Origin of the sequence: Nakamurella sp., assembly GCF_044224575.1 — a bacterium.
In the GTDB taxonomy this organism is placed as follows: Bacteria; Actinomycetota; Actinomycetes; order Mycobacteriales; family Nakamurellaceae; genus Nakamurella.
In genome coordinates this window covers 1-57,671 of record NZ_JBGAKE010000006.1, presented here as the reverse complement: position 1 = coordinate 57,671, position 57,671 = coordinate 1, and the positions used below count along the sequence as shown (strand labels likewise).

Genomic DNA, 57,671 nt, shown 5'->3' with positions numbered 1-57,671 from the left:
GGTCGCCGACCAGCGTCCGGATGCCGTTGTGCAGCGGGTACTCCTTGAGCTGCCACGGCAGCTGGATCGCCTGGTTCCACTCCCAGGGGTTGCCCAGCTCCTGCCCCATGAACAGCAGCTGCTTGCCCGGGTGCGCCCACATGTGGGCCAGGAAGGTGCGCAGCGTCGCCGCCTTCTGCCACTCGTCGCCGGGGATCTTCGACCACAACGACCCCTTGCCGTGCACCACCTCGTCGTGCGAGATGGGCAGCACGAACTGCTCGGAGAAGGCGTACATCAGCGAGAACGTCATCTCGTTGTGGTGCCACGAGCGGTAGATCGGGTCCCGGGAGATGTAGCCCAGGCTGTCGTGCATCCACCCCATGTTCCACTTGAGGTGGAAGCCCAGGCCGCCCAGATGCGTCGGCCGGGTGACGCCCGGCCAGGCGGTGGACTCCTCGGCGATCATCAACGCGCCGGGGACCCGCTTGCCGACGGTCGCGTTCGTCTCCTGCAGGAAGGCCACCGCGTCCAGGTTCTCGTTGCCGCCGTAGATGTTCGGCAGCCACTGGCCGTCCTCGCGGGAGTAGTCCAGGTACAGCATCGAGGCGACCGCGTCCACCCGGAGGCCGTCCACGTGGTACTGCTCGAACCAGTACAGCGCGTTCGCGACCAGGAAGTTGCGCACCTCACGGCGGCCGAAGTCGAAGACGAACGTGCCCCAGTCGGGCTGCTCGCCCCGGCGCGGGTCGGCGTGCTCGTACAGCGACGTGCCGTCGAACCGGCCCAGGGCCCACTCGTCCTTCGGGAAGTGGGCGGGGACCCAGTCCATGATCACGCCGATGCCCGCCTGGTGCAGCCGGTCGATCAGATACCGCAGGTCGTCGGCCGAGCCGAACCGGGAATCCGGCGCGTAGTACGACGTCACCTGGTAACCCCAGGACGGCGCGAACGGGTGGCCGGCCAGCGGCAGGAACTCCACGTGGGTGAACCCGGTGTCGGACAGCTCGGCGATCAGCGCGTCGGCCATCTCCCGGTAGTTGAGGCCCTCCCGCCAGGACCCGGCGTGGATCTCGTAGATCGACAGCGGGCCGGCCAGCTGGTCGGTCTCCGCCCGGCGGGCGATCCAGTCCGCGTCCCCCCACTCGTGCCGGGCGACGTTCACGATCGACGCCGTGGCCGGCGGCACCTCGCTGGAGAAGGCGAACGGGTCGGCCTTCTCCCGCCACACCCCGTCCTGCCCGAGGATCTGGAACTTGTACCGGGCGCCCTCGCCGACCCCGGGTACGAACAGTTCCCACACGCCGGACGAGCCGAGCGAGCGCATCGGGGTGCCCGCGCCGGACCAGTAGTCGAAGTCGCCGCTCACCCGCACGCCGCGGGCGTTCGGCGCCCACACCGCGAACGAGGTGCCGGTGACGGTCCCGCCGGGGGTGTCGTAGCTGCGGACGTGCGCGCCGAGTACCTCCCAGAGGTTCTCGTGCCGCCCCTCACCGATCAGGTGCAGGTCGATCTCGCCCAGCGTCGGCAGCCAGCGGTACGGGTCGTCGACCTCGTAGACCGCGCCGTTGCCGTAGTCCACCCGGACCCGGTAGTCGGTGACCGGGCCGTCCATCACCGCGGCGAACACACCGCCGTGCACGTGCTCGAACGGGATTTCCGACCCCTCGTGCAGCAGGGTGACCGATGTGGCGTTGTGCCGCAGCGTGCGGACCACCGTGTGCCCGTCGCCCCGCGGGTGGGCGCCCAGGATGCCGTGCGGGTCGTGGGTATCGCCGCCGATCAGCTTCTCGTACTGGTCGTCGGTGACGTCGGGGGCCGCGGCCGGAGCGGGGTCCGGCGTCGCGGCCACCGGCTCGGCCGGGGTCGGGGCGTCGGGGGCCAGCGGGGTGTCCACCGCGCCGCCGGCGACGGGGGTGTCCGCGGCGGCCGGCTTCTTGCGGGGTGCGCGCTTGGCCGGGGCCTTCGCGGCGCCGCCGTCAGCCGCGTCCGCCGTCGTGGCCGCGGCGGCCTTGCGGGGTGCCCGCTTGGCCGGTGCCTTCGCCGGCGCGTCGCCGTCGGCCTTGGCCGCCTTCGGCGCGGCCGCGCGACGGGCGCGGGTGGGCTTCGCCGGAGGAACGGCTGCCTCGCCCTCGTCCGGGACGGTGCCCGGGTCGGGGGTGTTGTTGGTGGTCACGCGGTACCTCCGGGGTTGGTGAGGGCAACGACGGCCTGCAGTGGGATGTCCTCCCACAGCGGCCGATGTCCATGTTCGTAGACAACTTCATAAATCGCCTTGTCGAGCTCGAACGCCCGCAGCATGCTGTCGGCGTGTCGCGGGTCGCTGCCGGCCGCCAGCGCATAGCCGTCGCAGAACGACCGTCGGTTGCGGGCGGCCCACTCGGTGGCCCGGTAGCGGTGCTGCGCATCGGTGCGCGGGTTGATCGTCTGGCCCCGCGCGGCGTAGTCGAACGAGCGGAGCATCCCGGCGATGTCCTTGAGCGGGCTGTGCAGACCGCGGCGGAACGCCAGCGGTTTGGACGGCTCGCCCTCGAAGTCGATGATCTTCCAGCCGTCCAGGGTGCGTAGCACCTGCCCGAGGTGCAGGTCGCCGTGGATGCGCTGCAGGTTGAGACTCGCCGCGTGATCCCCGGCCCGGTCGAAGGCGGCGCGGATCGGCTGCCGCAGGGCGGCCAGCGACGGCACCAGGTCCGCGGCCTGTTCGGCCTCGGCCCGCATGCCGTCGAGGATTGCCGTCAGCTCCGCGCCGGCGGCCACCGCCGTGCCGAACGCCCGCACCAGCTCGGCGTGCACGGCGGCGACCGCCTCGCCCAGCCGGTACGCCTCCGCGGCGAAGTCGCCGCCGACCTCGTCGGCCCGCAGGTCGCCCTCGCTCATCAGGTCGCGCACGCTGGCGGTCGCCATCGCCCACCCGTCGGCGCTGTTCGCGAAGAACTCCGTCAGCAGCGCGAAGGTCGTCTCGGTGTCCCCCGACCCGTCCCGGACCGGCCCGACGATCTCGCCGTACAGCTGCGCGACGTGCCGCGAACCGACGGCGTACAACGCCCGGTGCACTTCGGCGTCCGGGTTGGGACCCGGATCCAGCCGCCGGAACACCTTCAGGATCGACGAATGCCCGTACACGATCGACGTGTTCGACTGTTCGGCGCCGATCACCAACCCGAACGCATCGGTGTCGACGGCGACGTCGGCCTCGCTGATCGCTCGAACCCCGGGCCCGAAGTCGTGGCCGTGCACCACCGAAGTCAGCAGCAGCCCGGTGACGTTGATGTCGGCGAGCGCGTCGTACGCGGTCCGCCCGTCGGCGGCGCCGATCACCGCATGAGCCACCCGGTCCGGCACGTGCCAGGTCCAGCCGACCCATAGCTGGTACAGGTGCCGGCCGGTGGCGGTGGCCACCTCGAGCAGGACCTGCTCGACGTCGGCGTCGTGGAAATCCCGGGCGATGATCGTCCGGTTCAGGATCCGGAACGCGTCCGGGCCCAGGCTCTGCCCCTTCGCGGAGAACCACCGCTGACCGGGCAGGTACTCGACCAGCATCGCGATGAAGTCGCCGTCGGGCGCACCGACGCGTTCTGTCATACCGCCGCCCTTCCGGGGCACTTGGCACGCTCAGTTGCGGCGGGAAGGGGCGCCGACCTGAGATGTCGATTGTTCGCCCGCTGGCGCTCGCTCATGCCGCCGCCCTTCCGGGGCACTTGGCACGCTCAGTTGCCGCGGGAAGGGGCGCCGACCTGAGATGTCGATTGTTCGCCCGCTGGCGCTCGCTCATGCCGGCTCCTCACCGGTGATGTCGAACCAGTAGAAGCCGTGCCCGGGCAGTGTCAGCAAGTAAGGCAATTGTCCGATCCTGGGAAATCTCGTGCCACCCGTCAGCTCGATCGGCTCGGCGCCGAAGTGCTCGCGCAGATCCAACTCGACCGGCTGCGGGAAGCGGGACAGGTTGTTGACGCACAGGACGGTGTGGGCCGGCGCGGAGACGCCGCCGGTGTTGCCGTCGAAGTGCAGCGTGTACGACAGTACCGATGGGTTCGATCCACCCAGATCGGTGAACGCCCCGACGGCGAACGCGGCGTACCGCTTCCGGATCTCGATCATGCGTCTGGTCCAATGCAGCAGCGACGACGTCGAGTTCATCTGCGCCTCGACGTTCACCGTCTGGTACCCGTAGACCGGATCCATAATCGCCGGCAGGTACAGCCGGGCCGGGTCGCTGCGCGAGAACCCGGCGTTGCGGTCCGGCGACCACTGCATCGGGGTGCGCACCCCGTCCCGGTCACCGAGCCAGATGTTGTCGCCCATGCCGATCTCGTCGCCGTAGTACAGGACCGGCGAGCCGGGCAGCGACAGCAGCATCGCGGTGAACAGCTCCTGCTGGTTGGTGTCGTTGTCCAACAGGGTCGCCAGCCGCCGGCGGATGCCGATGTTGGCCTTCATCCGCGGGTCCTTGGCGTACTCGGCCCACATGTAGTCGCGGTCCTCGTCGCTGACCATCTCCAGGGTCAGCTCGTCGTGGTTGCGCAGGAAGATGCCCCACTGGCCGGTCTCCGGGATCGCCGGCGTCTGCGCCAGGATCTCCGAGATGGGGAACCGCGACTCCCGCCGCGCGGCCATGAAAATGCGCGGCATCAAAGGGAAGTGGAAGCACATGTGGCATTCGTCGCCGCCCACGGCGGGATCGCCGAAGTAGTCGACGACGTCGGCCGGCCACTGGTTCGCCTCGGCCAGCAGGACCCGGTTGGGGTACTCGTCGTCGACCACCTTGCGGCAGCGCCGGAGGAACTCGTGGGTCTGCGGCAGGTTCTCCCCGTTGGTGCCCTCCCGCACGTACAGGTAGGGGACCGCATCCAGCCGGAATCCGTCGATGCCCAGGTCGAGCCAGAACCGCAGGATGTCGATCATCTCGTCGCGCACGGCCGGGTTCTCGTAGTTCAGGTCCGGCTGGTGGGCGAAGAAGCGGTGCCAGAAGTACTGCTTGCGCACCGGGTCGAACGTCCAGTTGCTCGGCTCGGTGTCCACGAAGATGATCCGCGCCTCCGGGTAACCGGAGTCGTCGTCGGCCCACACGTAGTAGTCGCCGTACGGCCCCTCGGGGTCGCGCCGGGACTCGATGAACCAGTGGTGCTGGTCCGAGGTGTGGTTCATGACCAGGTCGGTGATCACTCGGATGCCCCGGTCGTGGGCGGCGTCCAGCAGAGCGACGAAGTCGTCGACGGTGCCGAACTCGGGCAACACCCGGCGGTAATCGGCGATGTCGTACCCACCGTCACGCAACGGCGAGGCGTAGAACGGCGGCAGCCATAGGCAGTCCACGCCCAGCCAGGCCAGGTAGTCGAGCTTGTCGATGAGGCCGCGCAGGTCGCCGGTGCCGTCGCCGTTCGAATCGGCGAACGCACGCACCAGCACCTCGTAGAAGACGGCCCGTTTGTACCACTCCCTATCGTGCTCGCTGCCGGTGATCGGCCGTGCCGAGCCGAAGCGTGCCGCGTCGATGTCGTCGATTCGGTCCGCCACGCGGTCAACCTACCGGTCCGCTCGACGGGCCGCAGGGCAGGTGCTGGGGTTGAATCAGCGGTTGTGAAGGCACTGTTGCTGATCGGCGCGTCATGAAGGCGCTGCGTCGATTCACCGTCCGGCCCCAGCTCCCCCCGCCGCTGCAGCCGCTGGGCCCGCTGATCCGCAATCTGCGCTGGTCCTGGCACCCGGCGAGCCAGGACCTGTTCGCGGACATCGACCCCGCCGTCTGGTCCCGATGCGCGGGGGACCCGCTCAAGCTGCTGGGCGCGGTGTCCGTCACCCGGCTCGAAGAGCTGGCCGGTGACGAGCGGTTCCTGACCCGGATGCACGGTCTGGCCGCCGATCTCGACCACTACCTGACCGATCCCCGTTGGTATCAGCATCAAGTCGCGGCGGGCGCGGCGTATCCGGCTGCCATCGCCTACTTTTCGATGGAGTTTGGGGTCACCGAGGCGCTACCGAACTACTCCGGTGGCCTGGGCATCCTGGCCGGCGACCACCTCAAGTCGGCCTCCGACCTGGGCGTGCCGATCATCGGGGTCGGCCTGCTCTACCGCTACGGCTACTTCTGGCAGTCGCTGTCGCCCGACGGGTGGCAGCAGGAGCACTACCCGGCGCACGACCCGCAGGGCCTGCCGATCGAGCGGGTGCTCGGCCCGGACGGCGACCAACTGGCGGTGACGGTGCCGATGCCGGGCGACCGGCTGCTGACCGCCCGCATCTGGGTCGCCCAGGTCGGCCGGGTGCCGCTGCTGCTGCTCGACGCCGACAACGAGGACAACGAGGACGGGCTCCGCGCGGTCACCGACCGGCTTTACGGCGGCGACCAGGACCACCGGATCAAGCAGGAGATGCTGCTGGGCATCGGCGGGGTGCGGGCGGTCAACGCCTATGCCGCCGCCACCGGCCACCCGCCGCCCGAGGTGTTCCACATGAACGAGGGGCACGCCGGCTTCCTCGGCCTGGAACGGATCCGCGCGTTGATCGCCGACCACGGCCTGACCTTCGCCGAGGCGCTGGCCGCGATCCGGGTGGGCACCGTGTTCACCACCCACACGCCGGTGCCGGCCGGTATCGACCGGTTTCCGGTCGACCTGGTCCGGCACTACCTCGACGGGGACGGCCCGGGGGACGGCACGCGGCTGCTGCCCGGGCTGGGCGTCGCGCAGGTGCTGGCGTTGGGTGCCGAGGACGATCCGGGCCGGTTCAACATGGCGCACATGGGCCTGCGGCTGGCCCAGCGGGCCAACGGGGTGGCCAAGCTGCACGGCGTGGTGTCCCGGGCGATGTTCGCCGGCCTGTACCCCGGGTTCGAGCCGGAGGAGGTGCCGATCGGGTCGGTCACCAACGGGGTGCACCTGCCGACGTGGGCGGCCCGGGAGATGTACGACGTGGCCGGTGACATGGCCGACTGGCAGGATCTGGCGTCCGCGGAGGTGTGGCCGTCGGCGGCGAAGGTGTCTCGAGAACGCTTGTGGGAGCTGCGGAACACCCTGCGCGGGCGGCTGGTGACGATGGCCCGGGCGGTGGCCCGGCGATCGGCGTTGCAGCGGGGCGCGACGATGTCCGAGTTGGAGTGGACGGAGTCCATCCTCGACCCGGACGTCCTGACCATCGGCTTCGCCCGGCGGGTGTCCACCTACAAGCGGCTGACCCTGATGCTGCGGGACTCCGACCGGCTGCGCTCGATCCTGCTCGACCCGCAGCGGCCGGTGCAGATCGTGGTGGCCGGCAAGGCGCATCCGGCCGACGACGGCGGGAAGCGGTACATGCAGGAGATGGTCCGATTCACCGACGACCGGTCCATCCGGCACCGCATCGTGTTCCTGCCCGACTACGACATGGGCATGGCCGCGATCCTGTGCGCGGGCGCCGACGTCTGGCTGAACAACCCGATCCGGCCGCAGGAGGCGTCAGGCACGTCCGGCATGAAGGCCGCGCTGAACGGGGTGCTCAACCTGTCCATCTCGGACGGCTGGTGGGACGAGTTGTACGACGGGCACGACGGGTGGGCCATCCCGACGGCCGACGGGGTCGGCGACGAGCGGCGGCGGGACGACCTGGAGGCAGCGGCCCTGTACGACCTGGTCGAGAAGCGGGTGGCGCCGCTGTTCTACCGCCGCAACGAGGCCGGTCTGCCGGAGGGCTGGGTCGACACCGTCCGGCACACCCTGGCGTACCTGGGACCCCGGGTACAGGCCACGCGGATGGTCCGCGACTACGTCACCGGCTACTACGCGCCGGCGGCCGCGGCCTCCCGGGTGGTGAACACCGATCTCTCCGTGGCAAAAGCGCTGGCGGCCTGGAAGGACCGGGTGCGGGCGGCCTGGCCGGCGGTGCGCGTGCTCAACGTCGACACCTCCGGCATCGGCACCGAGCCGTCCCTGGGGAACGTGATGACCGTGCGGGCGCACTGCGTCCTCGGCGGGCTGACCCCGGCCGACGTCACCGTTCAGGCGGTCATCGGCCGGGTCGACGGCATCGAGCAACTGCACGAGATCGACGTGGTCGATATGGACTTCGCCGATGCGATGCCGGCCGACGGGGCGACTTCCGACGGGTCGGCGCTCGATCGGGACGCGGAGCCGGTGCTGCGCTACGAGGCGGCCCTGACGCTGACCCGATCCGGCCCGGTGGGGTACACCGTCCGGATACTGCCCCGTCACGAACTGCTGGCGTCCCCGGCCGAACTCGGGTTGGTGACCATCGCATGACGACGTGCGCGGAGCAGCCAGACGGTCCGGCCGGGCAGGACAACCGTTGACCCGCTGAGGATCCCGTCGGTGGACAGCGGCTCACCGGTGGGCCGGTCGGTGTCCACGGTCGGCACGTAGGAGGTGGCGTAGGGCACCCCGGGCAGGGTCAGCTCGATCGGATCGGCGCCCGCGTGCAGCAGGAGCAACCACGACCGGTCGGTGAGCGGCTGCCCGGCGACGGTGTGCCCGCGCACGTCGTGACCGTTGATCCACATCCCGATGGTCTGCCGGCCCTCGTCGAACCAGTCGTGGTCGTTCATCACCCGGCCGGATGCGGTGAACCACACCAGGTCCGGCAACCCGTCGGCGCTGCCCGGGGCGCGTCCCTCGAAGAACTCGCCCTGCCGCAGCGCGGGGGCGGCGCGGCGGATCCCGAGCGTACGCCGGAAGAAGGCGAGCAGGTCGCGACGCTCGGGTTCGTCCAGATCCCAGTCCAGCCAGCTGATCTCGTTGTCCTGGCAGTAGGCGTTGTTGTTGCCGCCCTGGGTGCGCCAGATCTCGTCGCCCATGGTGATCATCGGGGTGCCGGTGGCCAGTAGCATCGTCGCGGCGACGTTCCGGGCCGTCCGGGTGCGCAACGCGATCACGGCCGGGTCGGTGGTCTCGCCCTCGACCCCGTGATTCCAGGACCGGTTGTGGTTGTGCCCGTCCCGGTTGTTCTCCCCGTTCGCCTCGTTGTGCTTGTCGTTGTAGGAGACCAGGTCGCGCAGGGTGAACCCGTCATGGGCGGTGACGAAATTGATCGAGGCCCAGGGCCGCCGCTGCGGTGCGTACAGGTCGCTGGAACCGGACAACCGATACCCCAGATCCCGCACGCCGGGCACGCCGCGCCAGAAGTCGCGGGTGGTGTCCCGGAACCGGTCGTTCCACTCGGTCCAGTTCGGCCCGAACCGGCCGACGGCGTAACCCTCACCGGTGGCATCCCACGGTTCGGCGATCAACTTGCGGGTGGCCAGCACCGGATCGGCCGCGATCGCGCTCAGCAGCGCGGACCCGGCGTCGAACGGGCCGCCGTCCGGCCGGGCGTGCACCGACGCCAGATCGAATCGGAACCCGTCAACGCCAAGGGTTTCCGCCCAGTACCGGAGCGAGTCGGTGACCAGCCGGATGACCGGCAGGGTCCGCGCATTCACGGTGTTGCCGGTGCCGGTCAGGTCCCGGCCGTCCGGCAGGTAGTAGGAATCGGGGGCCAGCCCGCGAGTGGACAGGTCGACCGACAGGCCCGGCCCGCCCTCGCAGGTGTGGTTGTAGACGACGTCGAGCACGACCTCGATGCCCGCCTCGTGCAGCGCGTCGACCATGGTGACGAATTCGGCGACCTCGTGGCCGGGGACCGAGGCGTAGCCGGGGTGCGCGGCGAAGTAGCCGAGGGTGGAGTAGCCCCAGTAGTTGCGCCGGTTGGTGGCCTTGAGTCCGGGCTCGGCCACGGACGCGTAGACCGGGAGCAACTCCAGGGTCGTCACGTTCAGCTGGCGCAGGTGGTCGATGACGGCGGGGTGGGCCACGCCCAGGAACGTTCCCCGCAGGTGCGCGGGCACGGCCGGGTGCAGCCTGGTCAGGCCCTTGACGTGGGCCTCGTAGACGACCGTCTGCTCCCAGGGCACCCACGGCCGGACCGAGGTGGACCGCAGCCCGGGCGCCGTGCTGTCCACCACCACCCCGGCCGGCACCAGTCCCGCGGTCTGCACGCCGTAGGACGCCGCCGCGACCAGGTCGTAGTCGGTGCCGGTGACCCGCCGGGCGTAGGGATCGAGCAGCAGCTTCGCCGGGTCGCGGGCCGGCACCCGGAACCCGTACACCTGGCCGGGACCGACATCGGGCACGAACGTGTGCCACACGCCGCACGTCCGCTCGTCCATGGTGACGGTGCGCAGGGTGACGCCGGGGTCCGACGGGTCCAGCAGGCACAACTGCACGGCGGAAACGCCGGGTACGCCGTCGGCCACCACCGCGAAGTTGGTGCCGCCGGTGTACGGGGTCGCGCCCAGCGGGAACGGCATGCCCGGGTAGGGCGACGAACCCTTCTGTGGTGCGGCCTGGGGGTCGGGCTGGCCCGGGCGCGCGTGCCAGCGTCGCCTCACCTTGGGGGACTTGGGGTCACGACCGGGGCGCAGCATGGAGATCATTGTCACCGACCGTGTCGAGGTGGGCCGAATCGAACGGTGGGTGGGAGATCGGGATCACCTGTAGTCCACAATGACGCGCGTGAACGAGCGTGAGCGAGTGGACCATCAACACTGTCGCCGGATCCGCGGTGCGATGGCCGAGCGGGCGAGGTCGTCGCGCGAGGAGGCGGCGTGAACGAGCGCGAGCGAGTGAACCATCCGTACCGGCGCCGGGCGAGCGGGGAGGCGGCGTGAACGAGCGTGAGCGAGTGAACCATCTGCACGTCACGTCGGCGCCCCGGGCCGGGGCGACTGAGCCGGCGAAGTGCCTCGGAAGGGCGGCCGCGTGAACCAGCGCGAACCGGTCTCCATCCTGCCCGGGCCCGACTCCGTGCTGCACATGACCGAGGTCACCGTGCGGCGGACGCCGGCCATGTTGCTCGACGCCGTCAACTGGAACGTCGAGGTCGACCAGCGCTGGGTGATCCTCGGCCCGAACGGGGCCGGCAAGACGACCCTCCTGCAGGTCGCCGCGGGCCAGCTTTTCCCCACCAGCGGCCGGGTGCACATCCTCGGGGAGCGTCTCGGCGCGGTCGACATCGGCGAGCTGCGGCCGCGGATCGGGTTGTCGTCGGCGGCCCTGGCGGGCCGGGTGCCGCCGCAGGAGCGGGTGCTGGACGTGGTGGTCTCCGCGGGGTACGGCGTCGTCGGCCGGTGGCGGGAGAGCTACGACGACCAGGATTTCGACCGCGGACGGGGACTGCTGGACGCGATGGGTATCGCTGCCCTGGCCGATCGGACGTACGGCACCCTGTCGGAGGGCCGGCCGCCGGCCTGGATCTTGGCGGCCGGGAGGATCTGCTGGCCCGGTTGGGCCGGCTGGCCGTCGACCCGTACGCGCCGACGACCGTCCTGGTCACGCATCACGTCGAGGAGATCCCGCCCGCGTTCAGCCATGTGCTGCTGCTGCGGGGCGGGAAGGTGGTGGCCGCCGGGCCGCTGGCGGACACGTTGACCGCGGACGCGCTGTCCGAGACGTTCGACATGAAGCTGGTCCTGGAGACCCGCGGCGAGCGGTACTTCGCCTTCGCGGCCGGCTGACCCCACGGGCGCGGCTCGGGCGGACCGCCTGCGGACCATCGGCCGGGCCGAGGCCGGCCGAAGTTCCGCGGGCACCGGAAACAGGCACCGGGAAACCGGCCGGGCGAGAGGTGACCCCATGGCCTACCGGTTCGACGTCGACGACGTGCCCTTTCTCGGCGGCCTGGCCGGCGCCGAGGCGCTGGCCGCGGCGGACGGGCTCCCGCTGACCGACGCGTCGTTGCTGGCCGACCTGAGTCGGATGCGGAAGGTGGCGGGGGAGCGGGCGGCGGCCGTGGTGGAGACCGTTCGGCTGCGCCGCCGGGCGGTCGTCAAGTTCGGGGCCGTCGCGCAAGGGTGGCTGTTCACCGACGAGGCCCTGCAGCAGGCGACGCCGACCCCGGTGGCGCGGCACCGGGCGGCCCGGTTGGCCGGGATCGGCGTGCACGACCTCACCTGTTCGATCGGGTCCGACCTGACCGCCCTGGCCGCCGTGGACGGGCTCGCGGTGGGGTCCGATCTGGACCCGGTACGGGTGCGGATGGCCCGGCACAACCTGGCCGCGGCCGGGTTCGAGCCGCGAGTGGTGGTGGCCGACGCGCTCACCCGGACGACCCGCGGCCTGCTCGGGTACGCCGACCCGGCCCGGCGTGACGGCGGCGGACGCCGGATCACCTCGGCGTCCACGGTCCCGCCGATCGCCGATCTGGACGCCGTGTACGCCGACCGGGTGCCGGTGCTGCGGGTGCCGCCCGGCATCGATTACGACGCGCTGGCCCGGCCGGGCGAGGTCGAGTTGGTCTCGCTGGACGGCGTCGCCCGGGAGGCCGTGCTGTGGCCGCCGGAGCTGGCCGCCGTCGGGCGCCGGGCCACCGTCCTCGTCGGCGACGGATCCGGCTGGGAGGTGACCAGCGACGAGCCCGACGACGTGCCGGTCGGCGGGGCGGGCGAATATCTGATCGACCCCGACCCGGCCGTCGTCCGCGCCCACCTGGTCCGGCACTACGCGGCGCGGCACGGGCTGTGGATGCTCGACCCGCACCTGGCGTATCTGACCGGGCCGACCGTGCCCGCCGGCGTGCGCGGCTTCCGGATCCTGGACCGGGCGCCCTACCGGGAGCGGACCGTGGCCCAGTGGGCGCGCCGCGACCGCGTCGGCACCCTGGAGATCAAGCAGCGCGGCACCCCGGTCGTGCCCGACGAACTGCGCAAACGGCTCCGACCCGCACTGACCGGGCCGACCCGGGCGGCGGCGACCCTGGTGGTCGCCCGGATCGGCCGCCAGGCGCAGGCGTTCTGGTGCCGGGCGGTGGAGCGGTCGACCGGACCGCCCGGCCATGAGGTCGGCCGGCCACGAGGTCGGCCGGCCATGAGGTCGGCCGACCATGAGGCCGCCGGACCATGAGGCCGCCGGACCATGAGGTGCCCGGCCATGAGGTCGCCCGACCATGAGGCGCGCTGGCCGCGCCGGCCGCGCTGGCCGCGCCGGCCGCGCTGGCCGCGCCGGCCCGGGCCGCTGGTGCCGGGTTGCCCGACCCGTCGCCCTCCGGTGCCGGCTGGCGCCTCACCACTGCCCTGCCCACTATGGTTGGTCGCCGTGATCGTCCCTCAGCGCCCGAGCCAGCCCGGCCACTTCGAACTCCTGCCCGCCGTCGACGTCGCCGACGGCCAGGCCGTCCGCCTCGTCCAGGGGCGGGCCGGCAGCGAGACCCACTACGGCGCGCCGTTGGACGCGGCCCTGGCCTGGCAGGCCGACGGCGCCGAGTGGATCCATCTGGTCGACCTCGACGCGGCGTTCGGGCGTGGCTCGAACGCGGCTCTGCTGGCCGAGGTGGTCGGCAGACTCGACATCAAGGTGGAGTTGTCCGGCGGCATCCGCGACGACGAGTCCCTGGCGGCGGCGCTGGCCACCGGCTGCACGCGGGTCAACATCGGCACCGCCGCCCTGGAGCAGCCCGACTGGTGCGCGTCGGCCATCGCGCGGTACGGGGACAAGGTCGCGGTCGGCCTCGACGTGCGCGGCACCACCCTGGCCGCCCGCGGGTGGACCCAGGACGGCGGCGACCTGTGGGCGGCGCTGACCCGGCTCGACGCCCAGGGCTGCGCCCGGTACGTCGTCACCGACGTGACCAAGGACGGGACCCTGCGCGGGCCCAACCTGGATCTGCTCCGGGAGGTGTGCGCGGCGACCGCGGCGCCCGTGGTCGCCTCGGGCGGGGTCTCCTCGCTGGACGATCTGGTGGCGCTCGCCGGGCTGGCGCCGATCGGCGTCGAGGGGTCGATCGTCGGCAAGGCGCTGTACGCGGGGGCCTTCACCCTGCCCGAGGCGCTGGCCGCCGTCGCCGCCGGCTGACGTGTCCGGCATCGGTGTTCGGCGCGGTTCGGTCGGGCCGGGGCAGGACTGGTACGGCTACTCGGAGGTCGTCCGGGTCGGCCCGCTGGCGGTCACCGCCGGCTGCACGGCGGCCGTGGACGGGGTCGTCCAGGCTCCCGACGATGCCGCCGGGCAGGCCCGGATCGCCTTCCGGGCCGGGCTCGCGGCGCTGGCCGAGGTCGGGCTGGGGCCCGAACACGTCATCGGCACCCGGGTGTTCGTCGTCGACCGCGCCGACGCGATGGCGGTGGGCACGGTGCACGGCGAGGTGTTCGGTGACGTCCGGCCCGCCGCGACGATGGTCGTGGTCGCCGGCCTGGTGGATCCGGCCGCGCTGGTCGAGGTCGAGTTCACCGCCTGGGCCGGCTGACCCGTGGGCGGCGGCGGACTCTCCCTCGATCGGTCGGTCGTGACCGGGTCGGCCGGTCGGTTCCGGGTCGGATCGTCGGGCTGGTTGCGCGGATGAAATCGGCAACGACTGTCCCACGGGTCACATTTGGGGTCATTTGAGCCGCGCCGGCCTAGTTGATCCGCGCGGGAGGGGGTCAGCGGATCACGAACGACGCGTGGTACATCCCCCAGGGGCTGGGCACGGTCATGCTCCAGCCGATCCGGATCGCGGCGTCGAACATCTGGAAGGCCAGCGTGAACGGGTCCGGGAAGGCGGGAGTCCGCGGCCGCAGCGTCTGCCCGGGGGGCACCATCTCGTGCACCTTGGCCAGCACCGCGGACGCGTCCGGGTCACCCTGCTGGGCCCAGGCGTGCACGACGCGCAGCTTGACCGAGTTGAGCACGACGTCGTCGTCGGCATCCGGCGGCAGCCGGAACGTCTGACCGCCCTGTTGAATCCAGTACCGGCCGCCGGCCTCGTGCAGCAGCACGGCCCCGCGGCCGCTCGGGTGCGCCGGGTCGACACCGGCCGCCACGACCGTGCCCAGGCCGGGCCGGTACTCGAGGGTGGACGGCACGTTGTCGGCGCGCAGGCGCCGGTGGATCTCGCCGAGTGGTCCGGACATGCCTCCAGCGTAGGTGGGAATCCGGCGGGAATGCCGCAGGTGAGCATCGCCGGTGGTGATCATCTGCGATGACCGCGGGCTACGGCAGGGCCGCGAGCACCGGCTTGACCAGCGCTTCGGCCGGGGCCTGGGTCAGCTCGTCCCCGTTGACCTGCACCACGTAGTGGCCCTTCACGGCATACAGCGTGTTGTCGTTGTCCCACAACGCCTTGTCGCCGAGGCCCGAGATGTCGGTCACGGCGCCGGTGTGCACCGCCGACCAGGTGTCGCCGCTCTCGTCCGGCAGGATCGTGACGTTCAGGCCGGGCACCGTCGCGTCGGCGTTGTCGTAGGCGCAGCCGTACAGGCCATCGGACGAGGTCGCGGTGCCCTGGGTGTACGGCTGCCCGGACAGCTGGGCGGCCAGGGCGAACGGCAGGATCGTGCAGACGTCGAACGCGCCGGCCGCGGTTGCGCCGTCGGCGCCCGTCGCCGACACGACCGCCGAGGAGATCGCCGACCGGGCCGAGGACGCCGCGCCGGCGGCGGCGGACACCGCCGAGGACGCCCCCCCGCTCGCTACCGACGTGGCCGACGAGAGCGTCGAGGCGGCCGAACCGAGCGGGGCCGCGGTCGTCGTGGCCGCGGCGCCACCGCTGCCGGACGAGGAACCGCAGGCCGAAACGGTCAGCACGACCGCGACGAGCACTGCGGCACCGGCAGGTCGAACCCTCATGACGCCCTCCCGACGAATCGACCCCGGATGGGGGCCCGGGCCCTGGTGGCCGAGCCGCACGCTAGACCTATTTATCGTGGCTAAGAATGGTGACGGCATGGGGGTTGGGCCTACGTACCCTGTGAGCCATGTCCGTCGCTGTTCGTGTCATCCCCTGCCTTGACGTGTCCGAAGGTCGCGTCGTGAAGGGCGTCAACTTCGTCGACCTGGTCGACGCCGGCGACCCCGTCGAGTTGGCCCACCGGTACGACCGGGAGGGTGCCGACGAGCTGACCTTCCTGGACATCACCGCGACCAGCGACAACCGCCGCTCGGCCTACGACATGATCCGCCGCACCGCCGAGCAGGTGTTCATCCCGCTCACGGTGGGTGGTGGGGTGCGGACCGTGGCGGACATCGATGCGTTGCTGCGGGCCGGCGCGGACAAGGTCTCGGTGAACTCGGCCGCGGTGGCCCGGCCGGAATTCCTCGCCGAGGCAGCCGCTCGCTTCGGTTCGCAGTGCGTCGTCATCGCCGTCGACGCCCGCCGGATCCAGGACCCGGCCCTGCGCTGCCCGTCCGGGTACGAGGTGACCACCCACGGCGGACGCCGGGGAACCGGCATCGACGCCGTCGAGTGGGCGCGGCGGGCCGAGGAGGCCGGGGCCGGCGAGATCCTGCTCACCTCGATGGATGCCGACGGCACCAAGAACGGTTTCGACACGGACATGCTGACGGCCATTCGCGCGGCGGTCGGCGTGCCATTGATCGCGTCCGGCGGGGCGGGTTCGCTGGATCATTTCCCGGAGGCCATCGCCGCGGGTGCGGATGCGGTGCTAGCGGCCTCCGTCTTTCATTTCGGCGAATTGCGCATCGATGCCGTGAAGGAGCAATTGGAACAGTCCGGGTATCCGGTGCGGCGGGTGCGGCAGGGGGCGTCGTGAGCACCGGCGATCCGGCCGATCAGGCCGATCCGACCTCCCTGACCGATCCGGCCCGGGGACTGAAGTACAACGCCGACGGCCTGGTCTGCGCCGTCGTCCAGCAGTACGACACCCGTGAGGTGCTGATGGTCGCCTGGATGGACGCCGAGGCGCTGCGCCGCACGGTGCGCACGGGCGCCGGCACCTACTGGTCCCGGTCCCGGCAGGAGTACTGGGTCAAGGGCGCGACGTCGGGCCACACCCAGCGGGTGCTCGAGGTGCGCCGCGACTGCGACGGGGACGCAGTCCTGGTGCTGGTGGACCAGACCGACGGGGCCTGTCACACCGGCGACCGGACGTGTTTCGACGCCGGATTGATCGCTCGAATGGCGTCCGGCTGATCGTGACCGATTGTCACGAATAGTAGACGATCATTTCACGGAATCGGCGGATGCAATTCATCCGGCAGATATGTCAGGATGGATCATGGTGACTGACGATGCGAGATCGAACGTTATTTCCCGGCCGGTCGGAGAATTCGGTCCGGTGTTTCGGAAATTTCTCGTCCGATTGCTGGCTGCCCTGCTGGTGGCCGGCCTGCTGTTGACCCTGGCGGTGCTGATCGGCGGCGGCCTCTGGTCCTACGTCTGCGCCGGCGGCGCCTTCGTCATCCTGTGGTTGATCGGGATGGACGCGACCATCCGGCGCGGTGAGTTCGTCCGCCGGGCCGGCCCGCTGCCGATCCGGCGGGACCGGAAGGACGGCTCGTCCGCGCATCAGGCGAGCTGACCCAACCGGCCGGCCGTCTCGATCAGCAACGGGTGCGGCATCGCCAGGTTGACCCGCAGGAAGCCGGGCATGCCGCAGGCGGTGCCGTCGACGCCGAACACGCCGACCCGCTCACCCACCGTCGCCGGATCGGCCGGCACGCCCCGCAGATCCAGCCACCCTAGGTAGGTGCCCTCGAGCGGGAACAGGTGCGCGGCAGGCAGCGACCGGGCCAGTTCCGCGGCGAACAGGTCCCGGCCGGCGGCCAAGTAGGCGACACAGGCGGCCAGATGCCCCGCCCCGCCGGTGTAGGCGGCGATGGTGCCCACCGCCCCAAGGGGGGTGACCCCACCGCCGTGCTTGGTGAAGGGATCGAGCCGCTCCCACGCCTCCCGGGCGGAGTCGGAGGTCAGGATGAGCTGACCGCAGCCGAGTCCGGGAATGTTCCAGCCCTTCGATGCGGATGTGCCGCCGATGGTATGCGCGGCGGTCGCGGCGGACAGCGCGGCGTACGGCCGGTGGGTGAACCCGGGCATGGTCAGCGGCGCGTGGATCTCGTCCGCGAAGACGATTGCCTCGGCGGCGTCGATCACGTCGGCGACCGCCAGCAACTCGTCGTCGGTGAACACCCGACCGGTCGGGTTGTGCGGGTTGGTCAGCACGAAGACCGCGCCCGGGGTGAGCGCGGCGGCGATCGCCGGCAGGTCGAACTCGTACCGGCCGCCCCGACCGGCACCGCCGGCGTCGTCGCGGACGATCCGCATCGGCACGGTCCGCAGCTCGCGGCCGGCCGTCGCCGGCACGGTGAGGAACGGCATGTAGGCCGGCACCGGCAGCACGACGGGGGCCCGCGGGTCGGTCAGGTGCTCGAGCACGATGCGAAACCCGGTGACCACCGACGCCACCGGGTGGACGTCGGCCGGGTCGACCCGCCAGCCGTACCGCGCCTGCCAGCCGGCGGTGGCGTCGGCGACCCCGGCGGCCAGCGCGGGCGGCAGGTACCCGGTGAGCCCGCGGTCGACGGCGTCGTGCAGGGCGGTCGTGATCGCCGGCGCCAGCGGGAGGTCCATCTCGGCCACCCCGGCGCCGATCGCGCCGGCCGGGACCGAGGTCCACTTGAGCCCGCCGCGGGCCCGCAGGTGCTCCTTGGTCTGCGCGTCGGTCCAGGCGGCGATGTCGAGGGCGGGCTCCGCGTTCACCGGCCCACCGTACGACGTGACCGCGGGCCATCCGGTGGTCGGCGGCCGGCTGGCCGCCCGGCAGAATGGGCCGCATGTCGGTGACCACCCCCGCGACCACCCCCGCGCCGACCCCGCCGCGGTCGGCCGGGGCGGCCCCCGCGCTCGGTGAGATCAGCCCCACCCGAGCGGAGTTCCGCGAACTCGCCCGCGACCGCCGGGTGATCCCGGTGACCCGCCGGTTGCTCGCCGACGCCATCACCCCGGTGGGCCTGTACCTGACGTTGTGCGGGGATCGGCCCGGAACTTTCCTGCTGGAGTCGGCGGAGAACGGCCGGTCCTGGTCGCGCTGGTCGTTCGTCGGCGTGCAGGCCCCCGCCGTCCTGAGCGAGCGTGACGGCGATGCCACCTGGCTCGGCTCCCCGCCGGCCGGATTGCCGCCCACCGGCGACCCGCTCCGCGTGCTCGACGAGTCGCTGCGCTTCCTGCATACCGAGCCGCTGTCCGGGCTGCCGCCGTTGACCGGGGGCATGGTCGGCTACCTCGGGTACGACGTCGTCCGGCGCTGGGAACGCATTGGGGGGCAGTCGGCCGCCGCCTCCGTCGCGGACCCGCCTATCCCGGAGCTGGTGATGATGCTGGCCACCGACCTGGCCGCGCTGGACCATCACGAGGGCACGGTCACGCTGATCGCCAACGCGGTCAACTGGGACGGCACGGACGAACGGGTCGACGAGACCTACGACGACGCCGTCGGACGGCTGCACGGGATGAGCCGGGCGCTGGCGCAGCCGCGAACGGTGCCGGCGGCGTACTTCGCCGCGCGCACCCCCGACGTCACCCGGCGGATGAACTCGGTCGACTACCAGGCCAAGGTGGACATCGCCAAGGAGCACATCCGGGCCGGGGACGCGTTCCAGATCGTGCTGTCCCAGCGCTTCGACGTGCCCACCGAGGCCGACCCGCTGGAGATCTACCGGGTGCTGCGGGCCACCAACCCGAGCCCGTACATGTACCTGCTGCGGCTGCCCACGCCCGACGGCGAGCCGATCGCCGTCGTCGGGTCATCCCCGGAGGCCCTGGTCACCGTGCGGGAGGGGCTGGTCACCATGCACCCGATCGCCGGCACCCGGCCGCGCGGGCACACCGAGGAGGACGACGTCCTGCTGGCCAAGGACCTGCTCGCCGACGAGAAGGAACGCAGCGAGCACGTCATGCTCGTCGACCTCGGCCGCAACGACCTGGGCCGGGTGTGCGCGCCCGGCACGGTCAAGGTGGTCGACTTCTTCACCATCGAGCGGTACAGCCATGTCATGCACATCGTGTCGACGGTGACCGGGCAGCTCGCCGCCGGTCGCACCGCGTACGACGCCCTGGCCGCCTGCTTCCCGGCCGGCACCCTGTCCGGGGCGCCCAAGCCGCGCGCGATGCAGATCATCGACGAGCTGGAGCCGCTGCGCCGGGGCGTGTACGGGGGAGTGGTCGGATACCTCGACTTCGCCGGGGACGCCGACACCGCGATCACCATCCGGACCGCCCTGATCGCCGATGGCGTCGCCTACGTGCAGGCCGGCGCCGGGGTGGTCGCCGACTCGGTGCCGGCCAACGAGGACGCCGAGTGTCGCAACAAGGCCGCCGCGGTGATCGCCGCGGTCGGTGCGGCGGCCACCCTGCGGGCCGTCGGTGACTGAGTCGCGGGCCCGGCGGACCACGGCCGTGGTGGCCGGGCTGGTGCTCGCCGGGGCGGCGGGGTGTGCCGGGGCCGCGGCGATGACCTGGTGGACCGCCGAGTACGTCGATCCGCTGACGGGTCCGCTGACCCTGACCGCGTCGGGCGCCGCCTGCCTGCCCGAGCTGGTGCCGGTCGCCCTCATCGGGCTGGCCGGGTTCGGCGCCACCCTGGCCACCCAGGGCTGGCTACGCCGGGCCGTCGGGGCGATCCTGCTGCTCGGGGGATTGCTGGTGGCCGTCCGCGCCGGCGCCGCGATGACCCAGGCCCCGGCCGTGCTGACCGGATCCCTGGTGCGGCCGGCGGATCCGGCCGGACCGGCCCTGCTGCACCCGGCGGGGCCACTGCTGGCGCTGGCCGGCGGCGTCCTGGTCGCGCTGGCCGGCGCCCTGATCGCCGCCGGGTTGGGCGGTCGGCGCCGGCTGGGCGCGCGGTACGACGCCCCGACGGCGGCCGCGGCGACCCCCATGACCCCGGCGGCCCCGGCGAATGGGGCGAATGCGGCGAGTCCGGCGGCCGGGACCGGCACCGCGGGAACCGGTGAAGGCGCACCCGGGTCGACCGACGTCGGCGACTGGTGGAAGGCTCTGGACGCGGGCGCCGACCCGACCGTGGCACATGGCTCCGACTCGGGCGGCTACCATGACCGATGAGAACGCGCCACACAGGACCGGCGACGCAAGTGTGATGTTGATGGCATGGAGAAGGCGATCTACTCAGTTTTCTCAGGGATTTTCTCAGGGATCGAGTCCCGACAAGGAGACCTTCGCGTGAACGTGCTGGACGGGATCCTGGTAGGCGTTCGGGAGGATCTCGCGGCGCGGGAGGCGCGCGTTCCGTTGGCCGACGTCAAGGCGATGGCCCGGTCGGCGCCACCGCCGCGGCCGGTCCTCCCGGTGCTGCTCGAGCCCGGCGTCGGGGTGATCGCCGAGGTCAAGCGGGCGAGCCCGTCCAAGGGCGCCCTGGCCGCCATCGCCGATCCGGCGGCGCTCGCCCGGACCTACGCCGAGGCCGGCGCCCGGGTGATCTCGGTGCTCACCGAACAGCGCCGGTTCAACGGCAGCCTGGCCGACCTGGATGCCGTCCGGGCCGAGGTGGACATCCCGGTGCTGCGCAAGGACTTCATCGTGGGCCCATACCAGGTACACGAGGCGCGGGCGCACGGCGCCGACCTGGTGCTGCTCATCGTCGCCGCCCTCGACCAGAACGTGCTGCACGGCCTGCTGGAACGGGTCGAGTCCCTCGGCATGACCGCCCTGGTGGAGATCCACACCGAGGCCGAGGCCGACCGGGCGCTCGCCGCCGGGGCAAAGGTGATCGGCGTCAATGCCCGCGACCTGACCACCCTGCAGATCGACCGGGACGTGTTCGCCCGGATCGCGCCGGGGCTACCCTCGGACGTCGTCACCGTCGCCGAATCGGGGGTGCGGGGTCCGTCGGACCTGCTGGCCTACGCCGGCGCCGGCGCCGATGCCGTCCTGGTCGGCGAGGGGCTGGTCACCAGCGGGGACCCGCGGGCGGCCCTGGCCGACCTGGTCACCGCCGGGTCGCACCCGTCCTGTCCCCGCCCGTCCCGCTGAGCGGGCCCGGCCCGAGCGCCGAGCCGGTCGAGCAACGCCGTCTGGAGTAAGCAAAAGTGAGTGTGCCCGCGCGAGCGGCCGACGATGTGTCGCGTCCGCTGCCTCGTCCGCTGCCTCGCCCGTCAGAGGGGCTCGCCGGCACCGACCACGATCCCGATGACCGCGGCTACTTCGGCACCATGGGCGGCCGGTGGCTGCCCGAGGCACTGGTCGGGGCGCTGGACGAGGTCGCCGACCACTACCGCAAGGCCCGCCGGGACCCCGACTTCCTGGCCACGCTGGACGACCTGGCCGCCAACTACGCCGGCCGGCCCAGCCCGCTGAGCGACGCGCCGCGGCTGACCGCCGAGATCGGCGGCGCGCGGATCCTGCTCAAGCGCGAGGACCTCAACCACACCGGCAGCCACAAGATCAACAACGTGCTCGGCCAGGCTCTGCTGGCCCAGCGGATGGGCAAGACCCGGCTGATCGCCGAGACCGGCGCCGGCCAGCACGGCGTGGCCACCGCGACCGCGGCCGCGTTGCTGGGCATGGACTGCTGCATCTACATGGGCCGGGTGGACACTGAACGGCAGGCGCTGAACGTGGCCCGGATGCGGCTGCTGGGCGCCGAGGTCGTCGCGGTCGATTCCGGCTCGGCCACCCTCAAGGACGCGATCAACGAGGCCTTCCGGGACTGGGTGGCGACCGTCGACCACACCTTCTACCTGTTCGGAACCGTCGCCGGGCCGCACCCGTTCCCGGTGATCGTCCGCGACTTCCAGCGGATCATCGGCCTGGAGGCTCGCGCCCAGGTGCTCGACCGGACCGGGCGGCTGCCCGACGCGGTCGCCGCCTGCGTCGGTGGCGGGTCCAACGCGATGGGCATCTTCCATGCGTTCCTGGACGATGCGGACGTGCGGCTGATCGGCCTGGAGGCCGGCGGCGACGGCATCGAGACCGGCCGGCACGCCTCCACCATCAGTGGCGGCTCGGTCGGCGTGCTGCATGGCGCCCGCTCGTACCTGCTGCAGGACTCCGACGGCCAGATCATCGAGTCGCACTCGATCTCGGCCGGCCTGGACTACCCGGGCGTCGGCCCCGAACACTCGCACCTGGCCGAGATCGGCCGGGCCGAGTACCGGTCCATCACCGACACCCGGGCGATGGACGCGTTCGCGCTGCTCACCCGCACGGAGGGGATCATCCCGGCGATCGAATCCGCGCACGCGGTGGCCGGCGCGGTCGACCTGGCCAAGGAGATCGGGCCCGACGGGATCGTGCTGGTCAACATCTCCGGGCGCGGCGACAAGGACATGGAGACCGCCATGAACTGGTTCAAGCTGGGCGAGCCGACCGGGGCCGTCAGGTGACCATCCTGTCCGACATGTTCGCCGGCCTGCGGGCCGAGAACCGGGCCGCGCTGGTGGGGTACCTGCCGGCCGGCTACCCCGACCTGGCCGCCTCGAAGGATCTATTTGCCGCGATCGCGGAGGGTGGACCGGCCGGCGGCTGCGACCTCGTGGAGGTCGGACTGCCGTTCTCCGACCCGGTGCTGGACGGTCCGGTCATCCAGCACGCCGCCGGGCAGGCGCTGGCCAACGGCTTCCGGGTCCGCGACACCTTCGACATCGTCGGCTCGGTGGCGAGCCGCGGCGGCCGCGCCGTCGTCATGACGTACTTCAACCCAGTGCTCGCCTACGGCGTCGACGCCTTCGCCCGGGACCTGGCCGCGGCCGGTGGCGCGGGGGTCATCACCCCCGACCTGATCGTCGACGAGGCCGGGCCCTGGCTGGAGGCGCTGCACGCGCACGACCTGGACCCGATCTTCCTGGTCGCCCCGTCGTCCTCGGTGGAACGGATCGCGCTGACCACGGCCGCCGGCGGCGGTTTCGTGTACGCCGCGTCGGTGATGGGGGTGACCGGCGCCCGGGACCAGGTCTCCACTGCCGCCCCCGAGCTGGTCGCCCGCTGCCGCACCGTCACCGACCTGCCGATCGGCGTCGGCCTGGGGGTGCGAACGGGCGACCAGGCCCGGCAGATCGCCGAGTACGCCGACGCAGTGATCGTCGGCTCGGCCTTCCTCGGCGCCTACGCCGACGGCGGCCGGGAGGCGGCCCGGAAGCTGGCCGGGGAGCTCGCCGCCGGGATCCGGTCGGCCGACCGCACCGCCGCCACCCCCCGACGCGACCCCTCTCCCGCGCGGATCAACTAGGCCGGCGCGGATCAACTTCGACGGAATGTGACTGCTGTGACGCAAGTCGACGACTTCATCCGCGCGGACCGGATCGGCCCGCGCGACCCGGGTGCGGCGGGGCCGTCATGACCACCTATCTGGCCGCGATCCCGTCGCCGCCGCAGGGTGTCTGGTACGTCGGTCCGGTCGCCCTGCGCGCCTACGCCATCTTCATCATCATCGGCATCGTCGTCGGCGTCTGGTGGGGCAACAAGCGGTTCGTGGCCCGCGGCGGCCGACCCGGGCGGATCACCGATATTGCCGTCTGGGCGGTGCCGTTCGGCATCGTCGGCGGCCGGCTCTACCACGTGATCACCGACCACCAGCTCTACTTCGGCGAGGGCCGCAACCCCTGGAACGCGTTTGCCATCTGGAACGGCGGCCTGGGCATCTGGGGTGCCATCGCCCTCGGTGGGGTGGGTGCGTGGATCGGCTGCCGTCGCTACCAGGTCCCGTTGTCGTCCGTCGCGGATTCGCTCGCCCCGGGCATCGTCGTCGCGCAGGCCATCGGCCGGCTCGGCAACTACTTCAACCAGGAGCTGTTCGGCGCGCCCACGACGATGCCGTGGGGCCTGGAGGTGTACGTCCGGACGCCGGGCGGGGCGGCTGGGGTGATTCCCGTCAACGGCAACTGCGAATTCCCGACCGAGTACGTCAAGGCGACCCCGGAACTGTTGTGCGGCACCTACCAGCCGACGTTCCTCTACGAACTGCTGTGGTGCCTGGGCGTCGCCGCGTTCATCGTGTGGGCCGACAAGCGGTGGCAGCTTGGCGGGGGACGGGTGTTCGCGTTGTACGTGGCCGGCTACACGCTCGGCCGGGGGTGGATCGAGATGCTGCGGATCGACCCGGCCAATCACATCCTGGGCCTGCGGATCAACGTGTTCACGTCGGTCATCGTGTTCCTGGGTGCGGTGGTGTTCCTGGTCCTGCGGCGGCACGTCGGGCGGGAGGATCCCGCACTGGTCTGGGGTCCGGACCGCACGGGCGACCGGCCCGACGGTGCGACCGTCGACCCGTCCGCGGAAACCGACGGATCGGACGAACCGACCGGCGGCCCGGAGGGGCAGCCGGCGGCGCGGACGGCCGACGAACCGGCCGAACGAGGGCCGTCCAGCCCCTGATTGGGGAACCGTCAGCCGGGTATTTCCGGTTCCGTCCCGATTCTCTGTCTCGATGACCGATCCAACGCGGATCGAGACAGGGGTGCAACCATGGGACGAGCCAAGCCGTCGACCCGGATCAGTGACGATCGGCGACGGGAGGTCGACCTGGCGCACGCCGTCGACACGGCCCTGACCCGGCTGGACGTGGTCGAGGCGATTCCGATCGGCCCCGACGCCGCCGCGGACGACGCGGCGATCGAGGCATTCGTCGGCGGGCTCGACGCCCCCGTCGAGGTCAACGTCGCCGCAAACGTAAACGGGAACGGGTCGGGCGGCGGCGAGCGGGCCGCGGCCCTGCCGGTTCCGCCGATCAGACTGAACCTGGTCACCCTCGACGGGATCGAGGTCACCCAGGCGGTGCAGGACATCGGGCACTCGGTCCCGCTGGTGGCCGGCAAGGCCACCATCGTTCGGGTCTATCTCAAGTTCCCGGCGCCGGTCGAGGTCCGGGGCGAGCTGCAGGCGGCTCGATCCGCTACCGGGCCGTGGACCCCGATCCCCTCGATCGGCCCGGCCCAACTGGACCCGGCCCGGGCCGGCGGCACCCTGGCGCAGCTTCGATCGCGCCGCGCCGACCTGCGGTTCAGCCTGAATTTCCGGCTGCCCGCCACGCTCACCGGACCGGGCCCGGTGTTCCTGCGGATGTCCGCCGTCCGTCGGACGACGGGCACCCCGTTGCCCTCGGTTGCCGGGATCCAGGTTCGCTCGGTGACCTTCGCCCGCCCCGCCACCCTGCGCGTCCGCCTGGTGCGGATGATCTACACGATGGCCGGCCGGACGTTCCAGCCGACCGCCACGGACGCGTCGCTGTTCGGGTCATGGCTGGGCCGGGCCTACCCGACCGACCGGCTGCTGCTGAGCACCGGCACCGCCACCGCCAACCCGTCGGCACCGTTCGACGCCGCCCAGATCAACGCGCAGCTGATCGCCCTGCGGGCCGTCGACGTCGGCACGGGCACCGACCCCCGCACGCACTACTACGGCATGGTGTCCGACGGCGGCTTCTTCATGCGCGGGTTGGCCTCCGGCATCCCACAGACCCCGGCGCCGGGCACGGTCGCGTCCGGCCCGACCGGATCGAGCACGTTCGGGTGGGACAACGACGGTTCGTACGGCGACTGGTACGGCGGGCACGAGTTGGGACACACGTTCGGCCGGTTCCATGCCGAATTCTGCGGCGCCATCGGTGGCGCCCCGTACCCGTTCCCGAACGGGCAGCTGTCCGGACCCGACGAGGCGTTCGTCGGCATCGACGTCGGCGATCCCGCGCTGGGTCTGCCGCTGAAGCTGATGGGCAGCGTGGCCGCCCACGACGTGATGACCTATTGCAACAGCCAGTGGCTCAGCTCGTTCACCTATGGCGCCATCTACCAACGCCTGGTGGCCGAGAATGCCCTGGCGGCGGGCGCCGGAGCGGAAGGCATGGCGATGGTGCAGGACAGGGATTCGGTGCCGGCGGCGGTGGGAGACGCACGGCCGGCCGGGATCCGGATCATCGGGTCGGTGAACCTCACCGGTGCGGCCGGGTCGATCAGCGCAGTCCTGCCCGCGGCCCCGGGCGTCGCCGGCGCCGCGGACGAGCCCGGCGACGCGGTGCCGGCCGGTCCGGACGGGCATCAGCTGTCGATCCGCCTGCTCGACGCCGACGGTGAGCCGATCGACGAACGGCCCGCGGCGTTCCTGCCGAGCAGTTGCGAGGACCCGGACCAGGACGTCACCGGCGTGCTCGACTCCGTCGTGCCGGTGCCGTCCGGTGCGTCCGCGGTCGAGGTGCTGCTGGACGGCGCGGTGCTCGATCGCCGGCCGATCGGTGGGCCGGTCAGCCGGACCGCCGATCTGCGCCCCGGGGTCGCCGACGCCGGACCCACGCCGGACGGCGGGCGGCAGTTGTCCTGGGAGGTGCCCGATGCCCCCGCCGGCCAGCGGTACGCCGTCCAGCTCAGCGACGACGGCGGCGCCAGCTGGCGCACCGTGGCGGTCGACCTGGCCCGACCGGAGGTGCGGCTGGCCGCCGACGAGCTGGCCGGACCCGCCGGGGAGCCGCTGCTGGCCCGGCTGCTGGCCGTCACCGGCCTGTCCGGTGCGGTGCTGTCCACCGACCCGGTGACCCCGGGCTGAGCTCGACCGCAGCCCGACCCACCCCAACCCGGCCCAACCCGGCCCCGACCGGCCGCGTCCAGCCAGGACGCGGCCGGTCCTGTGTGACGGCCGGGTTACCAGCAGATCCGGGGCCGATCACGGGTCGGCACGGCCCGGTTTTCGATTAACAACCGCCGGGACCCGTGGGGTACTTTGGCACCGACTGGGCCATCGCCGTCCCGGTGTCCCCGTGATCAGGACATGTGCGTGGGCAACGGAGGCGAACGGCGGCGATCCCGCCCTACCCGCCGATGTCCCGCAGGGGCCCGGTGGCCGGCCACAACCGCCGCAGACGGCCCGTTTTCGCACCCCGATCGGCCCGCTCGCCGCAGCCCGATCGGATCGGTGTGGTCCCGCGTCCGCTGGACCACACCCCGCAGGGCCCGCACTGACGCAGTAGTGCTCCACACCGGCTGTTCCAGCCATGCTCACCGCCCCGGCCGCCGCCGGCGCGGTCGCCTTGTCGACGACGGGAGGTCTGCCGTGCGCTACTCGGCAACACCCGCCCCTCAGGGGCTGTACGACCCGCAACACGAACGTGACGCCTGCGGCGTGGCCGCGGTTGCGGACATCAAGGGCCGACGCAGCCATTCCATCGTGAGCAGCGGCGTCACCGCGCTGATCAACCTCGACCACCGGGGCGCCGCGGGTGCCGATCCGGCCGTCGGTGACGGCGCGGGCATCCTCATCCAGGTTCCCGACGAGTTGTTCCGCGACGACGTCGACTTCGCGCTGCCGGTCAGCCCCGACCCCCGGCACGGTCAGGCGTACGTCGCCGGCATCGCGATGCTGCCGGTCGACCCGGCCGAGCGGGCCCGGGCCAAGGCGATCGTCAACCGGGTGCTCGGCGGCGAGAACCTGACCCTGCTGGGCTGGCGCCCCGTGCCGGTGAACCCGATCGGCGCGGGCGTCGGGCAGATGGCGCTGGACGTCATGCCGGTCTTCGAGCAGCTGTTCGTCGCCGGCCCGGTCGGCGAGGACGGTCAGCTGCCGTACGGCATCGAACTGGACCGGATGGTCTACCCGGCGCGCAAGCGGATCGAGCACGAGTCGCAGGCCGAGATCGGCGGGGACGGGATCTACTTCCCCTCGCTGTCCAGCCGGACAATCACCTACAAGGGCATGCTCACCACCGAGCAACTCCCCGCGTTCTACCCCGACATCACCGACACCCGGACCATGAGCGCGATCGCGATCGTGCACTCCCGGTTCTCCACCAACACGTTTCCCGCGTGGCCGCTGGCCCACCCGTTCCGCTACCTGGCGCACAACGGCGAGATCAACACCGTCCGCGGCAACCGGAACCGGATGCGCGCCCGCGAGGCCATGCTCTCGTCGAAGCTGATCCCGGGCGACCTGTCCCGGGCGTTCCCGATCGTCACCCCGGGTGCCGCGTCGGACTCGGCCTCGCTGGACGAGGTCCTCGAGCTGCTGCACCTGGGCGGCCGCAGCCTGCCGCACGCGGTGATGATGATGATCCCGGAGGCGTGGGAGAACAACGCCACCATGGATCCGCAGATCCGCGGGTTCGCCGAGTTCCACGCCTCCCTGATCGAACCGTGGGACGGCCCGGCGTGTGTCACCTTCACCGACGGCACGCTGCTCGGCGCGGTCCTGGACCGCAACGGCCTGCGCCCCGGGCGCTGGTGGCTGACCAGCGACGACACCGTGGTGCTCGCCTCGGAGGCCGGCGTGTTGCCGATCCCGCCGGAGAAGGTCATCGAACGCGGCCGGCTGCAGCCGGGCCGGATGTTCCTGGTCGACACCGACCAGGGGAAGATCCTCAACGACACCGACGTCAAGACCGCGCTGGCCGCCGAACAGCCGTACCGCGACTGGGTGCACGCCGGGTTGATGCGGCTGACCGAACTGCCGCCGCGCGAGCACGTCACCGTCTCGCACCGCAGCGTGCTGACCCGGCAGCGCATCTTCGGGTACACCGAGGAAGAGCTGCGGGTCATCATCACCCCGATGGCCGCGACCAGCGCCGAGGGCATCGGCTCGATGGGCACGGACACGCCCGAGGCGGTGCTGTCCGAGCGGCCGCGGCTGATCTTCGACTACTTCACCCAGCTGTTCGCCCAGGTCACCAACCCGCCGCTGGACGCCATCCGGGAGGCCGTGGTCACCTCGCTGTCCTCGGTGATCGGACCGGAGGCGAACCTGCTGGAGCCGGGCCCGTGGTCCTGCCGCCAGGTGGTGCTGCCGTTCCCGGTGCTGGACAACGACGACCTGGCCAAGCTGATGGGGATGAACGCCGACGGCAACCTGCCCGGCTTCGCCTCCGCCACCATCTCCGGCCTGTACGACGTGCACGGCGGCGGGGCGGCGCTGGAGGAGGCCATCGAGCGATGTCGCTTGGAGACCGACGAGGCGATCGCCCGCGGCGCGCGGGTGATCATGCTCTCCGACCGGCATTCCACCGCGGACCGGGCGCCGATCCCGTCGTTGCTGCTGACCTCCGCGGTGCACCAGCACCTGGTCCGGCAGAAGTCCCGGACCAAGGTCGCCCTGGTCGTCGAGTCGGGTGACGCCCGCGAGGTCCACCACATCGCGCTGCTGCTCGGGTACGGCGCCGGCGCGGTCAACCCGTACCTGGTGATCGAGACGGCCGAGGACCTGTCCCGGCACGGCCTGCTCGGCGACGTGACCCCGGAGAAGGCGGTCAAGAACATCGTGTACGCCCTGGGCAAGGGTGTGCTCAAGGTGATGAGCAAGATGGGCATCTCCACCGTGGGCTCGTACCGGGCCGCGCAGGTGTTCGCCGTCTTCGGCATCAACCAGGACGTGCTGGACGAGTACTTCACCGGCAGCACCACCCGCACCGGGGGCAGCGGCCTGGAGACCATCGCCTCGGACGTGGCTCGTCGCCACAGCCTGGCCTTCGTGCCCAACCCGCAGACCCTGGAGCACCGGGGCCTGGAGATCGGCGGCCAGTACCAGTGGCGCCGCGAGGGCGAGATCCACCTGTTCAACCCGGAGACGGTGTACCTGCTGCAGCACTCCACCCGGAGCAAGCAGCAGAAGGTCTTCCGCCGCTACGCCGAGACCGTGGACAACCTGACCAAGCAGGGCGGCACGCTGCGCGGCCTGTTCGAGCTGCGCACCGCCGACGCCACGCCGGTGCCGTTGGCCGAGGTGGAGCCGGCCAGCGAGATCGTCAAGCGGTTCGTCACCGGCGCGATGTCCTACGGGTCGATCTCCATCGAGGCGCACCAGACGCTGGCCATCGCGATGAACCGGCTCGGCGGCAAGTCGAACACCGGGGAGGGTGGGGAGGACGTCGACCGGCTGCTCGACCCGGTCCGCCGCTCGGCGATCAAGCAGGTCGCCTCCGGCCGGTTCGGCGTGACCAGCCCGTACCTGGTGAACGCCGCCGAGATCCAGATCAAGATGGCGCAGGGCGCCAAGCCCGGCGAGGGTGGCCAGCTGCCCGGCAGCAAGGTCTACCCGTGGATCGCGCAGACCCGGCACGCCACCGCGGGCGTCGGGCTGATCTCGCCGCCGCCGCACCACGACATCTACTCGATCGAGGACCTCAAGCAGCTCATCCACGACCTGCGCAACGCCAACCCGGCGGCCGACGTGTCGGTCAAGCTGGTCTCCGAGCCGGGCGTCGGCACCGTGGCCGCCGGCGTCACCAAGGCGCATGCGGACAAGGTGATCGTCGCCGGCTACGACGGCGGCACCGGGGCCGCGCCGCTGACCTCGCTCAAGCACGCCGGTCAGCCGTGGGAGCTGGGCGTGGCCGAGACGCAGCAGACGCTGCGGATCAACCAGCTGCGCGAGCAGGTGCGGCTGCAGGTCGACGGTGGCCTGCGCACCCCGCGGGACGTCGTCATCGCCATGCTGCTGGGCGGCGAGGAGTTCGGCTTCTCCACCGCGCCGCTGGTCGTCGCCGGCTGCGTGATGATGCGGGTCTGCCACCTGGACACCTGCCCGGTGGGCATCGCCACCCAGAACCCGGTGCTGCGCGACCGGTACACCGGCACGCCGGAATTCGTCGAGACGTTCTTCCTCTACGTCGCCGAGATGGTCCGGGAGTACCTGGCCGCGCTCGGCTTCCGGACGGTGAACGAGGCCGTCGGGCACGCCGAGATGATCGACATCTCGGCGGCGGTGGAGCACCACCGGGCCCGCGGCCTGGACCTGACGCCGCTGCTGGAGATCCCGCAGGTGGCCAGCGAGTACTACTGCACCAAGCCGGCCCAGCACGACCTGTCCAAGACCCTGGACGCCGAGCTGATCAAGCAGGCCCAGCCGGCCCTGCAGGACGCCCGGGGGGTCCGGATCCACCTGCCCGTCCGCAACGTCGACCGCACCGCCGGAACCATGCTGGGCTCCGAGGTCACCCGGGTGTTCGGCCCGGAGGGTCTGCCCGACCACACCATCGAGGTCAACCTGACCGGCACCGCCGGCCAGTCGCTGGGCGCGTTCCTGCCCCGGGGTGTGTCGATCGACCTGCTCGGGGACGCCAACGACTACGTCGGCAAGGGTCTGTCCGGCGGCCGGATCGTGGTCCGGCCCGACGAGAGCTCGCCGTCCCAGGCGCCCGGGGTGAAGGCCCAGGTGATCGCCGGCAACACGATCGGCTACGGCGCCACCTCCGGGGAGCTCTTCCTGCGCGGCCGGGTCGGCGAGCGGTTCGCCGTCCGCAACTCGGGCGCGCTGATGGTGGTCGAGGGCACCGGCGACCATGCCTGCGAGTACATGACGGGCGGCCGGGTGGTCATCCTGGGCCGGACCGGACGCAACGTCGGCGCCGGGATGAGCGGCGGCATCGCCTACCTGCTCGACCCGGAACCGGCCAAGGTCAACCCGGAGTTGGTCGACCTGGAGGCGCTGGAGACCGATGAGGTGGCCTGGCTCGGTGAGGTGATCGGCTCGCACGCCAAACTCACCGGGTCCCGGATCGCGGCAGCCCTGCTCGCCGACTGGCCGATCGCGGCCGTCCGGTTCTCCCGGGTGATGCCACGCGACTACCGGCGGGTGCTCGCGCTGCGCGCCGAGGCCGCCGCGCTGGGCGTGAACGCCGACGAGATGATCATGGAGGCCAGTCGTGGCTGATCCCAGCGGTTTCCTCAAGCACACCCGCGGCGGACCGGTCCGCCGGCCCATTCCGCTGCGACTGCGCGACTGGGGCGAGGTGTACGAGCCCTACGACGAGCAGTCCACCCGGAATCAGGCCGCCCGCTGTATGGACTGCGGGATTCCGTTCTGTCACCAGGGCTGCCCGCTGGGCAACATCATCCCGGAATGGAACGACCTGGTCCGCACGGGCAAATGGGCCGAGGCCTCCGATCGGTTGCACGCGACCAACAACTTCCCGGAGTTCACCGGGCGGCTGTGCCCGGCGCCCTGCGAGGGGGCCTGCGTGCTGGGCATCGCCGACGACCCGGTCTCGATCAAGCTCGTCGAACAGGAGATCGCCGACCACGCGATCGCCGAAGGGTACGGGCTGGAGCCGCGGCCGGCCGAGCTGTCCACCGGCCGGACCGTCGCCGTGGTCGGCTCCGGGCCGGCCGGCCTGGCGGCGGCCCAGCAGCTGGCCCGGGCCGGCCACGCGGTCACCGTCTTCGAGCGGGACCGGCGCATCGGCGGGCTCATGCGGTACGGCATCCCCGAGTTCAAGATGGCCCGGGATGTGCTGGACCGCCGGCTGGCCCAGATGGAGGCCGAGGGCGTGACGTTCGTCGCCGGCTGCACCGTGGGCGGGGACGGCGCCACCGACATCGCCGTGGAGAAGCTGCAGTCCGACTTCGACGCCACGATCATTGCCACCGGGTCGACCATTCCCCGGGAGCTGACCGTGGACGGCCGGGATCTGGACGGCGTCCACCTGGCCATGCCGTACCTGATCCAGCAGAACGAGGTGTGCGAGGGCACCCGGGACGCGGTGGCGGTCTCCGCCGAGGGCAAGAAGGTGGTGATCATCGGCGGCGGCGACACGGGCGCCGACTGCTACGGCACCGCGTTGCGGCAGAACGCCGAGTCGGTGACCCAGCTGGACATCCACGTCATGCCGCCGCCCACCCGCGACCTGTCCACGCCGTGGCCGACCTACCCGCTGATGCTGCGGATCTCGGCCGCGCACGAGGAGGGCGGCGAGCGGGTCTTCGGCGTCAACTCGACCTCGATCGAGGGCAAGGACGGCAAGGTCACCGGCCTGAACCTGGTGGAGGGCAAGCGGATCCCCGGCGGGTTCATCCCCACCGAGGGCACCGAGTTCCACATCGACGCCGACATGATCCTGATCGCGCTGGGTTTCGTCGGCCCGGAGCGGCCGGGACTGCTGGACGAGCTGGGCGTCGAGATCTCCGCCCGGGGCACCATCGTCCGGGACGCGAACTACATGACCTCGGTGCCCGGCGTGTTCGTCGCCGGCGACGCCGGACGCGGGCAGTCGCTGATCGTCTGGGCGATCGCCGAGGGCCGGTCCGCCGCCGCCGGGGTGGATGCCTACCTCGCCGGCAACACGTTCCTGCCCGACCCGCTGGAGCCCACCGCCGTCGCCCTGCGCTAGCCGTCCGTCCAGCCGGCCGTCCGGCTGGCCCCCATTTCAAGTTGATCATGGCGTTCTCTGCTCGACACGCCGGCGACACGCCGGCCGACGAGCAGAGAACGCCATGATCATTTCGGGGTGGGCGACGGGTGGCCGGCGGGTCGCAGGTCGCGCAGCCGGTGCGACGGTTCTCACATTGTGATCATGTGACCCCGACTTCTGTATCGGTTCAGAAGTCCGCTAGGGTGGGTCCATGACTCGTCGCGCGAAGATTGTCTGCACTCTGGGTCCCGCCACCTCGTCGGTGGAGGCGATCGCCGCCCTGCTGGACGCCGGGATGAACGTGGCCCGGATGAATTTCTCCCATGGCGACTATGCCGACCACGAGGTGATCTACCACCGGCTGCGGGACGCGGCCAAGGCGTCCGGCCAGGCGCTGGCCATCATGGCCGACCTGCAGGGCCCGAAGATCCGGCTGGGGCGGTTCGCCGACGGCCCGCACGAATGGAACACCGGCGACTCGGTGACCATCACGATCGCCGACGTGGTGGGCACACGGGAGCGGGTGTCGACCACGTACAAGGGACTGGCCCGGGACGCGCGGCCGGGTGACCGGCTGCTGATCGACGACGGCAAGGTCGGCCTGGTGGTCACCGCCGTCGACGGTGACGACGTCACGTGCTCGGTCACCGAGGGCGGCCCGGTGTCCAACAACAAGGGCATCTCGCTGCCCGGGATGAACGTGTCCGTGCCGGCGTTGTCCGAGAAGGACATCGCCGACCTGAAGTTCGCGCTGTCGCTGGGTGTCGACCTGATCGCGTTGTCCTTCGTCCGGTCGCCGACCGACGTTGACCTGGTCCGCGACGTGATGGACGAGGTCGGGGCCGATCGCCGGCCGGTCATCGCCAAGCTGGAAAAGCCCGAAGCCGTCGCCAATCTCGAGGCGATCGTGCGGGCCTTCGACGGGGTGATGGTGGCCCGGGGCGATCTGGGCGTCGAACTGCCGTTGCAGCAGGTGCCGCTGGTGCAGAAGCGGATCGTGCAGGTGGCGCGGGAGAACGCCCGCCCGGTGATCGTGGCCACCCAGATGCTCGACTCGATGATCGAGCACTCCCGGCCGACCCGGGCCGAGGTCTCCGACGTGGCCAACGCGATCCTGGACGGGGCCGACGCGGTCATGCTGTCCGGGGAGACATCGGTCGGCAAGTTCCCGATCATCACGGTGCAGACGATGGCCCGGATCATCGAGGCCGTGGAGACCGAATCGGTGGCCGCCCCCTCGCTGACCCACACCCCGCGGACCCGCGGTGGCGTGCTGTCCTTCGCGGCCCGGGACATCGCCGAGCGGATCGATGCCAAGGCCGTGATCGCGTTCACCTTCACCGGTGACACCGTGCGCCGGATGGCCCGACTGCACACCGGTCTGCCGGTGATCGCCTTCACGCCGAAGGAAGAGGTGCGCAACCAGCTCGCCCTGACCTGGGGGGTGCGGACGTTCGTCACCCCGCCGGTGGACACCACCGACGAGATGGTCGAGCAGGTGGACCAGGCCATGCTGGACATCCCCGGCTTCGAGTCCGGGGACACCGTGGTGATCGTGGCGGGTGCGCCGCCGAACACCTCCGGGTCGACCAACCTGATCCGGGTGCATCGCCTGAGCCACAAGGACTGATGGCCATCTTCGGGCATCGGCGCCATCCCGGTGGGGCGGCCGAGCGGCCGCCGACGGCTCCGTTGGAGAATGGGCCGGTGTCCGAAGAAGCGATCGAGAAGAGCACCCTGGACACCGACGGTGTCCCACGCGGCCAGGCCGTCGTCGACGCCCTGGTCGAGCTGCTGAACCTGGAGCGGATCGAGGACAACCTCTATCGCGGTGTCTCCCCGGAGAAATCGCCGGTGCGGGTGTTCGGCGGCCAGGTGGCGGCGCAGGCGCTCACCGCCGCCGGTCGGACCGTCCCCAGCGAACGCCGGGTGCATTCGCTGCACGCCTACTTCCTGCGGCCGGGGAACCCGCGCCAGCCGATCATCTACCAGGTCGATCGCGCGCGGGACGGGCTGTCCTTCACCACCCGGCGGGTGGTGGCCATCCAGCGCGGCAAGCCGATCTTCACCATGTCGGCGTCATTCCAGGTCGATGAGCCCGGCGTGGACCACGCCGAATCGATGCCGACGGTGCCGCCGCCGGAGTCGCTGCCCACCTACGCCGAACGGATCGCGCCGTTCAAGGAGAGCATGGCCGTCTGGGGCCAGATCCCGCGGCCGTTCGACGTTCGATACGTCGACGACCCGCCGTGGGAATCCCGGCTGACCGGCCCGCAGATCGGTGCGCACAGCCGGGTGTGGTTCCGCACCGACGGCGTCCTGCCCGACGACGATCTGCTGCACGTGTGCCTGCTGGCCTACCTCTCGGACCTGACGCTGCTGTACTCGGTGCTCAAGACGCACGCCCTGTCCTTCGACCACGACAACATCCAGGTGGCCTCGCTGGACCATGCGATGTGGTTCCATCGGCCGTTCCGCGTCGACGAATGGCTGTTGTACGACACCATCTCGCCCAGCGCGTCCGGGGCTCGCGGCCTGGGTACCGGCCACTTCTACGCCCGGGACGGTCGCATGCTGGCCACCGTGGTGCAGGAGGGCCTGGTCCGGTTGCGGTGACGGGGCCCACGGGCGAACCGGTGGGTGCGGAACTCGCCCTGAAGGAGTGGGGGGCGGCGGTGCACGCCCTGCTGCAGGGCCGCCAGACGGTGCTGCTGCGCAAGGGTGGCATCCACGAGAAGCGTTTTCTGCTCGAGGGTTCGGAGTTCCTGCTGTACCCGACGGTGGCGCACAGCCACGCCGACGCCACCCGGCCGGAGCACGCCGACCTGCTGCCGCTGGGCGCGGCCGACGTCGCCGATCAGGCCGTCGTGGTGCGGGCATCGGCATCGGTGGTCGAGGCGATCGAGGTGGCCCGGCCCGAGAACATCGCTGCGCTCGAGCCCTTCCACATCTGGACCACCGCCTCCGTGCAAGCGAACCGGATCGACTTCCGGCCCAAGCGCCGGCTGACCGCAGTCGTGGTGTCGGTGCGGCCGCTGGTCCCGCCCGTCCGATTGCCGATGCGGGACGAGTACAGCGGCTGCCGCAGCTGGGTGGAACTCGTCGAGGTTCCCGGGACAGCCCAGGGCGAGCCGGTCCGGCCGGACGCGGAGCTGGTGGACGTCGCCGCACAGGTCCGGTACCTCGTCGGCGAGCCGACGTCCGGCCGGGTCGCCGGCGATCAAGGTGATCAGTAGCGTTACCGGGGCGCGGTTCCGGGTACTGGGACCGGCGGAGTCTGCGGGCCGTGGGGGTTCGCCGGACGATCAGCGTGAGGAGCGGACGATGGGTCTGAGCGACGAGGACATCACCACCGGCGGCACGGCGACGGAGGGCCCGGCGGACGGTGGCGCGGGAGGCGTTCCGGGTGTGCACGACGGTGGCGCTGATGGTGGTGCCGATGGCGGGGCGGACGGTGGCGCTGATGGAGGCGCGGACAGCGGCGCCGATGGAGGCGCGGACAGCGGCGCCGAAGGGCCCGCGGATGGCGGCGCGGCCGGCGTTCCGGGTGTGCACGACGGCGGGGCTGATGGTGGCGCCGACGGCGGGGCTGATGGTGGCGCGGACGGCGGGGCTGATGGTGGCGCGGACGGCGGGGCTGATGGTGGCGCGGACGGCGGGGCTGATGGTGGCGCCGGCTGATGCCAGGTTCTGAACCATTGGGGGCGTCCGGGACCACCGGACGCCCCCTACGTCAGGGCGCGACCCCGGCGCTGCGGCGGTGCATCGGAATTGCCGAGGATGAGTTCGCCCGGCAGTACTGGTCTGAGCGGCCCCTGGTGACCAAGGCCGGCACCGGGCCGGGCGACTTCGCCGACCTGTTCTCGGCCGCCGCGGTCGACGAGTTGGTGTCCGAACGCGGGTTGCGCACCCCGTTCCTGCGGATGGCCAAGAACGGGTCCGTGCTCGCGTCATCGACGTTCACCCGCGGCGGGGGAGCGGGCGCGACGATCACCGATCAGGTCGCCGACGACAAGGTGCTCGGTCAGCTGGCCGGCGGGGCCACCCTGGTGCTGCAGGCCCTGCACCGATCATGGCCGCCGCTGGTCCGGTTCGGCAGTGACCTGGCCGCCGAACTAGGTCACCCGGTGCAGATCAACGCCTACATCACGCCGCCGCAGAATCAGGGCTTCGCCGCTCACTACGACACCCACGACGTGTTCGTGTTGCAGATCGCCGGCAGCAAACGCTGGCGGATCCACGAACCCGTGCTGCCCGACCCCCTGCCACACCAGACCTGGGACCTCCGGCGGGATGAGGTGCAGGCCCGGGCGGCCGAGCGGCCGCTGATCGACACGCTGATCGAACCCGGGGACGCGCTGTACCTGCCGCGTGGCTTCCTGCACTCGGCCGTTGCGCAGGGTGAGCTGACGATTCACCTGACCATCGGAGTGCACCCGCTCACCGGCTACGACCTGGCTCGCGAGCTCGTGGCGGCGGCCGAGGGCGACCGGGAATTGCGCCGCTCCCTGCCGCTGGGCGTCGACGTCACCGACGTCGATGCGATGGCCCGGTACTTACGGACCGCTGCGGAGCGGTTGGCCGCTCGACTCGAGCAGGTCGGTCCCGATCAGTACCACGCGGCGGCTCGGCGGGTCGGCCGGCAGCAGACCGGACAGACCCGACCGGCACCGATCGCGCCGCTGGCCCAGCTGGCCGCGGTTGCCGCACTGGGCCCGGACACCCGATTGGTGCTGCGGCCGGGCTTACGGCCGCGGCTCCGGCAGCGGGACGATGCCTGGGTTCTGGACCTCATCGATTCGACGATGACCTGGCCGGACCAGACGCACGCCGCGCTGCTGGTCGCGCTGTCCGGCAAGGCGTTCGCCCCGGAGATCCTGCCCAATCTGGATCCGGACGAGCAGCTCGTCGTCGCCCGCCGGCTGCTTCGCGAGGGCATCGTGGTGCCGACCGGCCCGACCGCAGACGGTCCCTGAGCCGGTGACCGAGGCCGACAACTGGATCGAGCGTTGCTCGGTCCAGGCGACCCTCCGCGGTGACCCGATGATCGGCAGCGCCTTTCCGGCCGATCGGTTGCTGCTGGTGGAACAGCCCGGCCCGTGGGGTCGGACCGGGCTGCTCGCCTCGCGGTTCGACACCGCCGTCGCCCACCTGCTGGTGGCCCGGTTGGAGGCGCGCGGGGTCCGGGTGGTGGCTATCCGGCGGCCGGGTCGCTACCAGCCGGACGGCCCGCGGCGATGGGCGGCGGTCGACTGCCGACCGGGACGCGAGCGGATCGTCTGGGGCCGGTTCGACGACGACCTGCAGTTGCTCGACGTCGACATCCCCGCTGTACTCAATGCCCCCGGGGCAGGCGGACCGGCCGAACCGCTGTACCTGGTCTGCGCGCACGGGACGCATGACGCGTGCTGTGCAATCCGTGGCCGCCCGGTGGCCGCGCAGCTCCAGGCCCGCCGGCCCGGGCAGGTCTGGGAATGCAGTCACGTCGGTGGCGACCGATTCGCGGCGAACCTGCTGGTCTTGCCGGCGGGGCTGCTCTACGGCCGGGTGCAGCCCGACGAGGCCGGACGACTGATCGAGCTGACCGATCGGGGGAGGGTCGACCCCGTCGCCCTGCGCGGGCGGGTCGGCTTCTCCTCGGCCGAGCAGGCCGCGCTCCAGTTGGCTCACCAGCTGTCGCCGACGTCGATCTGGCGCGAGGTGACGGTGAAGGCCGTGGACCGGCGGGTCGAGGACCGCGTCGTGGTCACGGTGTCCGTGGCGGGGGAGCCGATCGTGGTGGCGGTCGACGTGCAGCGGGCCGATCCGGCCTGGTTGACCTGCCAGGCGAGCGCGCCGGGTCGTGCCCTGGTCTACCGCCCGACGCTGCTCACCGGCTGAGTCGCACCGCGCCGACCCTTCCTGACGCCGGTCCCGGGGCGTGCTCGCCCCGAGTGCGCAGGCCCCAGTGCGCCGGCCTACTCGGAGTGCGCCCGCCTGGGGTGCGCCCGCGCGCCGATCCGAGCCCGCTGGTCCGGCGAGTGGGCGGCTGCGGCTGGCCCGGGCTGATCAACGCGGCGGTAAGCCCGGCAATTCGGGCACGGGCTGCCGAGTTGATCAGCGTCTCGGGTCAGGGTCCGGCGATCGCCCGCCCCCCGCGCGCCGATCCGAGCCCGCTGGTCCGGCGAGTGGGCGGCCGCGGCTGGCCCGGGCTGATCAACGCGGCGGTAAGCCCGGCAATTCGGGCACGGGCTGCCGAGTTGATCAGCGTCTCGGGTCAGGGTCCGGCGATCGCCCGCACCCCGCGCGCCGATCCGAGCCCGCTGGTCCGGCGAGTGGGCGGCCGCGGCTGGCCCGGGCTGATCAACGCGGCGGTAAGCCCGGCAATTCGGGCACGGGCTGCCGAGTTGATCAGCCCGTCGTGCTCGGCAATCCAGTGCGCGACCGGGCAGCCCTGCCCGGAGAGCGCGCCCCGAGTGCGCGGCCGGGCGCCCTGCCATGCGAGCGCGAGGTGAGCGCCCGGCCCGGAGTGCGCGACCCGAACCGGCGGCCGGGGCACCGGACAGACCGACCCCACGTGGCGTCGCAGGATCAGCGAACAGCTGGCCGCCCTATGCTTCGGCGGTGCGGTCGACCGTGGGCCTGGAGCTGGGGATCCGGCTGCTGTTCCGCGGGCTGCCGGCCGCGGCGCGGCGGAGGCTGGCCGGGGCACCGATCGTCGTGGACGGCGAGCCGCTCGACCCGGACCTGCAATTGTTGCTGCGCCTCGAGCGGATGACGACGGCCGGCACACCGGCGGCGCCGGTGCCGCGGCGCCGCGCGCATCTGGACGCGGCCACCGCCCTGGTCGGCGGCCGGCCGCCGAGTGCGGTCACGAGCCGCGCCGTGGTGCTCGACCGGAACGACGCCGGGCCGCCGTTGGCCGCCCGGCTCTTCACCCCGAACGGGCTGGCGACGGGCTCGCCGCTGCTGGTCTACCTGCACGGAGGCGGCTGGGTCACCGGGGGCCTGAACAGCCACGACACCGTCTGCCGGTTCCTGGCCGACCGCGGACGGCTGCGAATCCTGGCCGTCGACTACCGGCTGGCACCGGAGCACCCGTTCCCGGCCGCGGTGCTCGACGCGTCCGCCGCCCTGCGGTTCGCCCGAACCCGGGCGGCCGCGTTGGGGGCCGATCCGGGCAAGGTCGCCCTCGGCGGGGACAGCGCCGGGGCGAATCTGGCCGTGGTCACCGCGCATCTGGCCGCCCGCGCCGGCGAACCCGGCCCGGACCGCCTGCTGCTCTTCTATCCACCCTGTGACGCGACCCGGCGGACCGCGTCCCGCGACCTGTTCGCCGACGGGTTCCTCCTGACCGACGGCGACATCGTCTGGTTTCGCGACCACTACATCCGGTCGGAGGCGCAATGGGCCGATCCGCGGGCGTCGATCCTGCTGGCCGAGGACCTATCCGGGTTGCCGCCGACCCACCTGATCACCGCAGGCTTCGATCCGATCCGCGACGAGGGGGAGGCCTTCGGCCGGCGACTGGCCGAGTCCGGTGTGCAGGTGGTGATGCGCCGGGAGCCGGACCTGGTGCACGGGTTCGTCAACATGATCGGCCTGTCGGCGCGATGCCGGGCCGCCGTCGCCGACGCGGCCGCGGCGCTGCGGCGATCCTTCGATGACAGGGACCGGCCCGACCGGCCCGACCGGCCCGACCGGCCCGACCGGCCTGACCAGCTCGAATGGCCCGGCCAGCTCGACCAGCCCGGCCCGGCCGCCGAGCAGCGAGTCCGGGATGCCGTCGACCCGGCCCGGCTCAGCGGGTGAGCCGCGGTCCGGGATCCGCTGCCGGGTCCGGTGGTCCCGACGGGCATCCGCCGGCGGCGAGCCGGCGCCGACGCGCGAGCCTCGCGGACCGGCCGGCGCTGGCCACCAGCAAGACCAGGAAGACCAGGGCGGCCGCGAACAGGGCGAGCAGCACGATCGCCTCCGTGTCGAACGGGGCATAGGCGTCGGCGCAGGCCGGGTCGGGGAGGGGGTCGGGGCGGCCGAACAGGGCCGGCCCGCAGGCGACGAACTCGTTGTTCGGTTCGGCGGCGCTCGGGGCGATGCCGGCCAGCAGGCCCAGGCCGGCCAGGATCGCCGCGACGATCAGCGCCACGGCCACGCCGGACCTGCGCACAGCTGACCTGCCTCGATGCCGGACGGTTCGTGGCGTGCCCCCGGTGAGACTCGAACTCACACTGTGCGGGATTTGAATCCGCTTCCTCTGCCAATTGGGATACGGGGGCAGGCCCCGGTGACCGGGGCAGCACCATCGTAGCGATGCCCGGGCACCGGTTCTGCCCGCCCCGCCGCGTCCGGGTTGTCCTCGTCACCGGCCCTTGGCCACTGACAACGATGTCGGTTGCCCGAGCCGAAAGGCGTGCTCATCACAGCTCGGGGCGCCCGTTCGTTCGCACATTGGTAACCCGGGGCCGATAGTCTGACCCCGGACCGGCGACCGATCGGGGGCAGCCGGGCGTGCGAGGGAGGTGGCCGATGACTGCGCCGAAGCGGGTGCTCATCGCCGAGGACGAGGCGTTGATCAGGCTGGATCTGTCCGAGATGCTCGCCGAGGAGGGATTCGAGGTCGTCGGCCAGGCCGTTGACGGGGAACAGGCCGTCACGATGGCCACCGAGCTACGTCCGGATCTGGTGATCATGGACGTCAAGATGCCGAAGAAGGACGGGATCGACGCCGCCGCGGAGATCGTCGGCGAGCAGATCGCGCCGGTGGTGATCCTGACCGCGTTCTCGCAGCGCGAGCTGATCGAGCGGGCCCGGGACGCCGGGGCGATGGCCTACCTGGTCAAGCCCTTCTCGAAGGCCGACCTGCTGCCGGCGATCGAACTCGCCGTTGCGCGGTACGCCGAGACCTCCGCGCTGCGCGCCGAGGTGGCCGACATCAGCCAGCGGCTGGAGGCCCGCAAGATCATCGACCGGGCCAAGGGGCTGCTGATGACGCACCAGAAGATGACCGAGCCCGAGGCGTTCCGCTGGATCCAGCGCACCGCGATGGACCGGCGCACGTCCATGCAGGCAGTGGCCAACGCGGTGCTCGAGGGGCTGTCGGCGAAGAGCTGAGCGAGCTGGGTCGGGCCGCAGCGGCGGCGTCGGTGTCCATCGGCGTCGCCGTTCCGCATGTCGGCTTCGTCCTGCGCATTTCCCGGTGCTCCGGTCGTGTCGGTCACGATCCGGACAATTCGTCGACTCTGATGGATGACGACATCGGCCGGCCGGCCGAACTTGCTGTCAATTTGGTGACCGCGTGTGACCTGGATGGGCGCTTCTTGTGAACCGCGAGTCGCATTTTGGTTACGAGGGCTCGTAGTTACCGTGTACTGCGCCGATCGTGGGATACGTTCCCCCCGTGCTGGCGACGTCGGCGCTGATCTAAGACAGCCGGACCCTAGGCCGGCGAACAGAATCTTCGGAGGTGGCACGTGCATCGACGTTCGGTGCGAACGGCCGTCGTCGGGTTGGCCGCAGTGGCTGCCCTGACGTTGGCAGCCTGTGGGTCGAAGTCGGCGGACAGCGGATCCACGACGAGTGCGGCGGCGTCGGGATCGGCCGGGGCGTCGGGCAGTGCGTCCGCCGGTGGCGGTGGTGCTCTGGCGATCCAGCCCGACGTTCAGATCGACAAGACCGGCAAGGAGGTCAGCGCGGGGTCTGCGTCGACCCCCGTCAGCCCGGCCGGAAGTGGTTCGGCGACGTGCCCGGCCACCACCACCATCGCGATGGCCGGCGCGCTGACCGGACCCAACGCCGCCCTCGGCATCAACATCCTCAAGGGCGCGCAGATGGCCGCCGACGAGCACAACCAGGCGAACGCGAATTGCCAGGTGCAGATCAAGCAGTTCGACACCGAGGGCGATCCGCAGAAGGCGACGCAGGTGGCGCCGCAGATCATCGGCGACGCCAATGTCATCGGCCTGCTCGGCCCGGCGTTCTCCGGCGAGACCAAGGCGACCGGACAGATCTTCAACCAGGCCGGCCTGCTCTCGCTGACCTCGTCGGCAACGAACGCGGACCTGACGAAGAACGGCTGGACGAACTTCTTCCGCGGACTGGCCAGCGACGCGGTCCAGGGCCCCTCGGTCGCCGCCTACATGAAGAACACGCTGGCCTACAAGAAGGTCTGTGTCGTTCAGGACAACTCCGATTACGGTGTCGGGCTGGCGAAGGAGATCATCTCCGGTCTGGGTGACGTGGCCGACACCAGCTGCGCCGCGAACGTCAAGGGCGGCGACAAGGACTTCTCCGCCACGGTGCAATTGGTCAATGGTGCCGCCCCGGACGCCGTCTTCTACGCGGGCTACTACTCGGAAGCGGCGCCGTTCGTGCAGCAGTTGCGCGACGCCGGTGTGACCGCAACCTTCGTCTCGGCCGACGGAACCAATGATCCGCAGTTCGTGGCCCAGGCCGGCGCTTCGTCCAAGGACGCACTCCTGTCCTGCCCGTGCGGCCCCGCTCCCGCGGAGTTCGCGACCGCATATGAGAAGTCGGCCGGTCAGGCGCCGGGTGTGTACTCGGTCGAGGGTTACGACCTGACCACCATCATGCTCACCGGCATCGATTCCGGGATCACCGATCGGGCGGCCCTGATCGACTACGTCAAGAACTACGACGGCCAGGGCGTGGCGCGCAATTACAAGTGGGACGCCCAGGGTGAACTGGCTGCCTCCACGATCTGGATGTACAAGGTGCAGTAGGTTCCAAGCACCGGACGACGGCCGGGGTTCGGCTCACCGAGCCCCGGCCGTCGATTCGGTGGGGTTGTGCGCGTTGCCTGACCGCTCCGGCGTTTCCGGAGTCGTGCACGAAGGAGCACCATGACGGGTCCGCTTGCCCAGACCTTTTTCTCGGTTTCCGCCGCTCCACCGATCAACTTCAATGTCGATGCGCTGGGCAATCTCTTCTGGCAGCTCACCGTCGATGGGCTCGCCTACGGCTCGATCTACGCCCTGGTCGCGGTCGGCTACACACTGGTCTACGGCGTCCTGCGGCTGATCAACTTCGCCCATTCCGAGATCTTCATGCTCGGTATGTTCGGGCAGTATGCCGTGCTGCTGCTGCTCGGCTTCACACCCTCGGGGAACGCGTACGACGAGGGCACCGTGATGACCATCATCTACCTGGGCATCGCGATGATCGGCGGCATGGCGGTCTCGGGTGGTGCCGCGGTCGGCCTCGAACGGCTCGCCTACCGGCCGCTGCGCAAGCGGAACGCACCCTCCCTGGTCTTCCTGATCACCGCGATCGGCGCCTCGTTCGTCCTGCAGGAGTTCGTGCATTAATGTTCGTCAACCGGACGAAGTTCGGCCGCGGCATCCGCGCCGTCGCCCAGGACCCGACCACCGCCACCCTGATGGGCGTGAGCCGGGAGCGGGTCATCATCCTGACCTTCCTGATCGGCGGCATCCTGGCCGGTGCGGCGGCCCTCCTCTACACACTGCGCGTGCCCAACGGCATCATCTACTCGGGTGGCTTCATCCTCGGCATCAAGGCGTTCTGCGCGGCCGTGCTGGGCGGCATCGGCAACCTACGTGGTGCGCTGCTCGGCGGCCTGATCCTGGGCGTGATGGAGAACTACGGTCAGGTGTTGTTCGGCACCGGTTGGCGCGACGTCGTGGCCTTCGTCCTGCTGATCCTGATCCTGATGTTCCGGCCGACCGGCATCCTCGGCGAGTCTTTGGGGAGGGCGCGGGTATGACGAGCGAGGCTTGCCGAGCGAGCCATCGGCACGTTCATGAGTCCGCACTCTCCTGGGCGGTCGAGCCTGCGAGGCGCCTGGGAAGGGCGGCGTCATGAGTTCAAACCCATCCTTCGATGCGCGGCCCAAGGCCGGCGTCGGCGACTCCTTCCGCAGCTGGTGGAACGCCCAGTCGCGCCCCATGCAATGGCTCTTCGGGGTGCCGTTCATCCTGCTCATCGCGCTGCTGCCGATCCTGAACGTCCCGGTGCTGACCACGGTCGGCACCAACTTCGGCGGCGTGATGGCCCAGTTCGGCATGTACGCGCTGATCGCCATCGGACTGAACGTGGTGGTCGGCCAGGCCGGCCTGCTCGACCTCGGATACGTCGGGTTCTACGCGGTCGGGGCCTACACGGTCGCCCTGTTGACCAGCCCGAACAGCCCGTGGAACCAGACCGGTCCGGGTGGCTGGCTGTCCTCGGACTGGGCCTGGCTGGCCTGCCTGCCGATCGCGATCTGTATCACCGCGCTCTCCGGGTTGCTTCTCGGCTCACCGACACTGCGGCTGCGCGGCGACTACCTGGCCATCGTCACCCTCGGTTTCGGCGAGATCGTCCGGCTGCTCGCGGACAATCTGGAGGAGATCACCGGGGGCGGTCGCGGTCTGTCGCAGGTCGCCTACCCGCGCTTCGGTACCACCGAGGAGTTCCCGCTCGGCGTCTTCTCGGCCGGCAACGTCGGCAAGACGCTCAACAGCGGCGTCTGGTGGTACTGGCTGTCCATCGTGTTGATCATCATCGTGCTGCTGTTCGTCGGAAACCTGGAGCGATCGCGCGTCGGTCGGGCGTGGGTCGCCATCCGCGAGGACGAGGACGCCGCCGAGATCATGGGCGTGCCGACGTTCAAGTTCAAGCTCTGGGCGTTCACCATCGGGGCCGCGATCGGCGGGCTGTCCGGAGCCCTGTACGCCGGGCAGGTGCAGTTCGTGGTGCCGACGAACTTCAACGTCGTCAACTCGGTGCTGTTCCTGTGCGCCGTCGTGCTCGGCGGGCAGGGCAACAAGCTCGGCGTCATTCTGGGTGCGTTCATCATCGTGTACCTGCCGAACTTCTTCCTCGGCCGGACGGAGATCCTCGGCATCCCGATCGACGGCGACTCGATCGCCGAGTACAAGTACTTCTTCTTCGGCCTGGCGCTGATGGTGCTGATGATCTTCCGTCCGCAGGGTCTGCTACCGGTACGGCAGAAGTTGCTCACCTATGGCCGTGAACTGTTCGTGGCTGCGCGCCGTCGTCAACATGACGAGGCCAACGCACCGGTGGAGGTGACCAAGTGAGCAGGGACTCGGAATCCGAGCACGACCCCGGCGGCTACAAGGCGGGAGCCGAGGTCGGCGAGGAGTACCGCGCCCCGTCCGAGGACGCCTTCGACCAGCCGGTCGGCCCGATGATCCTCGACGAGGCGGTGCCGGTCGACGTCACTGACGTGGCACCGGAGCTGGCCGACCCCGAGGTCGTCGCCGAGATCGTCGCGCCGACCCGGGAGATCGAGACCGAGGTCGGCGAGCCGCTCGTCGAACTGGAGGGGGTCACCGTCAAGTTCGGCGGCCTGACCGCGCTGGACTCGGTGACGTTCACCATCCGGCGCGGCGAGATCCTGGGACTGATCGGCCCGAACGGGGCCGGCAAGACCACCTGCTTCAACGCCATGACGGGCGTCTACCGGCCGACCTCGGGCACGGTGACGTTCGACGGCCACGTGATGGCCAAGTTGAAGCGGAACCAGATCACCCGCCTGGGCATCGCGCGGACCTTCCAGAACGTGCGGCTGTTCGGTGAGATGACCGCGCTGGAGAACGTCGTCGTCGGCACCGACGCCCGGCACAAGACATCGGTGCCCGGGGCCACCTTCCGGTTGCCCCGGCACCGGCATGAGGAACGCGACGCGATCGACCGCGGCCTGGCCCTGCTCGAGTTCGTCGGCATCGGGGCGCGGGCCACCGAGAAGGCGCGCAACCTGCCGTACGGCGACCAGCGTCGCCTCGAGATTGCCCGGGCGTTGGCCACCGAGCCGAAGCTGCTCTGCCTGGACGAACCGGCGGCCGGGTTCAACCCGGCCGAGAAGGTCGCCCTGATGGACCTGATCCGCAAGATCCGCTCGGACGGGTACACGGTGCTGCTGATCGAGCACGACATGCGCCTGGTGATGGGCGTGACCGATCGGATCGTGGTGCTGGAATTCGGCAAGAAGATCGCCGAGGGCGTGCCGGCCGAGATCCGTGACAACCCGGCGGTTATCGCCGCCTACCTGGGGGTGCCCGACGATGCCTCTGCTTGAGATCAAGGACATGGCGGTCGCCTACGGGCGAATCGAGGCGTTGCACGGTATCTCCATCTCGGTCGAGGAGGGTGAGCTGGTCACCCTGATCGGCGCCAACGGCGCCGGCAAGACGACGACGATGCGGGCCATCTCGGGGATCCGTCCGCTCTCCCGCGGGACGATCATTTTCGACGGCCAGGACATCACCAGGTTGAAGGCCTACAAGCGGGTGATCGCCGGGATCGTGCAGTCACCTGAGGGCCGCGGGGTGTTCCCCGGGATGACCGTCCAGGAAAACCTCGACATGGGCCACTACGGGCGCAAATTCGAATCCAAGGCCGCCTACCAGGAAACTCTGGACAAGGTGTTCGAGCTCTTCCCCCGGCTCGCCGAGCGGCGCACCCAGGTCGGCGGCACCATGTCGGGCGGTGAGCAGCAGATGGTCGCCATCGGCCGGGCGTTGATGGCCCGGCCGCGGGTGCTGCTGCTGGACGAGCCGTCGATGGGCCTGGCGCCCATGGTGATCCAGCAGATCTTCCGGATCATCTCGGACATCAACGCCACCGGCGTGACCATCCTGCTGGTCGAGCAGAACGCGCAGCAGGCGCTGTCCCGCTCGCATCGCGGCTACATCCTGGAAACGGGTGAGGTGGTCAAGTCCGGTCCCGGTAAGGAACTGCTGGCCGACCCGGCCATCAAGGAGGCTTATCTCGGCGTGGCGTGAGTCCGGGCCGGACCCCGGGGTGTCCGGACGCGGGCCCGGGACTGCGACCTCGCGCCCGCCGAGTGCCCTTCGACGGCCTCCGGCTCCGGAATCAGATGCTCGACCGGGTTCGAGCCGGTGAGGAAGTCGTCATTACCGAGCGGGGTGCGCCGGTCGCCCGCCTTGCTCCTATCTACTCCGCGTCGTTGATCGAGACCCTCACCGACCAGGGCGTGCTGAGTCGCCCCGTGGGTGGTCGAGCGATCGCCCGCGGGGCCGAGCGTGTGCGGCCGGCCGGCGCCGTCTCCCGCCTCGTCTCCGACCAGCGTCGCTGACGCCGATCGTGGCCATCGTCTACTTCGACAGCAGCGTCGAGCACGGTCTGAGAGGGGCTGATGCGGTGCACCTTGCCTCCGCGCTGGCGGTCGCGCCGGACCTGGTGATCGCCGCGTGGGACCTTCGAGTGGCCGCGGCCGCTCGTCAACTCGGGTTTTCGACGGTGCCGTAGCCGCCTGGTTCCGGCCCTGCTGGCGCGCGGCGCGGGGGTGCAGTCGCGTTGCAAGAGTCGAAGGGCTCTCTCGCAGACTGAGAACGGCTCGTGAAGCACCACTCTCGCCGCTCCTAGGGTGGCATCGGTGGCCCTGCCAACCGGGCGAGGCTGCCTGCCGACACGGGAGAAGTCAATGGCGAGCAAGATCCGCACCGTCATCAGTCCTGGCCGTTATGTGCAAGGGAAGGGTGCGATCACCCAGCTCGGGGAGTACCTGAAGCTGATCGGCGACACCCCGCTGGTGGTGGCCGACGACCTGGTCTGGGGGCTGGTCGGGCACGACGTCGAGGCGTCGCTGAGCGCGGCCGGACTGCCGCTGCATCGCGAGGTCTTCAACGGCGTGCCGAGCGCCAAGGAGGTCGACCGGCTGGTCGGCGTCATCAAGCGGACCGGTGCGGATGTGGCGGTCGCCATCGGCGGCGGCAGCACCATCGACGCGGTCAAGGCCGCCGGCTTCATCGCCGGCATCCGCTGGGCCAATGCCCCGACCGTGGCCTCGACCGACGCGCCCTGCTCCGCGCTGTCCGTCATCTACACCGACACCGGTGAGTTCTCCGAGTACCGCTTCTTCCCGCGCAACCCCGATCTGGTGCTCGTTGATTCACAGATCGTCGCCAACGCGCCGGTCTCGTTGCTGATCGCCGGCGTCGGCGACGCCTTGGCCACCTGGCTCGAAGCGCGGGCCACCGCCCGGTCCAACTCCAAGACCATGGCCGGGGGCCTGCCGACGGTCACCGGCACCGCGCTGGCCGAACTGAGCTGGGACGTGTTGTGGGGCAATGCCCTCGACGCGATCGACGCGGTGCAGGACCACCAGGTGACACCGGCGGTGGAGAAGGTGATCGAGGCCAACACGCTGCTCTCCGGGCTGGGCTTCGAGTCCGGTGGCCTGGCTGCCGCGCACGCCATCCACAACGGGCTCACCGCGGTCGAGGCCACCCACGGGCTGGCCCACGGCCAGAAGGTGAACATCGGCTCGGTCACCCAACTGGTGATGGAGGGGGCGCCGTCGTCCGACATCAAGGACTTCATCGAGTTCACCACCCGCGTCGGGCTGCCGACCACGCTGACCGAGGTCGGGCTGAAGGCCGACGACGAGAAGTCGTTGCGGACCATCGCCGAAGCCGCCACGGTGCCGGGCGAGACCATCCACAGCATGCCGTTCGAGGTGTCCGCCGACGATGTGGTGAGTGCCCTGGCCTCGATCGAGCGGCTCGCCCGCGGGGTCCGGCAGCGCGCCGGCCTGCCCGAGCCGGTGCCGTACGTGGCCGCGCATCACTGACCCCCTGGCGCGCCCCGATCCGAGTTGATCATGGCGATCTCTGCTCGACACGCCGGCGACACGCCGACCGCGGAGCAGAGATCGCCATGATCAACTTTCCGGGGCGGGCCGGGACGGGCCGGGGCGGGGCGGGCTGGGCCGGGACGGGCGCGGTCCCGGGGGAGAGGGGAGGGTCAGGCCGCCCGGGACAGCAGCCCGCGCAGCTGATCGATCAGGTAGTCCGGATTCCGCCAGATGTCCGCGGCCGTCGCGTAGATCATGGTCCACCCCGCCCGGGTCAGCTGGTTGTGCCGTTGCCGATCCCGAGCGAGTTTCCCGTCGCCGCTGTGGAAGTCCTCGCCGTCGTACTCCAAACCCACCTTGGCGTGCTTCCAGCCCATGTCGATCCACCGGGTGGCTCCGGGCACGGTGACCTGTATTTGCAGGTCAGGGGCCGGAAGGCCGGCGGAGATCAGCCGGTACCGCGCTCGCGATTCCATCGGTGACTGAGACCGTCCGTCGGCGAATTCGCTCCACCGGCGTACGGCCGCGATGCCCCGGCGACCCTTGGCGCTGGCGATGGCCTCGGCCAGGTCGTCGTCGGTGACGCAATGGGTGAGGGCGGCGTCGAGGACGGGCAGGACGTCGATCTCGGCGGCGGCCGCGGACACGTCGACCGCGGTGTCGGCGCCGGCCGTCACCCCGATCCCGTGCGCCACCGCGGTGGTCGCCCGGGGAACCCACTGATGGAGGCGGACGCCCGTGCGGCCGCGCACCGAGCGACCGTCCGGCGTGGTGACGTGCAGGAGTCCGTCGTCGAGGACGCCGAATCCATGGAGGGCGGCGGCGGTCTGGTGACAGGCCAGCAGCGGCGTGTGGACGGCCAGCTGGAGCGCCGTCAATCTGGTGATCAGGTCGGCGCCGGGGATGCAGTAGGCCCCGCGCCAGGGGTGGGCGAGCAGACCGTCCTCGATGCGTGATCGGGCCTGTCGCCAGTGGGAGTCAGCCCGGATCTCGCGGGTCGACCAGGCGCCGGCGGGGTCGACCGGGTCGGCCGGGAACGATGCTTGCACCGTCCCAGCCTGTGTCCCGCGGCCACGGTGCCCAAGAGTCGTCCGAGGAATGTGGATGGAATTCGGACAGGTGGACGAAAGTCCGGGTCAGTGACCCCGACCCGAGTTGATCATGGCGTTGTCTGCGGGGTTCCGGCGTGTCGTCGGCGTGTCGAGCAGAGTTCGCCATGATCAACTCGAAATTAGGCGCCGAGGTCCCGCAGCAGCACCGTCAGCCGCGCGGAACAGATCCGACGCTCCGTCTCATCGCTGATCACGATCTCGAAGGTGCAGATGGTGCGACCGAGGTGGCTCGGGGTGGACACCGCGGTGACGAACCCGTCGGTGGCGGACCGATGGTGGGTGCAGTTGAGGTCGATGCCCAGCGGCGCCTTGCCGGCACCGACGAGTGAACCGTGGAACGAGCCCATCGTCTCGGCCAGCGCCGCGCTGGCGCCGCCGTGCAGCAGTCCGAACGGCTGCCGGTTGCCGGCCACCGGCATCGTGGCGACCACGCGGTCGCGGGTGAACTCGGTGATCTCGATGCCCATCTTCTCCGCGAGTTCGCCCCGCATCTCATGCAGGATCGCGAGCACGTGGGCCGGGTCGGGGTCCTCGCCGAGTGCGGCGATGGCCCGGGTGCCGGCGGGTCCGGGGGGCACGGTCATGCGTTCTCCAAGGTCGGGTCGGGCGCGCGGGAACGGCACTGTCGGACCCTGAATCTAGACTCGCCCCCGTGACCACCGCGACGACAGGGCCGACGGCAGATCAGTCCGACGCGCCTCTCACCGAGGCCCCCGACAAGGAGCGGGTGCTGCTGCTGATGGACGGCCACTCGCTGGCCTACCGGGCGTTCTACGCGCTGCCCCCGGAGAATTTCTCCACCACCACCGGGCAGACCACCAACGCGGTCTACGGCTTCACCTCGATGCTGATCAACCTGCTGCGGGACGAGGATCCGACGCACGTCGCAGTCGCCTTCGACCTGTCCCGGCAGACCTGGCGCCGCGAGGAATACGTCGAGTACAAGGCCAACCGCAGTACCTCCCCGTCGGAGTTCGCCGGTCAGGTCGACCTGATCAAGGAAGTCCTGACCGCGATGCGGATCCCGTATCTCACCGCGGAGAACTACGAGGCCGACGACATCATCGCCACGCTGACCACCCGGGCCGTGGCCGAGGGTCTGCCCGTGCGCATCTGCACCGGCGACCGTGATGCATTGCAGCTGGTCTCCGACCAGGTGACGCTGCTGTACCTGCAGCGTGGGGTGTCCGAGATGGCGCGGTACACCCCGGCCGCGGTGGAGGCCAAGTACGGGCTGACGCCCTTGCAGTACCCGGACTTCGCGGCGCTGCGCGGCGACCCGTCCGACAATCTGCCGGGCATCCCCGGGGTCGGGGAGAAGACCGCGACCAAGTGGATCCGCGAGTTCGGCAGCCTGACCGCGCTGGTCGACCGGGTCGACGAGGTGCGCGGCAAGGCCGGCGACGCGCTGCGCGAGGCGTTGCCGCACGTGCTGACCAACCGCCGGCTGACCGAGCTGGTCCGGGAGGTGCCGGTCGACTCGGACCCGGCCACCGACCTGCTCCGGCTGCCCTACGACCGGGAGGCCGTGCACCGGATCTTCGACGACCTGCAGTTCCGGGTGCTGCGCGAACGGCTGTTGGAGTACTTCGAACAGGCCGACGAGACCAGCACCGAAGGGTTCGACGTCGCCGGCATCCGGCTGGCGCCCGGCGCGGTCCGCGGCTGGCTGGACGAACACGGCACCGGCCGGGTCGGTGTGGTCGTCCGCGGCACCTGGGCGCCCGGCGGTGGCGACGTGCACACCCTGGCCTTCGCCGCCGCCGACGGCGAGGCGGCCGTGATCGACGTCGTCGGTGCCGATCCGGACGACGAGGCGGCGCTGGCCCGGTGGTTCGCCGACCCGACCCCGCGCAAGGTCGGGCACGACCTCAAACCGGCGATCAACGCCCTGGTCGCCCGCGGCTGGCCGGTCGACGGCGTCGCCTGCGACACCGCGCTCGCCGCCTACCTGGCGCTGCCCGGCCAGCAGACGTTCGACCTGGGTGACCTGGTGCAGCGGTACCTGCACCGCACCCTGGACCCGGAGCACAGCACCAACGCCGGCCAGCAGCTCTCGCTCATCCCCGAGGAGAACGAGAACGCCGAGGCCGAAAAGGACTCCCGGGACATGGTGCGAGCCCGCGCCATCATCGACCTGGCCGACGCGCTGGAACAGCATCTCGACTCGCTCGGGCAGCGCTCGCTGCTGGCGGACATCGAACTGCCGGTGATGACTGTGCTCGGCGTCATGGAGCGCGACGGCATCGCGGTCGATGTCGACTATCTCGACGACCTGCAGTCCACCTTTGCCGCCGAGGTGACCAGCGCGGCGCAGGCCTGCTACGCCGAGATCGGCCGCGAGGTGAACCTCGGATCGCCCAAGCAACTGCAGGTCGTGCTGTTCGACGAACTCGGCATGCCCAAGACCAAGCGCACCAAGACCGGCTACACCACCGACGCGGACGCGCTGGTCAGCCTGCACGAGCAGACCGGCCACCCGTTCCTCACCCACCTGCTCCGGCACCGTGACGTCACCCGGCTCAAGGTCACCGTCGAGGGGCTGCGCAAGTCCGTCGGCGACGACGGCCGCATCCACACCACCTTCCAGCAGACCGTGGCGGCCACCGGCCGGCTGTCCAGCACCGAGCCGAACCTGCAGAACATCCCGATCCGCACCGACGAGGGCCGGCTGATCCGCCGCGCCTTCATCCCCGGCAAGAATGCCGACGTGTTGCTGACCGCCGATTACTCGCAGATCGAGATGCGGATCATGGCCACCCTTTCCGAGGACGAAGGTCTGATCGAGGCGTTCCGGTCCGGTGAGGACCTGCACACGTTCGTCGCCATGCGCGCGTTCGGGTTGCCCGCCGAGGAGGTCACCCCGGAGCTGCGCCGCCGGATCAAGGCGATGTCCTACGGCTTGGCCTACGGGCTGTCCGCGTACGGCCTGTCCGGGCAGCTGAAGATCTCGGTCGACGACGCCAAGGAGCAGATGGAGGCCTACTTCGCCCGGTTCGGCGGCGTGCGGGACTACCTGCGGGACACCGTCGCCCAGGCCCGCAAGGACGGGTACACCGAGACGATCTTCGGCCGGCGGCGGTACGTGCCCGACCTGAACAGCGACAACCGGCAGAAGCGGGCGATGGCCGAGCGGATCGCGCTGAACGCGCCGATCCAGGGCAGCGCGGCCGACGTCATCAAGGTCGCCATGGTCAACGTGCAGCGACGTATCGAACGGGAAGGTCTGCGCAGCCGGATGTTGCTGCAGGTGCACGACGAGCTCGTCTGCGAGGTCGTCGAGGACGAGTTCGACGCGATGGCCGCGGTGCTCGAGCAGGAGATGGGCGGCGCCTATCCGCTGGCCGTTCCGCTCGAGGTCTCGGTCGGCTCCGGGGCGAATTGGGATGCCGCCGCCCACTGAGTCGCCGGAACGGGCCGCGCATTCCGTGCGTCGGCACGCCGGGCCGGCCGATGTCGCTTACGCTCCGTGTCGGCAATCGGTGGCAGGTCCCGGAAGCGAAGGTCGGCTCATGAACAACACCACCTATGACCTGTCCACCTGGGGCGTCGGCGCGATCGTCGGGGTCAGCCTGCTGGGCCTGGCCATCTGGATCGTTTTCCTGATCGCGTACATCAAGATCATCAGCAAGGCCGGCTACTCCGGCTGGTGGGTGCTGATCATGTTCGTGCCGATCGTCAACGTGATCATGCTGCTGGTCTTCGCCTACAAGGAGTGGCCGATCCAGCGCGAGCTCAAGGAGCTGCGGGCCTGGGCCAACCAGATCCAGCGCGGCCCTGGGCCGCAGCAGTTCGGCGGCGGGCGGCCCGGCGGTCCGCAGCCCGGCGGTCCGCAGAACCCTTACCAGCAGCGGTAGCCGGGACGCCGTCAGCATCGTTGGCCGAGCGTGCGAGGCCACTATCGGCACTGATGGGCGGGCACTGACACCAAGCCGGCGACGGAGGAGCCGGATTGTTCAGTGGCCAGCCAGTCGGCTGACGAAGATCGCGGTACCAGGGAAGTACTCGCCGCGCAGCGGTGACCACTGCCCCCACTCCTGCTCGAAGCCTTCCGGCCACTCCGGCTCGATCACGTCCTGCACGACGAATCCGGCGGCCACCAATTCGCGGATGCGGTCGCCCATCGTCCGGTGGTGCTCGACGTATGCCGGCACGTCCGCGGCGTCCACCTCGACGTAGGGCGACCGGTCGAAGTAGGACTGGATCACCGTGAGGCCGGCCGGGCCCGGGTCGTCCGGGAAGGCCCAGCGCATCGGATGGTTGACGGCGAACACCCAGCGCCCACCGGGCCGCAGCACCCGGGCCACCTCGCGCATCAGTTGCGCGGAGTCGGCGACGAACGGGATCGCGCCGAACGCCGAGAACGCCACGTCGAACGAGCCCGTGGCGAACGGCAGTTCGCACGCGTCGGCCTGGACGAGGGGCACCTCGATCGCGGTGCGGGCGGCGGCCGCCCGGGCGTGCGCGAGCATCCCGGCCGACAGGTCCAGCGCGACCACCTCGGCGCCGCGGACGCGCAAATACCGGGCACAGGGCGCCGACCCGCAGCCGATCTCGACGATCCGCCGGCCGGTCACCTCGCCGAGCAGTCCGGCGTCGGCCTCGCGCAGGTTCTCCGGACACCACACGAAATCCGCGTCCCCGAGGAACGCACCGTGCTCGGCGTGATAGTTGTCGGCGTCGGCGTCCCACCAGCGGAGATTGGCCGCCCGGCTGGTGGCCTGGTCCGCCGCACGCACCCGCGGCCGGGTCGGGCCCAATGGTTCGACTACGGGTGTGTCCTCGTCCACCGCGCTATGGTGCAGCATCGACCGTGCGCCCGGCGGCCGACCGGCGGCGATCCCCGAGGGGATTTACCCGATCGAGTGGTCATGGCGTACGCTGGATGCTGCGTTGTGGGTCTGTGCTGTCTCGGAATGGAGCAGGCCGCACTCGTCAGGTCATCACCGAAAGCATCGCCTTGCAGTAGTGGGAGCACTCCCTGGGGCGTCGTTGCAGGTCACCCCGGCGAACGGATCCGCCGCGTGCCGCACACCCGCAGATCCCGCGCCGGGTCGTCGGCCGTCACCGGCCGCGCTTCCCGAGGGATCCCGACACCACCCGTCCGGAGCACCCCAGCACATGTCCACCCCTACCGTCACCGTCCCGCAGGTCGCCATCAACGACATCGGGTCGGCTGAGGACTTCCTCGCCGCCATCGACTCCACCATCAAGTACTTCAACGATGGCGACATCGTCGAGGGCACCATCGTCAAGGTCGACCGCGACGAGGTCCTGCTCGACATCGGCTACAAGACCGAGGGCGTCATCCCCTCGCGTGAGCTGTCCATCAAGCACGATGTCGACCCCAGCGAGGTCGTCGAGATCGGCGAGCACGTCGAGGCCCTGGTTCTCCAGAAGGAGGACAAGGAAGGCCGCCTCATCCTGTCCAAGAAGCGGGCTCAGTACGAGCGCGCGTGGGGCACGATCGAGAAGATCAAGGAAGAGGACGGCGTCGTCTCCGGCACCGTCATCGAGGTCGTCAAGGGCGGCTTGATCCTGGACATCGGGCTGCGCGGCTTCCTGCCGGCCTCCCTGGTCGAGATGCGGCGGGTCCGCGACCTGCAGCCGTACGTCGGCCGCCAGCTGGACGCCAAGATCATCGAGCTGGACAAGAACCGCAACAACGTGGTGCTGTCCCGCCGCCAGTGGCTCGAGCAGACCCAGTCCGAGGTGCGCAGCGAGTTCCTCAACCAGCTGGGCAAGGGCCAGGTCCGCAAGGGCGTCGTCTCCTCGATCGTCAACTTCGGTGCGTTCGTGGACCTGGGCGGCGTCGACGGTCTGGTGCACGTCTCCGAGCTGTCCTGGAAGCACATCGACCACCCGTCCGAGGTCGTCGAGGTCGGCCAGGAGGTCACCGTCGAGGTCCTGGACGTCGACATGGACCGCGAGCGGGTCTCGCTGTCGCTCAAGGCGACCCAGGAGGATCCGTGGCGGCACTTCGCCCGGACCCACGCCATCGGCCAGGTCGTCCCGGGCAAGGTCACCAAGCTGGTGCCGTTCGGCGCGTTCGTTCGCGTCTACGACGGCATCGAGGGCCTGGTGCACATTTCCGAGCTGGCCGGCCGGCACGTGGAGATCCCCGAGCAGGTCGTGACCGTCGACGACGAGATCTTCGTCCGGGTCATCGACATCGACCTGGAGCGGCGCCGGATCTCGCTGTCGCTCAAGCAGGCGAACGAGGGCATCACCGCCGAGA

The 57,671-nt window shown here is 71.0% G+C and carries 46 protein-coding genes, 1 tRNA gene and 2 pseudogenes (1 of these 49 running past the window's edge); 37 read left to right on the top strand and 12 right to left on the bottom strand.

What is annotated here, in order from left to right; all coding sequences use genetic code 11:
• The 3 genes from glgB to treS all read right to left on the bottom strand — a co-directional run.
• Nucleotides 1-1,831: the 5' portion of a 1,4-alpha-glucan branching protein GlgB gene (gene glgB / locus ACILSK_RS08560; RefSeq protein ID WP_395726905.1), read on the bottom strand. It extends 374 nt beyond the left edge of the window; 1,831 of the gene's 2,205 nt are visible here — the first part of the coding sequence; its start codon is at nucleotides 1,829-1,831; its stop codon lies off the left edge, out of view.
• 320 nt (nucleotides 1,832-2,151) lie between these two features.
• Complete coding sequence (locus tag ACILSK_RS08555) at nucleotides 2,152-3,561, bottom strand: maltokinase N-terminal cap-like domain-containing protein (RefSeq protein ID WP_395726727.1); 1,410 nt, start codon at nucleotides 3,559-3,561, stop codon at nucleotides 2,152-2,154.
• 186 nt (nucleotides 3,562-3,747) lie between these two features.
• Entirely contained in the window at nucleotides 3,748-5,472 is a 1,725-nt protein-coding gene (treS, locus tag ACILSK_RS08550; protein ID WP_395726904.1) for a maltose alpha-D-glucosyltransferase, read from the bottom strand.
• A gap of 113 nt (nucleotides 5,473-5,585) precedes the next feature.
• Between treS and glgP the strand changes: the two genes are divergently transcribed.
• Nucleotides 5,586-8,210, top strand: coding sequence for an alpha-glucan family phosphorylase (glgP, locus tag ACILSK_RS08545; RefSeq protein ID WP_395726726.1), 2,625 nt, complete (start codon nucleotides 5,586-5,588; stop codon nucleotides 8,208-8,210).
• On the opposite strand, the gene glgX is transcribed toward glgP, so the two are convergent.
• Complete coding sequence (gene glgX / locus ACILSK_RS08540; protein ID WP_395726903.1) at nucleotides 8,159-10,252, bottom strand: glycogen debranching protein GlgX; 2,094 nt, start codon at nucleotides 10,250-10,252, stop codon at nucleotides 8,159-8,161. The genes glgP and glgX overlap by 52 nt on opposite strands.
• A gap of 505 nt (nucleotides 10,253-10,757) precedes the next feature.
• Between glgX and ACILSK_RS08535 the strand changes: the two are divergent.
• From ACILSK_RS08535 to ACILSK_RS08520, 4 genes and pseudogenes are all read left to right on the top strand, one after another.
• A pseudogene (locus tag ACILSK_RS08535) lies at nucleotides 10,758-11,458 on the top strand (ABC transporter ATP-binding protein).
• 118 nt (nucleotides 11,459-11,576) lie between these two features.
• Entirely contained in the window at nucleotides 11,577-12,842 is a 1,266-nt protein-coding gene (locus ACILSK_RS08530; protein WP_395726725.1) for a THUMP-like domain-containing protein, read from the top strand.
• 192 nt (nucleotides 12,843-13,034) lie between these two features.
• Nucleotides 13,035-13,790 (top strand): bifunctional 1-(5-phosphoribosyl)-5-((5-phosphoribosylamino)methylideneamino)imidazole-4-carboxamide isomerase/phosphoribosylanthranilate isomerase PriA, encoded by a 756-nt coding sequence (priA, locus tag ACILSK_RS08525; RefSeq protein WP_395726724.1) that lies wholly within the window; start codon nucleotides 13,035-13,037, stop codon nucleotides 13,788-13,790.
• A 1-nt stretch (nucleotide 13,791) separates the two neighbouring features.
• Nucleotides 13,792-14,181, top strand: coding sequence for a Rid family hydrolase (locus tag ACILSK_RS08520; protein ID WP_395726723.1), 390 nt, complete (start codon nucleotides 13,792-13,794; stop codon nucleotides 14,179-14,181).
• Nucleotides 14,182-14,356: 175 nt separating this feature from the next.
• Here ACILSK_RS08520 and ACILSK_RS08515 read toward each other — a convergent pair whose 3' ends face one another.
• Together ACILSK_RS08515 and ACILSK_RS08510 are read right to left on the bottom strand one after the other, a co-directional pair.
• On the bottom strand, nucleotides 14,357-14,827 hold the full coding sequence (locus tag ACILSK_RS08515; protein ID WP_395726722.1) for a hypothetical protein: 471 nt from the start codon (nucleotides 14,825-14,827) through the stop codon (nucleotides 14,357-14,359).
• 79 nt (nucleotides 14,828-14,906) lie between these two features.
• Nucleotides 14,907-15,542: a hypothetical protein gene (locus tag ACILSK_RS08510; RefSeq protein WP_395726721.1), complete on the bottom strand. Its 636-nt coding sequence runs from the start codon at nucleotides 15,540-15,542 to the stop codon at nucleotides 14,907-14,909.
• 128 nt (nucleotides 15,543-15,670) lie between these two features.
• On the opposite strand from ACILSK_RS08510, the gene hisF reads away from it, so the two are divergent.
• The 3 genes from hisF (at nucleotide 15,671) to ACILSK_RS08495 (ending at nucleotide 17,233) form a co-directional block, all read left to right on the top strand.
• The gene (gene hisF, locus ACILSK_RS08505; protein WP_395726720.1) at nucleotides 15,671-16,465 is read left to right on the top strand and encodes an imidazole glycerol phosphate synthase subunit HisF; all 795 of its coding nucleotides are present in this window, start codon (nucleotides 15,671-15,673) and stop codon (nucleotides 16,463-16,465) included.
• A complete protein-coding gene (gene hisI, locus ACILSK_RS08500; protein ID WP_395726719.1) occupies nucleotides 16,462-16,845 on the top strand; it encodes a phosphoribosyl-AMP cyclohydrolase in 384 nt (127 codons plus the stop codon). The genes hisF and hisI overlap by 4 nt, the downstream gene beginning before the upstream one ends.
• A 145-nt stretch (nucleotides 16,846-16,990) precedes the next feature.
• Nucleotides 16,991-17,233: a hypothetical protein gene (locus ACILSK_RS08495; RefSeq protein ID WP_395726718.1), complete on the top strand. Its 243-nt coding sequence runs from the start codon at nucleotides 16,991-16,993 to the stop codon at nucleotides 17,231-17,233.
• Here ACILSK_RS08495 and ACILSK_RS08490 read toward each other — a convergent pair.
• The gene (locus ACILSK_RS08490) at nucleotides 17,221-18,411 is read right to left on the bottom strand and encodes a MalY/PatB family protein (RefSeq protein WP_395726717.1); all 1,191 of its coding nucleotides are present in this window, start codon (nucleotides 18,409-18,411) and stop codon (nucleotides 17,221-17,223) included. The two genes, ACILSK_RS08495 and ACILSK_RS08490, sit on opposite strands and share 13 nt — an antisense overlap.
• A 65-nt stretch (nucleotides 18,412-18,476) precedes the next feature.
• Here ACILSK_RS08490 and ACILSK_RS08485 point away from each other — a divergent pair, with 65 nt between their 5' ends.
• The 16 genes from ACILSK_RS08485 (at nucleotide 18,477) to ACILSK_RS08410 (ending at nucleotide 41,554) form a co-directional block, all read left to right on the top strand.
• Nucleotides 18,477-20,081: an anthranilate synthase component I gene (locus ACILSK_RS08485; protein WP_395726716.1), complete on the top strand. Its 1,605-nt coding sequence runs from the start codon at nucleotides 18,477-18,479 to the stop codon at nucleotides 20,079-20,081.
• Complete coding sequence (locus ACILSK_RS08480; RefSeq protein ID WP_395726715.1) at nucleotides 20,074-20,772, top strand: Trp biosynthesis-associated membrane protein; 699 nt, start codon at nucleotides 20,074-20,076, stop codon at nucleotides 20,770-20,772. The genes ACILSK_RS08485 and ACILSK_RS08480 overlap by 8 nt, the downstream gene beginning before the upstream one ends.
• A 117-nt stretch (nucleotides 20,773-20,889) precedes the next feature.
• Nucleotides 20,890-21,699 carry an indole-3-glycerol phosphate synthase TrpC gene (gene trpC, locus ACILSK_RS08475; RefSeq protein WP_395726714.1) on the top strand — a complete coding sequence of 270 codons (810 nt, stop codon included), beginning with the start codon at nucleotides 20,890-20,892 and terminating at the stop codon, nucleotides 21,697-21,699.
• A gap of 56 nt (nucleotides 21,700-21,755) precedes the next feature.
• A complete protein-coding gene (gene trpB, locus ACILSK_RS08470; RefSeq protein ID WP_395726713.1) occupies nucleotides 21,756-23,051 on the top strand; it encodes a tryptophan synthase subunit beta in 1,296 nt (431 codons plus the stop codon).
• Nucleotides 23,048-23,893, top strand: a complete 846-nt coding sequence (gene trpA / locus ACILSK_RS08465; RefSeq protein ID WP_395726712.1) for a tryptophan synthase subunit alpha — start codon at nucleotides 23,048-23,050, stop codon at nucleotides 23,891-23,893. Before trpB ends, trpA begins: the two co-directional genes overlap by 4 nt.
• Nucleotides 23,894-24,000: 107 nt before the next feature.
• On the top strand, nucleotides 24,001-25,038 hold the full coding sequence (gene lgt, locus ACILSK_RS08460; protein ID WP_395726711.1) for a prolipoprotein diacylglyceryl transferase: 1,038 nt from the start codon (nucleotides 24,001-24,003) through the stop codon (nucleotides 25,036-25,038).
• Between the two features lie 90 nt (nucleotides 25,039-25,128).
• A complete protein-coding gene (locus ACILSK_RS08455) occupies nucleotides 25,129-27,198 on the top strand; it encodes a hypothetical protein (RefSeq protein WP_395726710.1) in 2,070 nt (689 codons plus the stop codon).
• Nucleotides 27,199-27,702: 504 nt separating this feature from the next.
• A complete protein-coding gene (gene gltB, locus ACILSK_RS08450) occupies nucleotides 27,703-32,286 on the top strand; it encodes a glutamate synthase large subunit (protein ID WP_395726709.1) in 4,584 nt (1,527 codons plus the stop codon).
• Complete coding sequence (locus ACILSK_RS08445; RefSeq protein WP_395726708.1) at nucleotides 32,279-33,742, top strand: glutamate synthase subunit beta; 1,464 nt, start codon at nucleotides 32,279-32,281, stop codon at nucleotides 33,740-33,742. The genes gltB and ACILSK_RS08445 overlap by 8 nt, the downstream gene beginning before the upstream one ends.
• 232 nt (nucleotides 33,743-33,974) lie before the next feature.
• Nucleotides 33,975-35,393 (top strand): pyruvate kinase, encoded by a 1,419-nt coding sequence (gene pyk, locus ACILSK_RS08440; protein ID WP_395726707.1) that lies wholly within the window; start codon nucleotides 33,975-33,977, stop codon nucleotides 35,391-35,393.
• Between the two features lie 77 nt (nucleotides 35,394-35,470).
• Nucleotides 35,471-36,379, top strand: a complete 909-nt coding sequence (gene tesB, locus ACILSK_RS08435; RefSeq protein WP_395726706.1) for an acyl-CoA thioesterase II — start codon at nucleotides 35,471-35,473, stop codon at nucleotides 36,377-36,379.
• Nucleotides 36,376-36,999 carry a DUF1802 family protein gene (locus tag ACILSK_RS08430; RefSeq protein ID WP_395726705.1) on the top strand — a complete coding sequence of 208 codons (624 nt, stop codon included), beginning with the start codon at nucleotides 36,376-36,378 and terminating at the stop codon, nucleotides 36,997-36,999. The genes tesB and ACILSK_RS08430 overlap by 4 nt, the downstream gene beginning before the upstream one ends.
• Nucleotides 37,000-37,190: 191 nt before the next feature.
• Nucleotides 37,191-37,457, top strand: coding sequence for a hypothetical protein (locus ACILSK_RS08425; protein ID WP_395726704.1), 267 nt, complete (start codon nucleotides 37,191-37,193; stop codon nucleotides 37,455-37,457).
• A gap of 124 nt (nucleotides 37,458-37,581) precedes the next feature.
• Nucleotides 37,582-38,739: a cupin domain-containing protein gene (locus tag ACILSK_RS08420; RefSeq protein ID WP_395726703.1), complete on the top strand. Its 1,158-nt coding sequence runs from the start codon at nucleotides 37,582-37,584 to the stop codon at nucleotides 38,737-38,739.
• Nucleotides 38,740-38,743: 4 nt separating this feature from the next.
• Nucleotides 38,744-39,643, top strand: coding sequence for a sucrase ferredoxin (locus ACILSK_RS08415; RefSeq protein WP_395726702.1), 900 nt, complete (start codon nucleotides 38,744-38,746; stop codon nucleotides 39,641-39,643).
• 723 nt (nucleotides 39,644-40,366) lie between these two features.
• On the top strand, nucleotides 40,367-41,554 hold the full coding sequence (locus ACILSK_RS08410; RefSeq protein WP_395726701.1) for an alpha/beta hydrolase: 1,188 nt from the start codon (nucleotides 40,367-40,369) through the stop codon (nucleotides 41,552-41,554).
• On the opposite strand, the gene ACILSK_RS08405 is transcribed toward ACILSK_RS08410, so the two are convergent.
• Both ACILSK_RS08405 and ACILSK_RS08400 read right to left on the bottom strand, forming a co-directional pair.
• Nucleotides 41,544-41,894, bottom strand: coding sequence for a hypothetical protein (locus tag ACILSK_RS08405; protein ID WP_395726700.1), 351 nt, complete (start codon nucleotides 41,892-41,894; stop codon nucleotides 41,544-41,546). The two genes, ACILSK_RS08410 and ACILSK_RS08405, sit on opposite strands and share 11 nt — an antisense overlap.
• Nucleotides 41,895-41,944: 50 nt before the next feature.
• Nucleotides 41,945-42,018, bottom strand: a tRNA-Leu gene (locus ACILSK_RS08400).
• 250 nt (nucleotides 42,019-42,268) lie between these two features.
• Here ACILSK_RS08400 and ACILSK_RS08395 point away from each other — a divergent pair.
• The 10 genes and pseudogenes from ACILSK_RS08395 to ACILSK_RS08350 all read left to right on the top strand — a co-directional run bounded on the left by ACILSK_RS08395 (nucleotide 42,269) and on the right by ACILSK_RS08350 (nucleotide 50,318).
• Nucleotides 42,269-42,853 carry an ANTAR domain-containing response regulator gene (locus tag ACILSK_RS08395; RefSeq protein ID WP_395726699.1) on the top strand — a complete coding sequence of 195 codons (585 nt, stop codon included), beginning with the start codon at nucleotides 42,269-42,271 and terminating at the stop codon, nucleotides 42,851-42,853.
• 32 nt (nucleotides 42,854-42,885) lie between these two features.
• Nucleotides 42,886-43,065 carry a hypothetical protein gene (locus ACILSK_RS08390; protein ID WP_395726698.1) on the top strand — a complete coding sequence of 60 codons (180 nt, stop codon included), beginning with the start codon at nucleotides 42,886-42,888 and terminating at the stop codon, nucleotides 43,063-43,065.
• 162 nt (nucleotides 43,066-43,227) lie between these two features.
• On the top strand, nucleotides 43,228-44,481 hold the full coding sequence (locus ACILSK_RS08385; protein ID WP_395726697.1) for a branched-chain amino acid ABC transporter substrate-binding protein: 1,254 nt from the start codon (nucleotides 43,228-43,230) through the stop codon (nucleotides 44,479-44,481).
• Between the two features lie 120 nt (nucleotides 44,482-44,601).
• A pseudogene (locus ACILSK_RS08380) lies at nucleotides 44,602-45,482 on the top strand (branched-chain amino acid ABC transporter permease).
• A 94-nt stretch (nucleotides 45,483-45,576) separates the two neighbouring features.
• Nucleotides 45,577-46,800 carry a branched-chain amino acid ABC transporter permease gene (locus tag ACILSK_RS08375; RefSeq protein WP_395726696.1) on the top strand — a complete coding sequence of 408 codons (1,224 nt, stop codon included), beginning with the start codon at nucleotides 45,577-45,579 and terminating at the stop codon, nucleotides 46,798-46,800.
• A gap of 110 nt (nucleotides 46,801-46,910) precedes the next feature.
• Entirely contained in the window at nucleotides 46,911-47,801 is an 891-nt protein-coding gene (locus tag ACILSK_RS08370; protein WP_395726902.1) for an ABC transporter ATP-binding protein, read from the top strand.
• Nucleotides 47,788-48,507, top strand: a complete 720-nt coding sequence (locus ACILSK_RS08365) for an ABC transporter ATP-binding protein (protein ID WP_395726695.1) — start codon at nucleotides 47,788-47,790, stop codon at nucleotides 48,505-48,507. The genes ACILSK_RS08370 and ACILSK_RS08365 overlap by 14 nt, the downstream gene beginning before the upstream one ends.
• 95 nt (nucleotides 48,508-48,602) lie before the next feature.
• Complete coding sequence (locus tag ACILSK_RS08360) at nucleotides 48,603-48,821, top strand: type II toxin-antitoxin system Phd/YefM family antitoxin (protein ID WP_395726694.1); 219 nt, start codon at nucleotides 48,603-48,605, stop codon at nucleotides 48,819-48,821.
• 8 nt (nucleotides 48,822-48,829) lie between these two features.
• Nucleotides 48,830-48,994: a hypothetical protein gene (locus tag ACILSK_RS08355; RefSeq protein WP_395726693.1), complete on the top strand. Its 165-nt coding sequence runs from the start codon at nucleotides 48,830-48,832 to the stop codon at nucleotides 48,992-48,994.
• Nucleotides 48,995-49,169: 175 nt separating this feature from the next.
• The gene (locus ACILSK_RS08350; RefSeq protein WP_395726692.1) at nucleotides 49,170-50,318 is read left to right on the top strand and encodes a glycerol dehydrogenase; all 1,149 of its coding nucleotides are present in this window, start codon (nucleotides 49,170-49,172) and stop codon (nucleotides 50,316-50,318) included.
• A 173-nt stretch (nucleotides 50,319-50,491) separates the two neighbouring features.
• Here the strand turns inward: ACILSK_RS08350 and ACILSK_RS08345 are convergent, their stop codons facing one another.
• On the bottom strand, nucleotides 50,492-51,370 hold the full coding sequence (locus ACILSK_RS08345; RefSeq protein WP_395726691.1) for a hypothetical protein: 879 nt from the start codon (nucleotides 51,368-51,370) through the stop codon (nucleotides 50,492-50,494).
• Between the two features lie 182 nt (nucleotides 51,371-51,552).
• Nucleotides 51,553-52,017 (bottom strand): hotdog fold thioesterase, encoded by a 465-nt coding sequence (locus ACILSK_RS08340; protein WP_395726690.1) that lies wholly within the window; start codon nucleotides 52,015-52,017, stop codon nucleotides 51,553-51,555.
• A 155-nt stretch (nucleotides 52,018-52,172) separates the two neighbouring features.
• Between ACILSK_RS08340 and polA the strand changes: the two genes are divergently transcribed.
• Both polA and ACILSK_RS08330 read left to right on the top strand, forming a co-directional pair.
• Entirely contained in the window at nucleotides 52,173-54,836 is a 2,664-nt protein-coding gene (polA, locus tag ACILSK_RS08335) for a DNA polymerase I (RefSeq protein WP_395726901.1), read from the top strand.
• A gap of 109 nt (nucleotides 54,837-54,945) precedes the next feature.
• Nucleotides 54,946-55,290: a hypothetical protein gene (locus ACILSK_RS08330; RefSeq protein ID WP_395726689.1), complete on the top strand. Its 345-nt coding sequence runs from the start codon at nucleotides 54,946-54,948 to the stop codon at nucleotides 55,288-55,290.
• A 99-nt stretch (nucleotides 55,291-55,389) separates the two neighbouring features.
• Here ACILSK_RS08330 and ACILSK_RS08325 read toward each other — a convergent pair whose 3' ends face one another.
• A complete protein-coding gene (locus ACILSK_RS08325; protein ID WP_395726688.1) occupies nucleotides 55,390-56,241 on the bottom strand; it encodes a class I SAM-dependent methyltransferase in 852 nt (283 codons plus the stop codon).
• A 313-nt stretch (nucleotides 56,242-56,554) separates the two neighbouring features.
• Here ACILSK_RS08325 and rpsA point away from each other — a divergent pair.
• Nucleotides 56,555-57,671, top strand: a 1,117-nt coding sequence (rpsA, locus tag ACILSK_RS08320) for a 30S ribosomal protein S1 (RefSeq protein ID WP_395726687.1), incomplete at its 3' end; no start/stop codon positions are given.

What these genes read in the sequence shown, in the direction of transcription:
- ACILSK_RS08515 (WP_395726722.1), bottom strand. Translation starts at nt 14,827, where the DNA reads ATGTCCGGACCACTCGGCGAGATCCACCGGCGCCTGCGCGCCGACAAC.
- ACILSK_RS08395 (WP_395726699.1), top strand. Translation starts at nt 42,269, where the DNA reads ATGACTGCGCCGAAGCGGGTGCTCATCGCCGAGGACGAGGCGTTGATC.
- glgX (WP_395726903.1), bottom strand. Translation starts at nt 10,252, where the DNA reads ATGCCGTTCCCGCTGGGCGCGACCCCGTACACCGGCGGCACCAACTTC.
- polA (WP_395726901.1), top strand. Translation starts at nt 52,173, where the DNA reads ATGGACGGCCACTCGCTGGCCTACCGGGCGTTCTACGCGCTGCCCCCG.
- ACILSK_RS08455 (WP_395726710.1), top strand. Translation starts at nt 25,129, where the DNA reads ATGGGACGAGCCAAGCCGTCGACCCGGATCAGTGACGATCGGCGACGG.
- pyk (WP_395726707.1), top strand. Translation starts at nt 33,975, where the DNA reads ATGACTCGTCGCGCGAAGATTGTCTGCACTCTGGGTCCCGCCACCTCG.
- ACILSK_RS08330 (WP_395726689.1), top strand. Translation starts at nt 54,946, where the DNA reads ATGAACAACACCACCTATGACCTGTCCACCTGGGGCGTCGGCGCGATC.
- ACILSK_RS08325 (WP_395726688.1), bottom strand. Translation starts at nt 56,241, where the DNA reads ATGCTGCACCATAGCGCGGTGGACGAGGACACACCCGTAGTCGAACCA.
- ACILSK_RS08350 (WP_395726692.1), top strand. Translation starts at nt 49,170, where the DNA reads ATGGCGAGCAAGATCCGCACCGTCATCAGTCCTGGCCGTTATGTGCAA.
- glgP (WP_395726726.1), top strand. Translation starts at nt 5,586, where the DNA reads ATGAAGGCGCTGCGTCGATTCACCGTCCGGCCCCAGCTCCCCCCGCCG.
- ACILSK_RS08530 (WP_395726725.1), top strand. Translation starts at nt 11,577, where the DNA reads ATGGCCTACCGGTTCGACGTCGACGACGTGCCCTTTCTCGGCGGCCTG.
- ACILSK_RS08555 (WP_395726727.1), bottom strand. Translation starts at nt 3,561, where the DNA reads ATGACAGAACGCGTCGGTGCGCCCGACGGCGACTTCATCGCGATGCTG.
- hisF (WP_395726720.1), top strand. Translation starts at nt 15,671, where the DNA reads ATGTCCGTCGCTGTTCGTGTCATCCCCTGCCTTGACGTGTCCGAAGGT.
- ACILSK_RS08485 (WP_395726716.1), top strand. Translation starts at nt 18,477, where the DNA reads ATGGGCCGCATGTCGGTGACCACCCCCGCGACCACCCCCGCGCCGACC.
- ACILSK_RS08365 (WP_395726695.1), top strand. Translation starts at nt 47,788, where the DNA reads ATGCCTCTGCTTGAGATCAAGGACATGGCGGTCGCCTACGGGCGAATC.
- ACILSK_RS08360 (WP_395726694.1), top strand. Translation starts at nt 48,603, where the DNA reads ATGCTCGACCGGGTTCGAGCCGGTGAGGAAGTCGTCATTACCGAGCGG.
- ACILSK_RS08425 (WP_395726704.1), top strand. Translation starts at nt 37,191, where the DNA reads ATGGTGGTGCCGATGGCGGGGCGGACGGTGGCGCTGATGGAGGCGCGG.
- ACILSK_RS08375 (WP_395726696.1), top strand. Translation starts at nt 45,577, where the DNA reads ATGAGTTCAAACCCATCCTTCGATGCGCGGCCCAAGGCCGGCGTCGGC.
- ACILSK_RS08370 (WP_395726902.1), top strand. Translation starts at nt 46,911, where the DNA reads ATGATCCTCGACGAGGCGGTGCCGGTCGACGTCACTGACGTGGCACCG.
- ACILSK_RS08340 (WP_395726690.1), bottom strand. Translation starts at nt 52,017, where the DNA reads ATGACCGTGCCCCCCGGACCCGCCGGCACCCGGGCCATCGCCGCACTC.
- ACILSK_RS08510 (WP_395726721.1), bottom strand. Translation starts at nt 15,542, where the DNA reads ATGAGGGTTCGACCTGCCGGTGCCGCAGTGCTCGTCGCGGTCGTGCTG.
- lgt (WP_395726711.1), top strand. Translation starts at nt 24,001, where the DNA reads ATGACCACCTATCTGGCCGCGATCCCGTCGCCGCCGCAGGGTGTCTGG.